This window comes from Gemmobacter lutimaris, assembly GCF_003570715.1.
Classification (GTDB): domain Bacteria; phylum Pseudomonadota; class Alphaproteobacteria; order Rhodobacterales; family Rhodobacteraceae; genus Gemmobacter; species Gemmobacter lutimaris.
The window spans coordinates 1-54,512 of the sequence record NZ_QXXQ01000006.1 but is presented as its reverse complement, the minus strand read 5'-3'; the positions used below and the strand labels follow the sequence as shown (position 1 = coordinate 54,512).

General features: G+C 66.4%; 55 protein-coding genes, 1 tRNA gene, 1 pseudogene and 1 riboswitch (1 of these 58 running past the window's edge). Of the genes and pseudogenes, 26 read left to right on the top strand and 31 right to left on the bottom strand.

Going from position 1 to position 54,512, the window contains the following annotated elements:
* On the bottom strand, positions 1-287 hold the start of the coding sequence (cobO, locus tag D2N39_RS12120) for a cob(I)yrinic acid a,c-diamide adenosyltransferase (protein WP_119135234.1). Its footprint begins 352 nt before the window's first position; 287 of the gene's 639 nt are visible here — the first part of the coding sequence; it begins with the start codon at positions 285-287; its stop codon lies off the left edge, out of view.
* A 144-nt stretch (positions 288-431) separates the two neighbouring features.
* Positions 432-625: riboswitch (cobalamin riboswitch) on the top strand.
* Between the two features lie 88 nt (positions 626-713).
* Here cobO and D2N39_RS12115 point away from each other — a divergent pair.
* The 7 genes from D2N39_RS12115 to cobJ all read left to right on the top strand — a co-directional run bounded on the left by D2N39_RS12115 (position 714) and on the right by cobJ (position 8,691).
* The gene (locus tag D2N39_RS12115) at positions 714-1,097 is read left to right on the top strand and encodes a DUF1636 family protein (protein WP_119135054.1); all 384 of its coding nucleotides are present in this window, start codon (positions 714-716) and stop codon (positions 1,095-1,097) included.
* Positions 1,094-2,128, top strand: coding sequence for a cobalamin biosynthesis protein CobW (gene cobW / locus D2N39_RS12110; protein WP_119135053.1), 1,035 nt, complete (start codon positions 1,094-1,096; stop codon positions 2,126-2,128). The genes D2N39_RS12115 and cobW overlap by 4 nt, the downstream gene beginning before the upstream one ends.
* Positions 2,129-2,131: 3 nt before the next feature.
* Complete coding sequence (gene cobN, locus D2N39_RS12105; RefSeq protein WP_119135052.1) at positions 2,132-5,365, top strand: cobaltochelatase subunit CobN; 3,234 nt, start codon at positions 2,132-2,134, stop codon at positions 5,363-5,365.
* Between the two features lie 80 nt (positions 5,366-5,445).
* On the top strand, positions 5,446-6,621 hold the full coding sequence (gene cobG / locus D2N39_RS12100; RefSeq protein ID WP_267899577.1) for a precorrin-3B synthase: 1,176 nt from the start codon (positions 5,446-5,448) through the stop codon (positions 6,619-6,621).
* Positions 6,605-7,234, top strand: coding sequence for a precorrin-8X methylmutase (locus tag D2N39_RS12095; RefSeq protein ID WP_119135050.1), 630 nt, complete (start codon positions 6,605-6,607; stop codon positions 7,232-7,234). Before cobG ends, D2N39_RS12095 begins: the two co-directional genes overlap by 17 nt.
* A 3-nt stretch (positions 7,235-7,237) precedes the next feature.
* Positions 7,238-7,963 (top strand): precorrin-2 C(20)-methyltransferase, encoded by a 726-nt coding sequence (gene cobI, locus D2N39_RS12090; RefSeq protein ID WP_119135049.1) that lies wholly within the window; start codon positions 7,238-7,240, stop codon positions 7,961-7,963.
* Positions 7,960-8,691, top strand: coding sequence for a precorrin-3B C(17)-methyltransferase (gene cobJ / locus D2N39_RS12085; protein WP_119135048.1), 732 nt, complete (start codon positions 7,960-7,962; stop codon positions 8,689-8,691). The genes cobI and cobJ overlap by 4 nt, the downstream gene beginning before the upstream one ends.
* A gap of 80 nt (positions 8,692-8,771) precedes the next feature.
* On the opposite strand, the gene D2N39_RS12080 is transcribed toward cobJ, so the two are convergent.
* Positions 8,772-9,500 carry a cobalt-precorrin-6A reductase gene (locus tag D2N39_RS12080; protein ID WP_119135047.1) on the bottom strand — a complete coding sequence of 243 codons (729 nt, stop codon included), beginning with the start codon at positions 9,498-9,500 and terminating at the stop codon, positions 8,772-8,774.
* Here D2N39_RS12080 and cbiE point away from each other — a divergent pair.
* Genes cbiE through cobA form a run of 5 tightly spaced genes read left to right on the top strand, consistent with a single transcriptional unit; the run spans position 9,499 to position 13,808 of the window.
* The gene (gene cbiE / locus D2N39_RS12075) at positions 9,499-10,662 is read left to right on the top strand and encodes a precorrin-6y C5,15-methyltransferase (decarboxylating) subunit CbiE (RefSeq protein ID WP_119135046.1); all 1,164 of its coding nucleotides are present in this window, start codon (positions 9,499-9,501) and stop codon (positions 10,660-10,662) included. The two genes, D2N39_RS12080 and cbiE, sit on opposite strands and share 2 nt — an antisense overlap.
* The gene (locus D2N39_RS12070) at positions 10,659-11,003 is read left to right on the top strand and encodes a cobalamin biosynthesis protein (protein WP_119135045.1); all 345 of its coding nucleotides are present in this window, start codon (positions 10,659-10,661) and stop codon (positions 11,001-11,003) included. Before cbiE ends, D2N39_RS12070 begins: the two co-directional genes overlap by 4 nt.
* The gene (gene cobM / locus D2N39_RS12065) at positions 11,000-11,782 is read left to right on the top strand and encodes a precorrin-4 C(11)-methyltransferase (protein ID WP_119135044.1); all 783 of its coding nucleotides are present in this window, start codon (positions 11,000-11,002) and stop codon (positions 11,780-11,782) included. Before D2N39_RS12070 ends, cobM begins: the two co-directional genes overlap by 4 nt.
* Entirely contained in the window at positions 11,782-13,092 is a 1,311-nt protein-coding gene (locus D2N39_RS12060; RefSeq protein WP_119135043.1) for a cobyrinate a,c-diamide synthase, read from the top strand. The genes cobM and D2N39_RS12060 overlap by 1 nt, the downstream gene beginning before the upstream one ends.
* Complete coding sequence (cobA, locus tag D2N39_RS12055; protein ID WP_119135042.1) at positions 13,089-13,808, top strand: uroporphyrinogen-III C-methyltransferase; 720 nt, start codon at positions 13,089-13,091, stop codon at positions 13,806-13,808. The genes D2N39_RS12060 and cobA overlap by 4 nt, the downstream gene beginning before the upstream one ends.
* Before the next feature lie 92 nt (positions 13,809-13,900).
* On the opposite strand, the gene D2N39_RS12050 is transcribed toward cobA, so the two are convergent.
* The 3 genes from D2N39_RS12050 to D2N39_RS12040 all read right to left on the bottom strand — a co-directional run bounded on the left by D2N39_RS12050 (position 13,901) and on the right by D2N39_RS12040 (position 19,576).
* The gene (locus D2N39_RS12050) at positions 13,901-14,245 is read right to left on the bottom strand and encodes a GrlR family regulatory protein (protein WP_119135041.1); all 345 of its coding nucleotides are present in this window, start codon (positions 14,243-14,245) and stop codon (positions 13,901-13,903) included.
* Positions 14,246-14,449: 204 nt separating this feature from the next.
* Positions 14,450-18,139, bottom strand: coding sequence for a vitamin B12-dependent ribonucleotide reductase (locus D2N39_RS12045; protein WP_119135040.1), 3,690 nt, complete (start codon positions 18,137-18,139; stop codon positions 14,450-14,452).
* A gap of 555 nt (positions 18,140-18,694) precedes the next feature.
* The gene (locus D2N39_RS12040) at positions 18,695-19,576 is read right to left on the bottom strand and encodes a DMT family transporter (RefSeq protein WP_119135039.1); all 882 of its coding nucleotides are present in this window, start codon (positions 19,574-19,576) and stop codon (positions 18,695-18,697) included.
* A gap of 145 nt (positions 19,577-19,721) precedes the next feature.
* Between D2N39_RS12040 and D2N39_RS12035 the strand changes: the two genes are divergently transcribed.
* On the top strand, positions 19,722-20,621 hold the full coding sequence (locus D2N39_RS12035) for a DMT family transporter (RefSeq protein WP_119135038.1): 900 nt from the start codon (positions 19,722-19,724) through the stop codon (positions 20,619-20,621).
* Positions 20,622-20,663: 42 nt separating this feature from the next.
* A complete protein-coding gene (eno, locus tag D2N39_RS12030; RefSeq protein ID WP_119135037.1) occupies positions 20,664-21,941 on the top strand; it encodes a phosphopyruvate hydratase in 1,278 nt (425 codons plus the stop codon).
* A gap of 68 nt (positions 21,942-22,009) precedes the next feature.
* Here eno and D2N39_RS12025 read toward each other — a convergent pair whose 3' ends face one another.
* The gene (locus tag D2N39_RS12025) at positions 22,010-22,672 is read right to left on the bottom strand and encodes a ZinT family metal-binding protein (protein WP_119135036.1); all 663 of its coding nucleotides are present in this window, start codon (positions 22,670-22,672) and stop codon (positions 22,010-22,012) included.
* 158 nt (positions 22,673-22,830) lie between these two features.
* Between D2N39_RS12025 and D2N39_RS12020 the strand changes: the two genes are divergently transcribed.
* The 3 genes from D2N39_RS12020 (at position 22,831) to rarD (ending at position 24,816) form a co-directional block, all read left to right on the top strand.
* Positions 22,831-23,460 (top strand): pseudouridine synthase, encoded by a 630-nt coding sequence (locus D2N39_RS12020; protein WP_119135035.1) that lies wholly within the window; start codon positions 22,831-22,833, stop codon positions 23,458-23,460.
* A complete protein-coding gene (locus tag D2N39_RS12015; RefSeq protein ID WP_119135034.1) occupies positions 23,420-23,848 on the top strand; it encodes a cupin domain-containing protein in 429 nt (142 codons plus the stop codon). The genes D2N39_RS12020 and D2N39_RS12015 overlap by 41 nt, the downstream gene beginning before the upstream one ends.
* A 65-nt stretch (positions 23,849-23,913) precedes the next feature.
* A complete protein-coding gene (rarD, locus tag D2N39_RS12010; protein WP_119135033.1) occupies positions 23,914-24,816 on the top strand; it encodes an EamA family transporter RarD in 903 nt (300 codons plus the stop codon).
* A 9-nt stretch (positions 24,817-24,825) separates the two neighbouring features.
* Here rarD and D2N39_RS12005 read toward each other — a convergent pair whose 3' ends face one another.
* On the bottom strand, positions 24,826-25,929 hold the full coding sequence (locus D2N39_RS12005) for an anhydro-N-acetylmuramic acid kinase (protein WP_119135032.1): 1,104 nt from the start codon (positions 25,927-25,929) through the stop codon (positions 24,826-24,828).
* Positions 25,930-25,992: 63 nt separating this feature from the next.
* On the opposite strand from D2N39_RS12005, the gene tyrS reads away from it, so the two are divergent.
* Positions 25,993-27,243, top strand: a complete 1,251-nt coding sequence (gene tyrS / locus D2N39_RS12000; protein WP_119135031.1) for a tyrosine--tRNA ligase — start codon at positions 25,993-25,995, stop codon at positions 27,241-27,243.
* Between the two features lie 64 nt (positions 27,244-27,307).
* Here tyrS and D2N39_RS11995 read toward each other — a convergent pair whose 3' ends face one another.
* The 3 genes from D2N39_RS11995 to D2N39_RS11985 form a co-directional block, all read right to left on the bottom strand.
* The gene (locus tag D2N39_RS11995) at positions 27,308-28,495 is read right to left on the bottom strand and encodes a calcium-binding protein (protein WP_119135030.1); all 1,188 of its coding nucleotides are present in this window, start codon (positions 28,493-28,495) and stop codon (positions 27,308-27,310) included.
* Between the two features lie 125 nt (positions 28,496-28,620).
* Complete coding sequence (locus D2N39_RS11990; protein ID WP_119135029.1) at positions 28,621-29,184, bottom strand: peptidylprolyl isomerase; 564 nt, start codon at positions 29,182-29,184, stop codon at positions 28,621-28,623.
* A complete protein-coding gene (locus D2N39_RS11985; RefSeq protein WP_119135028.1) occupies positions 29,174-29,683 on the bottom strand; it encodes a peptidylprolyl isomerase in 510 nt (169 codons plus the stop codon). The genes D2N39_RS11990 and D2N39_RS11985 overlap by 11 nt, the downstream gene beginning before the upstream one ends.
* A 134-nt stretch (positions 29,684-29,817) precedes the next feature.
* On the opposite strand from D2N39_RS11985, the gene D2N39_RS11980 reads away from it, so the two are divergent.
* Both D2N39_RS11980 and D2N39_RS11975 read left to right on the top strand, forming a co-directional pair.
* Positions 29,818-31,005 carry a phosphoglycerate kinase gene (locus tag D2N39_RS11980; protein WP_119135027.1) on the top strand — a complete coding sequence of 396 codons (1,188 nt, stop codon included), beginning with the start codon at positions 29,818-29,820 and terminating at the stop codon, positions 31,003-31,005.
* A 135-nt stretch (positions 31,006-31,140) separates the two neighbouring features.
* Positions 31,141-32,217, top strand: a complete 1,077-nt coding sequence (locus D2N39_RS11975; protein WP_119135026.1) for a calcium-binding protein — start codon at positions 31,141-31,143, stop codon at positions 32,215-32,217.
* A 49-nt stretch (positions 32,218-32,266) separates the two neighbouring features.
* Here D2N39_RS11975 and D2N39_RS11970 read toward each other — a convergent pair whose 3' ends face one another.
* Entirely contained in the window at positions 32,267-33,142 is an 876-nt protein-coding gene (locus D2N39_RS11970; RefSeq protein ID WP_119135025.1) for a calcium-binding protein, read from the bottom strand.
* Between the two features lie 331 nt (positions 33,143-33,473).
* Between D2N39_RS11970 and D2N39_RS11965 the strand changes: the two genes are divergently transcribed.
* Positions 33,474-33,770, top strand: coding sequence for an FtsB family cell division protein (locus D2N39_RS11965; RefSeq protein WP_119135024.1), 297 nt, complete (start codon positions 33,474-33,476; stop codon positions 33,768-33,770).
* Here D2N39_RS11965 and D2N39_RS11960 read toward each other — a convergent pair.
* Positions 33,767-34,174 (bottom strand): SRPBCC family protein, encoded by a 408-nt coding sequence (locus D2N39_RS11960; protein WP_119135023.1) that lies wholly within the window; start codon positions 34,172-34,174, stop codon positions 33,767-33,769. The two genes, D2N39_RS11965 and D2N39_RS11960, sit on opposite strands and share 4 nt — an antisense overlap.
* Before the next feature lie 166 nt (positions 34,175-34,340).
* Between D2N39_RS11960 and pdhA the strand changes: the two genes are divergently transcribed.
* The 3 genes from pdhA to D2N39_RS11945 are packed head-to-tail and all read left to right on the top strand — an operon-like array spanning position 34,341 to position 38,012.
* Positions 34,341-35,330 (top strand): pyruvate dehydrogenase (acetyl-transferring) E1 component subunit alpha, encoded by a 990-nt coding sequence (pdhA, locus tag D2N39_RS11955; RefSeq protein ID WP_119135022.1) that lies wholly within the window; start codon positions 34,341-34,343, stop codon positions 35,328-35,330.
* A gap of 10 nt (positions 35,331-35,340) precedes the next feature.
* Entirely contained in the window at positions 35,341-36,708 is a 1,368-nt protein-coding gene (locus D2N39_RS11950) for a pyruvate dehydrogenase complex E1 component subunit beta (protein WP_119135021.1), read from the top strand.
* Positions 36,709-36,716: 8 nt separating this feature from the next.
* Positions 36,717-38,012 (top strand): pyruvate dehydrogenase complex dihydrolipoamide acetyltransferase, encoded by a 1,296-nt coding sequence (locus tag D2N39_RS11945; protein WP_119135020.1) that lies wholly within the window; start codon positions 36,717-36,719, stop codon positions 38,010-38,012.
* Between the two features lie 79 nt (positions 38,013-38,091).
* Here the strand turns inward: D2N39_RS11945 and cysE are convergent, their stop codons facing one another.
* From cysE to D2N39_RS11850, 19 genes are all read right to left on the bottom strand, one after another.
* Positions 38,092-38,904 (bottom strand): serine O-acetyltransferase, encoded by an 813-nt coding sequence (gene cysE / locus D2N39_RS11940; protein ID WP_119135019.1) that lies wholly within the window; start codon positions 38,902-38,904, stop codon positions 38,092-38,094.
* Positions 38,905-38,969: 65 nt separating this feature from the next.
* Positions 38,970-39,263, bottom strand: a complete 294-nt coding sequence (locus tag D2N39_RS11935; RefSeq protein WP_119135018.1) for a DUF7742 family protein — start codon at positions 39,261-39,263, stop codon at positions 38,970-38,972.
* Positions 39,263-43,156 carry a baseplate multidomain protein megatron gene (locus tag D2N39_RS11930; protein WP_119135017.1) on the bottom strand — a complete coding sequence of 1,298 codons (3,894 nt, stop codon included), beginning with the start codon at positions 43,154-43,156 and terminating at the stop codon, positions 39,263-39,265. The genes D2N39_RS11935 and D2N39_RS11930 overlap by 1 nt, the downstream gene beginning before the upstream one ends.
* 24 nt (positions 43,157-43,180) lie before the next feature.
* A complete protein-coding gene (locus D2N39_RS11925; protein WP_119135016.1) occupies positions 43,181-43,630 on the bottom strand; it encodes an NlpC/P60 family protein in 450 nt (149 codons plus the stop codon).
* A complete protein-coding gene (locus D2N39_RS11920; protein ID WP_119135015.1) occupies positions 43,627-44,517 on the bottom strand; it encodes a DUF2163 domain-containing protein in 891 nt (296 codons plus the stop codon). Before D2N39_RS11920 ends, D2N39_RS11925 begins: the two co-directional genes overlap by 4 nt.
* A complete protein-coding gene (locus D2N39_RS11915; RefSeq protein WP_119135014.1) occupies positions 44,514-45,146 on the bottom strand; it encodes a DUF2460 domain-containing protein in 633 nt (210 codons plus the stop codon). The genes D2N39_RS11920 and D2N39_RS11915 overlap by 4 nt, the downstream gene beginning before the upstream one ends.
* Positions 45,147-45,155: 9 nt before the next feature.
* Complete coding sequence (locus D2N39_RS11910; protein ID WP_054304644.1) at positions 45,156-45,809, bottom strand: phage tail tape measure protein; 654 nt, start codon at positions 45,807-45,809, stop codon at positions 45,156-45,158.
* Complete coding sequence (locus D2N39_RS11905; RefSeq protein WP_119135013.1) at positions 45,787-46,005, bottom strand: rcc01693 family protein; 219 nt, start codon at positions 46,003-46,005, stop codon at positions 45,787-45,789. The genes D2N39_RS11910 and D2N39_RS11905 overlap by 23 nt, the downstream gene beginning before the upstream one ends.
* Positions 46,002-46,322 carry a gene transfer agent family protein gene (locus D2N39_RS11900; protein WP_119135012.1) on the bottom strand — a complete coding sequence of 107 codons (321 nt, stop codon included), beginning with the start codon at positions 46,320-46,322 and terminating at the stop codon, positions 46,002-46,004. Before D2N39_RS11900 ends, D2N39_RS11905 begins: the two co-directional genes overlap by 4 nt.
* A gap of 2 nt (positions 46,323-46,324) precedes the next feature.
* The gene (locus tag D2N39_RS11895; protein ID WP_119135011.1) at positions 46,325-46,738 is read right to left on the bottom strand and encodes a phage major tail protein, TP901-1 family; all 414 of its coding nucleotides are present in this window, start codon (positions 46,736-46,738) and stop codon (positions 46,325-46,327) included.
* Positions 46,739-46,812: 74 nt separating this feature from the next.
* Positions 46,813-47,205, bottom strand: coding sequence for a DUF3168 domain-containing protein (locus D2N39_RS11890; protein ID WP_119135010.1), 393 nt, complete (start codon positions 47,203-47,205; stop codon positions 46,813-46,815).
* Positions 47,202-47,540, bottom strand: coding sequence for a head-tail adaptor protein (locus tag D2N39_RS11885; protein ID WP_119135009.1), 339 nt, complete (start codon positions 47,538-47,540; stop codon positions 47,202-47,204). The genes D2N39_RS11890 and D2N39_RS11885 overlap by 4 nt, the downstream gene beginning before the upstream one ends.
* Positions 47,537-48,136, bottom strand: a complete 600-nt coding sequence (locus tag D2N39_RS11880) for a head-tail connector protein (protein WP_119135233.1) — start codon at positions 48,134-48,136, stop codon at positions 47,537-47,539. The genes D2N39_RS11885 and D2N39_RS11880 overlap by 4 nt, the downstream gene beginning before the upstream one ends.
* A 148-nt stretch (positions 48,137-48,284) precedes the next feature.
* Complete coding sequence (locus tag D2N39_RS11875; RefSeq protein ID WP_119135008.1) at positions 48,285-49,484, bottom strand: phage major capsid protein; 1,200 nt, start codon at positions 49,482-49,484, stop codon at positions 48,285-48,287.
* Between the two features lie 33 nt (positions 49,485-49,517).
* Positions 49,518-50,090 carry an HK97 family phage prohead protease gene (locus D2N39_RS11870; RefSeq protein WP_119135007.1) on the bottom strand — a complete coding sequence of 191 codons (573 nt, stop codon included), beginning with the start codon at positions 50,088-50,090 and terminating at the stop codon, positions 49,518-49,520.
* Between the two features lie 5 nt (positions 50,091-50,095).
* Complete coding sequence (locus D2N39_RS11865; protein ID WP_119135006.1) at positions 50,096-50,344, bottom strand: GTA head formation protein, RCAP_rcc01685 family; 249 nt, start codon at positions 50,342-50,344, stop codon at positions 50,096-50,098.
* A complete protein-coding gene (locus D2N39_RS11860; protein WP_119135005.1) occupies positions 50,341-51,516 on the bottom strand; it encodes a phage portal protein in 1,176 nt (391 codons plus the stop codon). Before D2N39_RS11860 ends, D2N39_RS11865 begins: the two co-directional genes overlap by 4 nt.
* Before the next feature lie 101 nt (positions 51,517-51,617).
* The gene (locus tag D2N39_RS11855; RefSeq protein WP_199725246.1) at positions 51,618-52,994 is read right to left on the bottom strand and encodes a DNA-packaging protein; all 1,377 of its coding nucleotides are present in this window, start codon (positions 52,992-52,994) and stop codon (positions 51,618-51,620) included.
* Positions 52,909-53,235 carry a hypothetical protein gene (locus tag D2N39_RS11850; RefSeq protein ID WP_233557127.1) on the bottom strand — a complete coding sequence of 109 codons (327 nt, stop codon included), beginning with the start codon at positions 53,233-53,235 and terminating at the stop codon, positions 52,909-52,911. Before D2N39_RS11850 ends, D2N39_RS11855 begins: the two co-directional genes overlap by 86 nt.
* 250 nt (positions 53,236-53,485) lie before the next feature.
* Here D2N39_RS11850 and D2N39_RS11845 point away from each other — a divergent pair.
* Together D2N39_RS11845 and D2N39_RS11840 are read left to right on the top strand one after the other, a co-directional pair.
* A tRNA-Ser gene (locus tag D2N39_RS11845) sits at positions 53,486-53,575 on the top strand.
* Between the two features lie 349 nt (positions 53,576-53,924).
* A pseudogene (locus D2N39_RS11840) lies at positions 53,925-54,386 on the top strand (DUF3883 domain-containing protein); the annotation flags it as partial.
* Positions 54,387-54,512: the final 126 nt, after the last annotated feature.

The following is a 54,512-nucleotide window of genomic DNA, read 5'->3' as shown; positions in this document are numbered from 1 at the left end:
AGCCCGGCGAAATTCTCTTCGATCAGCCGCCGCTCGCCGGTGTCCCAGGCGCCCTTGATGAACTGCACCACCGCACAGGGCATCCCATGGGCGATACAGCGCAGGATCATGCCGAACCCGCTGGAGCTTTTGCCCTTGCCCGCGCCGGTATGGACGATGACCAGCCCCTTTTCGCCCTCTTTCGTCGCCATGATCTTGTCACGGGCGGCTTTCTTCTTCGCCATCTTGGCGGCGTGGCGGGCCAGATTCTCGGCCAGAACTTCGGTCTGCGGGGCGGTGTCTTGCATCGTATCCTCCTGTTCGCGGGGCACCATAACCGTGCCCTCCGCCCGCCGGAAGCCGCGAAGCGACGGGCGGGGTGTGCCGCGCGCCATGTCGCGCCTGCCCGCCAAAGTGGCGCGGCACACGCTTGACTTCGCCGGGGGATGTGGCACAAGCGGGGACATGCTGGTTCCTGCCGCGAGGCAGGTGAAAAGGGAATGCGACAGGCTCAAGGGCCAAGCGCAGCCGCCCCCGCGACCGTGACCGGAGAGACCCCATACCACTGGCAAGATGCCGGGAAGGTCGGGGTCGGGGAGAAATCCACTCCGCAAGCCGGGAGACCTGCCAGCGATTTGTTTGACGGGCGGACGGGGTGTTCCGCGACCGGCAGAGGTGACTGCCGGTCACCCCTTCCGCGCCTGCATCCCTTTTGCCAAGGAAGGGATGATCCAATGGCGCAGACCACGCTCCATGTCTGTCTGACCTGTCGGCGCGAGGGCGTGGACCCTGCCGCGCCGCGCCCCGGTGCCATGCTGCAAGAGGCGCTGGCGCAGGCCGGTGTGCCGGAAGGCGTGCGCATCGTCGGGGTCGAGTGCCTGTCAGCCTGTTCCAACGGCTGTGCCGTCGCACTCTCTGCCCCCGGCAAATGGACCTATGTCTATGGCCGGCTGGACCCCGAAACCCATGTCGCGGCCATTCTGGACGGCGCCGCGCGCTATGCCAGGACCGCTGACGGCGTTGTGCCCTGGCGCGAGCGACCCGAGGTGTTCCGCAAGCAATGCCTTGCCCGCATCCCCCCATTCCCTTCTGACGCAACACAGGAAGCCGCCGAATGACCGATCTGACCAAAATCCCCGTTACCGTGATCACCGGCTTTCTGGGTTCGGGCAAAACCACGCTGATCCGGCATCTTATGCAGAACCCTCAGGGCAAGCGGCTGGCCGTTCTGGTCAATGAATTCGGCACCGTGGGCGTGGATGGCGAGATCCTGAAATCCTGCGCCGATGCGAATTGCCCGGCCGAGAATATCGTGGAACTGGCGAATGGTTGCATCTGCTGCACCGTGGCCGAGGATTTCATTCCGACGATCGAGGCGCTGATGGCGATGCCGCAGCGCCCTGATCATATCCTGATCGAAACCTCGGGCCTCGCGCTGCCGAAACCGCTGCTGAAAGCCTTCGACTGGCCCGCGATCCGCTCGCGTATCACGGTGGATGGCGTGGTGGCGCTGGCCGATGCCGAGGCGGTGGCGGCGGGGCGTTTCGCCCCCGATGTCTCGGCGGTGGAGGCGCAGCGCGCCGCCGATGACAGTCTGGACCACGAAACCCCGCTGTCCGAGGTGTTCGAGGATCAGATCGCCTGCGCCGATCTGGTGCTGCTGACCAAGGCCGACCTCGCGGGCGAGGCCGGGCTTGCCGCTGCGCGCGGTGTGATCGAGGCCGAGGCGCCGCGCAGGCTGCCGATCCTGCCTGTTTCGGAAGGTGTGGTGGACCCGCGTGTCGTGCTGGGTCTGAATGCGGCGGCCGAAGACGACCTTGCCGCCCGGCCCAGCCATCACGATGGCCATGACGACCATGAACATGATGATTTCGACACGGTGGTGATCGAACTGGGTGAAGTGGCGGACCCTGAGGCGCTGCAAGCCGCGATCATCCGGCTGGCCCGCGAACAGGACATCCTGCGCGTGAAGGGCTATGTCGCCGTGGCGGGCAAGCCGATGCGGATGCTGGTGCAGGCCGTGGGCGCGCGGGTGCGGGCGCAATATGACCGGCCATGGGGCGACACGCCGCGCGCGACCCGTCTGGTGGTCATCGCCGAGCATGACAAGATGAACGAAGCCGCCATCCGCGCCGTGCTGGAGGGCTGAGCCTTGCATGTCGTCTTCCGCGAAAGTCATGGGCTCGAGGAGACCGACACGCCGTTCGATCCGGGGCAAAGCCCGGCGGATCTGGTGGTGCTGTCGTTCTCCGACAGCGACCTTGGCGCTTTCGCGGCAGGATGGCAGCGGGCGAAAGCGGCGGGCGATGTGCCTTCGCTGCGGCTGGTCAATCTGGTGGCGCTGCGCCATCCGGTGTCGGTTGATACCTATGTCGAGGCGACGCTGTCCGGGGCGAAGGGCATTCTGGTCCGGTTGATCGGCGGTGAAAGCTACTGGCCCTATGGCCTCGCCTCGGTGCAGGATCTGTGCCGCCGCAAGGGCATCGCGCTGGCGGTGCTGCCCGCCGACGGGCGGCCGGATGCGCGGCTGGACGAACTCTCTACCCTGCCCACCGGCACTTTGCGGCGTTTGGCAGTGCTGTGCGACGCGGGCGGCGCGGTGGCAGCACAGGCAGCGCTGGCGCAACTGGCGCTGGCGGCGGGGCTTTACATGGCGCCGGTGGCGGGGGCCAAGACCCTGCCCGATTGCGGCTGGTATTGCCCTGACCGGGGCGTCATCGCCTTGCCAGAAGGTGAAGCGCCACTGATCGCCGTCACCTTCTATCGGTCTTACCTGACCGCCGCTGATACCGACCCGGTGGACGCGCTGATCCGTGCGGCACGGGCGCGGGGTTTGCGGGCCTTCGGCCTGTTCGCCCCCTCGCTGAAGGGCCCGCATGCCGCGCTGGTAACCGAGGCGCTGCACACCGCGCAGCCGGTGGCGGTGGTGAACGCGACCGCCTTCTCGGCCAGGGGCGAGGCTGGTAACTCGCCGCTGGATGCCCCCGGCTGTCCGGTCTGGCAGGTGGCGCTTTCGACAGCGCGCCGCAAGGACTGGGCGGCGGCGGAACGCGGGCTGTCGCCCGCCGATCTGGCCATGCATGTCGTGCTGCCCGAGGTCGATGGCCGGATCTTCGCCGGGGTGGTCAGCTTCAAACACCCCAGCCCCCGCGACCCCGAGCTGCAATTCTCGCGCTTCGTGCATCGCGCCGATGCGGACCGCGTGGCGGCGGTGATCGACAAGGTTGCCGCGCGCTATCGGCTGGGCGCCACGCCTGCGGCGGAACGGCGGCTGGCGCTGGTGTTGTCCACCTATCCCGGCAAGGGCTGGAACCTTGCCCATGCCGTTGGTCTGGATGCGCTGGCCTCGGCAGAGGCGATTGTGGAAACGCTCCGCGGCGCGGGCTACACGGTGACGCAAGGTGCAGACCTGGGCCGCGCGCTTCTGGCCGAAACGCTCGATTGGCCGCTGACAGATTATCGCGCCGCGCTGGCTGCCCTGCCTGCGCCGCTGCAAACGGCGCTGCACGCCACATGGGGCGCGCCCGAGGATGACCCGGTTTGCGACGGCCAGTCCTTCCGCTTTCGCGCCCTGCGCCGGGGCGCGGCGCTGGTGGCGCTGCAACCGGAGCGCGGCACGGCGGCGCTGCGCGATGGCGAATATCACGACACCGGCCGCGTGCCCTGCCATGGTTATGTGGCCTTCTACCTGTGGCTGCGGGCGCAGGGGCTTCATGCGCTGATCCATGTCGGCGCGCATGGCACGCTGGAATGGCTGCCCGGCAAGGCAGTGGCGCAATCAGGTGCCTGCTGGCCCGAGGCGCTGGTGGGTGATCTGCCAGTGATCTACCCGTTCATCGTCAACGACCCCGGCGAGGCGGCGCAAGCCAAGCGCCGCATCGGTGCGGTCACCTTGGGCCATATGCCGCCGCCGCTGACGCAGGCGGGCACGCCCCCGGCCCTGTTGCGGCTGGAGCGGCTGCTGGACGAATATTCCACCGCAGATGGGCTGGACCCCGCGCGCCGCGACCGGCTGGTGACCGATCTACGGGCCGAGGCGCAGGCGGCGGGCGTCGAGGCCGATCTGGGGCTTGCCCCCGATGCCTCGGCTGCCGAGGCGATGGTGCGCATTGACCGTTTCGTCTGCGACGTGAAGGAAAGCCAGTATGGCGAGGGGCTGCATGTCTATGGCACGGCAAAGGGCGAGGCCGAGGGGCTGCTAACGGCGCTGGATGCGCGGCATGTGGCGCCGGGGCCTTCGGGGTCCCCGGCGCGGGGACGTCTGGATGTGCTGCCCACGGGGCGCAACCTTTATGCCGTCGATCCGCGCGCCGTGCCCAGCCGCGCCGCCCATGCGCAGGGGGTGAAACTGGCGGAAGAGCTGATCCGGCGGCATTTGCAGGATCAGGGCGATTACCCGCGCGCGCTTGTGGTGGACCTCTGGGGGTCGGCCACCATGCGCACGGCGGGCGAGGAATTTGCCATGGCGCTGCATCTGGCCGGGCTGGCGCCGCGCTGGGACGAAGGCTCGGCCCGCGTTTCGGGGTTCGAAATCGTGCCACCCGCCCTTCTGGGCCGCCCGCGCGTCGATGTGACGTTACGGGTGTCGGGCCTGTTCCGCGATGTCTTTCCGGGGTTGGCGCAATTGTTCCAGCAGGCGGTGGGCGCGCTGGCCGACCGGGACGAGGGCGAGAACCCCTATGCCGCCGCCCCCGGCCCCCGAGTCTTTGGCCCGAAGCCGGGGCTTTACGGCACCGGCATGGGCGCCGCGCTGGAGGATTATTCCGATGCCGCCCGCGCGGCGGCAGGCGAGGCATGGCTGAATGCCTCGGAATGGGCCATCGACGCGCAGGGCGCGGTGACCCCCGATCGGGCAGCGCTGGAGGCGCGGCTGCGCGGGGCCGAGGGCTTCGCCCATGTGCAGGATCTGCCCGAAACCGACCTGCTGCTGGCCGCCGACCATGCCGCGCATGAGGGCGGCTTTGCCGCCGCACTGGCGCGGCTGGGCGCCGGGACCGTGCCGCTTTACCATCTGGACGCCACCCGCCCCGACCGGCCGCAGGCCCGCCTGCTGGGCGAGGAGATCGCCCGTGTGGTGCGCGCCCGTGCCACCCATGCGGGCTGGGCCGAGGGGATGATGCGCCACGGTTTTCGCGGCGCGGCGGAAATCGTGGCGACGGTGGATCACCTTGCTGCCTTCGCCCATCTGACCCGCGCCGTGCCGGGCCATCTGTTCGACCTCTGCCACGAGGCAACCCTGGGCCGGGCCGAGGTGGTGGCGTTTCTGGAACGCGAGAACCCCGAGGCTTTGGCCGCGCTGCGCGACCGCTTTCACGCCCTGCATGCGGCAGGGCTGTGGGTGACGCGGCGCAATTCCATCGCAGCCTGGCTGGAGGGTGCGGCATGAGCGGCGTCGGCAAAGGCGCCCCGGTCGCCGGGGGGCTGTCTGCCCCCCGCGGGGGCTACGCCCCCTCCCCCCGAGGATATTTGGGCCAAGATGAAAGCAGGCCGCCGGGGCCAGACCCGGTCATTCAGGGCTGGTGCCCCGGCGCGTTGCGGCCGATGGTCTCGGGCGACGGGCTGGTGGTGCGGGTGCGGCCCCGGCTGGGGCGGCTGAGCATGGAACAGGCGGCTGGGATTGCCGCTCTGGCCCCCGCGCATGGCAACGGGCGGATCGACCTTTCGGCGCGGGCCAATGTGCAGCTGCGCGGGGTGCGCGAGGACGGCCATGCCACGCTGGTGGAAGGTTTGCGCGGGCTGGGGCTGATCGACACCGATCTGGCCACCGAAACGCGCCGCAACATCGTGGTGCAGCCGTTTCACGACGCGCTGACGCTGCGCATCGCGGCGGATCTGACGGCGGCTCTGGCTGCACCGGATGCGCCGGACCTGCCGGGAAAGTTCGGCTTCGCGGTCGATACCGGCGCGGCGCGGGTGCTGGAGGCCACCGCCGCCGACATTCGGATTGAGCGGCATGGCGGCGCGCTGCTGTTGCGCCCCGATGGCACAGCGTTGGCGAAGCCGGTTCCGCCGGACACGGCGGCAACCGAGGCGCTGGCGCTGGCACGCTGGTTTCTGGCCTCGGGCGGGGTGCAGGGCGGGCGCGGCCGGATGGCGGCACTGATCCGCAGCGGTGCCCTGCCGCCGGGCTTCGGGATCGAAACCACAGCGCAGGGATTTGAGCCCGGCCCCGGCCCGGTGCCGGGTGGCGTGCTGGTAGGCTTCGCCTTCGGGCAGATGGAGGCCGGAACGCTTGCCACGCTGGCGCGGTCCGGCGCGCTGCGGGTGACGCCCTGGCGCATGCTGCTGGTGGAGGGCGCCGATCAGGCGCCAGACCTGCCCGGCCTGATCACCGATCCGGCCGACCCGCTGCTGGGCGTCATCGCCTGCACCGGCGCCCCCGGTTGCGGGCAGGCGCATCGGCCGGTCCGTGATCTGGCCCGGCAACTTGCACCGCATCTGGACCGGCTGACCCATATCTCCGGCTGCGCCAAGGGGTGTGCCCATCCCGGCCCCGCCCCCCTGACCCTGACCGCCACGCCCGAGGGCTTTGCCCTCATCCACAACGGCCGCGCCGATGCGCCGGCGCTTTCCCATACCACCGCCGCCGCGCTTCTGGCCCGGCCCGAACGACTGAGCGACCCCGATGCCACACCTCTATGAAACCGATGGCGCCACGATCTACCTGCATTCCTTCGCCACCATCCGGGCCGAGGCCGATCTGGCGCGCTTCACCCCCGAGGAGGAGGTCGTCGCCGTGCGCATGATCCATGCCGCCGGGATGGTGGGGCTGGAGCAGCACATTCGTTTCACCCCCGGCATGGCGGTGGCGGCGCGGGCGGCGCTGGAGGCGGGTGCCCCCATCCTTTGCGATGCGCGCATGGTCAGCGAGGGCATCACCCGGCCGCGCCTGCCTGCGGGCAATGCGGTCATCTGCACCTTGCATGACCCGGAGGTGCCGGAGCTTGCACGCGCCATGGGCAATACCCGAAGTGCTGCGGCGGTCGAACTGTGGCGGCCGCATCTGGAAGGCGCGATCGTCGCAATCGGCAACGCGCCAACCGCGCTTTTCCACCTGCTGAACCTGCTGGAGGACCCTGCCACACCACGGCCCGCCGCGATCATCGGCTGCCCGGTCGGCTTCATCGGCGCGGCGGAATCGAAGGCCGCACTGATGGCAGCCCCGCCCTGCCCGGCCATGGCGGTGGAGGGGCGGCTTGGCGGTTCGGCCATCGCGGTCGCCGCCGTCAACGCGCTTGCCAGCCGGAAGGAATAGGCCATGGCCCGCATCATCTGTGCCGGGCTTGGCCCCGGCGACCCTGATCTGATCTCGGTCCGTGCCGACCGCGCGTTGCGCGGCGCGGCGCAGATCGCCTATTTCCGCAAGGCCGGGCGGCGCGGTCAGGCGCGCAGCATCGTCGAGGGGATGCTTGCCCCCGGTGTCACCGAATATGCGATGGAATATCCGGTCACCACCGAACTGCCCTTCGACAGCCCCGCTTACATCGAGGCGCTGGCGCGGTTCTATGACATCTGGGCCGACCGTCTGGCCAGCCTGCCCGGCGAGGTAGTCGTGCTCTGCGAGGGCGACCCCTTCTTCTATGGATCGTTCATGCATCTCTATGCCCGGCTGAAGGATCGGGTGGAGGTCAGCGTGATCCCCGGCATCACCGGCATGGCGGGCTGCTGGCATGCCACCGGCCAGCCCATCACCTGGGGCGACGATGTGCTGAGCGTGCTGATGGGCACCCTGCCCGAGCCCGATCTGGTGGCGCATATGCAGCGCGCCGATGCGCTGGCGGTGATGAAGACCGGGCGTAACCTGCCGAAGATCCGCCGCGCGCTGGAAAGCGCGGGCCGCCTGTCCGAGGCCTGGCTGGTCGAACGCGGCACCATGCCGGGCCAGCGCATCGCGCCGCTGGCCGAGGTGGATACCGCCGATTGCCCCTATTTCGCCGTCGTGCTGGTTCATGGCCATGGCCGCCGGCCGGAGATCGCGGAATGACCGGCGCGGTCATCATTGCGGGGCTTGGCCCCGGAGACAGCGCGAAAGTGACGCCCGAGGTCGCGGCGGCGCTGAAACAGGCCACCGATGTGGTGGGCTATATCCCCTACGTCGCCCGCGTGACGCCGCGTCCGGGCCTGACTCTGCACCCTTCCGACAACCGGGTAGAGCTGGACCGTGCCACCCATGCGCTTGAAATGGCGGCAAAGGGCGCGCGGGTCGTCGTGGTTTCCTCTGGCGATCCGGGGGTTTTCGCCATGGCCAGCGCGGTATTCGAGGCGCTGGAGGCGCGGCCCGACCTTGCGCAGGTGCCGGTGACCGTGCTGCCCGGCATCACGGCGATGCTCGCCGCCGCCGCCGCCGCCGGGGCGCCCTTGGGGCATGATTTCTGCGCCATCAACCTCAGCGACAACCTCAAGCCCTTCGCGCTGGTCGAACGCCGCCTGCGGCTTGCCGCCGAGGCGGATTTCGCCATGGCCTTCTACAACCCCCGGTCAAAATCCCGCCCGCATCAATTCGCCCGCGTGCTGGAGATCCTGCGCGAAAGCTGCGAACCCACGCGGATCATCACCTTCGCCCGCGCGGTTTCGACGCCGGAACAGCACCTCCGCACCGTCACGCTGGCCGAGGCGACCGAGGATATGGCCGACATGCGCACGGTCGTTCTGGTCGGCAATTCGGCCACCCGCCGCATCGGCCCCTACGTCTACACGCCAAGGTCCGCCTGATGCCCCGCGCCCTGCCTTTATCTTGGCCCAAATATCCCCGCCGGAGGCATCCTGTCCCCGCCACCGGCGCGCCAGTCGGGTCAGCGCGGCAGCCAGCCCATGACGCTCGCGACATCGCCGAACCGCGCGCGCGGCGGGATCGCGGGCCGGTCGATCATCACCACCGGCAAACCCAGGTCCCGCGCGGCATCGAGCTTCGCGCGCGCCCCGCTGCCCCCGGCATTCTTGGCGACGACATGGGTGATGCGATGAGCCCGCATCAAGGCCAGATCGCCCGCCAGATCGAAGGGACCGCGCGCCACCACAGCCGTCGCATCGGGCAGCGGCAGCGCGCCCGGCGGATCGACCAGCCGCAGCAGATAGTGATTGCCGGGTTTCCCGGCGAAATCCGCGACATGCTGCTTGCCGATCGCCAGAAACACCCGCGCGCCCGTCGCGGGCAGCGCTGCCACCGCTCCCGCCAGATCGGGCACGCAGGTCCAGCGGTCGCCCGGCCCGGCCTGCCATGCCGGACGCTCCAGCGCGGCCAGCGCAACGCCTGTGGCTGCGCAGGCCGTGACGGCATTACGGCTCATTTGCGCCGCGAAGGGATGGGTCGCGTCGATCACATGCGTGATCTCCTCGGCCCGCAGCCAGGCCGCCAGCCCTTCAGCCCCGCCAAAGCCCCCCACACGGGTCGGCAGGGGCTGGGCCAAAGGGGCATCGGTGCGACCGGCATAGGAAAACACCGCATCCGCCCCGGTCTCGGCCAAGGCCCGCGCAAGGGCGCTGGCCTCGGTGGTGCCGCCCAGAAGAAGAATGCGCGTCATGGCTGATCCCTGGCTCCATATCCTCGGTCTGGGCGAAGATGGCCTTGACGGGCTGCCCGCCGCAAGCCGTGACCTCCTAGATGTGGCGGAAATCATCATCGGCGGGCCGCGCCATCTTGCGCTGGTGCAGGCGGGCGGGCGCGGCGTGGCCTGGCCGGTGCCGTTTTCCACCGCCCCGGTGCTGGCGGCGCGCGGGCGGCGCACCGTGGTTCTGGCCTCGGGCGATCCGTTCTGGCATGGCGCGGGCGGCAGCCTGATCCGCGACCTTGCGCCCGGAGAATGGGTCAGCCACCCCACGCCCTCGTCCTTTCAACTGGCCTGCAACCGGCTCGGCTGGCGCATGGAGGAGGTGCTTTGCCTCGGCCTTCACGCCGCGCCCTGCGCCCGGCTGCGACCGCTGCTGACACGCGGCACCCGCGCGCTGGTCACCCTGCGCGACGGCGCGGCGGCGACCGGGCTTTGCGACTGGCTGACCGCCAACGGCCATCCCAACGCCCGCGTCACTCTGCTGGAAAGGCTTGGCGGCCCGCAGGAGCGTATCGGCCCTGCACCGTCTGGCGCCCCCGAAGCCCCCCTTCTGGCAGCCATCGAGGCGCACGACCCCGGCCTGCCGCGCACACCCGGCCTGCCTGATACGCTGTTCCAAAGCGATGGCCAGATCACCAAGGCCCCGGTGCGGGCGCTGACGCTGGCCGCGCTGGCACCGCGCGCGGGGGACCATCTGTGGGATCTGGGTGCCGGGTCCGGCTCGGTTTCGGTTGAATGGTGCCTTGCGGGGGGCAGCGCCTCGGCGGTAGAGGCCCGCGCCGACCGGCTGCCGAACATCCGCGCAAATGCCGAAAACTTCGGTCTGACCCATCGCCTGGACGCCCATCATGGCGACAGCGCCGAACGGATCGCGGACCTGCCGCGCCCCGATGCGGTGTTCATCGGCGGCGGGCTGACGCCCGATCTGCTGACACGGCTCTGGGCGCAACTGCCCGAGGGCACAAGGCTGGTGGCCAATGCGGTGACGCTGGAAACCGAGGCCACGCTTTACGCGGCCCATGCCACCCACGGCGGCGGCCTCATGCGCATTGACCTCGCGCAAAGCGGCCGCCTTGGTGCTTTCCGCGACTGGCAGGCCGCCCGCCCCGTGGTGCAATGGAGCGTCACGCGATGATCGTCGCCGGAATCGGATTGCGCCGCACAGCCACCGAGGCCGACCTCGCGGCCGCACTGGCGCTGGCACCTTGCGCGCCACAAATGCTCGCCCTGCCCGAGGACAAGGCCGCGCATCCCGCGCTGGCCGGGCGCGCCGTCATCGCCGTGCCGCTGGCGGCCCTGCGTGTGCAGGCGACCCAAACCCCCTCGCCCCGCCAGCCCGCGCGCTATGGTGCGGGCTCGGTCGCCGAGGCCGCAGCCCTTGCCGCCGCTGGCCCCGGCGCCATCCTGATCTGCCCGCGTCTTGTTGCCCCCGGCGGGCGCGTGACGCTGGCCCTTGCCCAAGGAACCCCCGCATGACCGTCCATTTCATCGGCGCAGGCCCCGGCGCGGCCGACCTGATCACCCTGCGCGGCCGCGACCTGATCGCGGCCTGCCCGGTCTGTCTTTATGCGGGCAGTCTGGTGCCTGAGGCACTGCTGAGCCACTGCCCCTCCGGCGCGCGGATCGTGAACACCGCACCGCTGAGCCTTGACGAAATCATGGCCGAGATCGCTGCCGCCCATGCCGAAGGTCACGATGTCGCGCGGCTGCATTCGGGCGACCTGTCGGTCTGGTCGGCAATGGGGGAGCAGCTTCGCCGGTTGCGCGTCCTTGGCATCCCCTATGACGTGACGCCCGGCGTGCCCAGCTTCGCCGCTGCGGCTGCGGCTTTGGGCACGGAACTCACGCTGCCGGGTGTCGCGCAATCGGTGGTGCTGACCCGCACCTCGGGCCGTGCCACCGCCATGCCCGAGGGCGAGGCGCTGGAAAACTTTGCCCGCACCGGCGCGACGCTGGCCATTCACCTGTCGGTGCATGTACTTGAAACCGTGGTGGAAACCCTGTCACCGCATTACGGAAACGATTGCCCGGTCGCCGTGGTCTGGCGCGCAAGCTGGCCAGACCAGTGTATCGTCCGCGCCACGCTTTCCACGCTGGAAACCGCCGTTGGGGCAGAGATGGAGCGCACGGCGCTGATCCTCGTCGGCCCCGCGCTGGCAGCCGAGGGATTTGACGAAAGTCGTCTTTATGCAGGCGACTACGACCGCCGCTATCGCCCGGTCGGCACCCATCCGCGCTTTCCCGAAGGCACGTGATGCTGCCCCCCGGTCTCATTATCTCGGCCCCCGCCTCGGGCACCGGCAAGACAACGGTGACGCTTGGGCTGCTGGCCGCATTCCGTGCCGCCGGGCTGGAGGTGCAGCCGTTCAAAAGCGGGCCCGATTACATCGACCCCGCCTTTCACACCGCCGCCTCGGGCCGGGTTTCGGTGAACCTTGATACCTGGGCCATGCCCGCGCCGCGCATCGGCGCGCTGCTGGCGGCGGCGACTGGCGCCGATCTTGTGCTGGCCGAAGGTTCGATGGGTCTGTGCGACGGGGTGGCGGCAGCGGGGGAAACCGGCATCGGCGCCAGTGCCGATCTGGCGGAACTGACGGGTTGGCCGGTGGTGCTGGTGATCGACACCTCCGGTCAGGCGCAAAGCGCGACGGCCACGGCGCTCGGGTTTCGTGCGATGCGGCCGGGGCTCAGGATTGCCGGGGTGATCCTGAACCGCGTGGCCTCGCCCCGGCACGAGGCGCTGATCCGCGACGGGATGGCGGCGCATGGCGTGGCCGTGCTGGGTGCGCTGCCGCGCCGCGCCACGATCGAACTGCCGGAACGTCATCTGGGGCTGGTGCAGGCGGGCGAGACCGCCGGTCTGCACCGCATCCTTGACGAGGCCGGGGCCTTCATCGCCGCGCATTGCGACCTTGACGCGATCCGCCGCGCCGCCGCGGCGACCCGCACCCTGCCCGGCACCGCCCGCCGCATGGCCCCCCCCGGCCAGCGCATCGCGCTGGCGCAGGATGCGGCGTTTTCCTTCATCTATCCGCATCTTCTGGCCGACTGGCGTGCGCAGGGGGCCGAGATCCTGCCCTTCTCGCCCCTCGCCGATGAAGGCCCCGATGACAGCGCCACCGCCTGCTGGCTGCCCGGCGGCTACCCCGAACTGCATGCAGGCGCGCTGGCAGCGGCAGAGCATTTCCGCGCCCGCCTGACCGCCTTCGCCGCCACGCGCCCGGTGCATGGCGAATGCGGGGGCTATATGGCGATGGGCGCCGGTCTGGTCGATGCCAAGGGCCAACAGCATCGCATGGCGGGGTTGCTGGGCCTTGAAACCTCGTATGAAAAGCGCAGGATGCACTTGGGCTATCGCCTTGCACGGCTGGAGGCGGCGATGCCCGGCATGGCCAAAGGCACAAGGCTGCGCGGGCATGAATTTCACTACTCGACCATCCTCGCGCAACCCGATATGCCGCTCGCCCAAGTCGAGGATGCCACCGGCGCCGCTGTCCCGGAAACCGGATCGCGCCGGGGGCTGGCCAGCGGCACCTATTTCCACCTGATCGGAGAAGCGACATGACCGGCTTCGTCACCTTCGTATCCTCTGGCCCCGGCGACCCGGAGCTGATGACCGTGAAGGCGGTGAAACGGCTCGGGACCGCCGATGTGGTGCTGTATGACGACCTGTCCTCGGGGCCGATCCTCGATCTGGCGCGGGCCGACGCCGATCTGGTCTCGGTCGGCAAGCGCGCCGGGCGGCCCTCGGCCCGGCAGGAGCATGTGAACCGGCTGCTGGTCGATTACGCGCAGGCGGGCGCGCAGGTGGTGCGGCTGAAATCCGGCGATGCGGGCATCTTCGGGCGGCTGGAAGAAGAAATGACCGCGCTGCGCGACGCGGGCATCGGGTTCGAGATCGTGCCCGGCGTCACCTCGGCTTCGGCCGCGGCGGCGGCGGCGGCGATCCCGCTGACCCGGCGGCTGACCGCGCGGCGGGTGCAGTTCCTGACCGGCGCCGATGTGACAGGCGGCCTGCCCGAAACGCTGAACTGGCCCGCGCTGGCCGACCCCGGCGCGACGACAGTGATCTACATGGGCAAGCGCACCTTCCCCGAACTGGCCGCCGCGCTGATCGCCCATGGCCTGCCACCCGAGACGCCCGCGCTGCTGGCCCATGGCGTCAGCACCGCCGAGGAACAGCTGGAACGCTTCACCGTCGCCCGCCTCGCCGCCCATCTGGACGGCGCCGAGAGCACCAGCCCGGCGCTGATCCTTTACGGGCCGCTGGCGGAGGGGTGAGGAAATGCGCGACCTTAGCGCAGAAAGATTAAGGACGCGGAGCAGGCCGCGCCCTTTCGAGTGAAGTGGCTGACATTACGAGCTACGGCCATCTATTCGGCCGCCAGCCGCGTCGCAGTGCGCATACGAAACCTGACGCGCATCGTTTCAAAGCCGATGGCACAGCCAGAGAATGAAAAGCCATTTCCATCGGCGCGACCGGAGATTTTCAATTCGAACCGCTCAACTGGTCCGAATATCGACCTCGCATCAGGATCAACCCGGATCACCGCAACCCGGCCCAAATAGAGGCCGCCACGACAATCCATGTGACCACGGTAGATGTAGCCTCCATCACCACCCCAAATTCTGCTCCGATCCACTTGGATCGTGCCAAACCCGGAGGTGCCGATATTGCTGTTAAATTCGACCCAACAGGTGCCGTAGAGTGCAGCCATGATGGCGCCCTTTCATCTTTATCCACAGCGTCCCACACAAAAGGTTGGGCAAACCTGTGGAAGGGTGATGAGACCATTGAAACGAGCCAAACCTCCCCATATGGCTCTACAGCCACTTTGTTGGCGCTCGTTCTTCAGGCCAGTCTCTAGCTCGCCTGAAAGCCGGGGCGCGACGCTGGCACGTCGCGCCCCAACTCCAATTCCTCAGCTACAGCCGCTGGTGCCACCGCAGGTGTTGCACTTCATGCAGGTGCCGTTGCGGACCAGCGTGTAGTTGCCGCATTCGCCGCAGGGGTCGCCTTCATAGCCTTGCATCTTCGCCTTGGTGCGCGCGTCCAGCGAGACCGAGCCGGAGGCCAGCGCGGTCGTCGCGCCCATGGTGCCGGTGGCGCGGGCCGCGTCGGGCATCAGCATATTGACTGCCGCCGGATCGCCGCCCAACGCGGTGGCGCCCATGCCGCCTTGCAGCACCACAAGCTCTTTCGGCAGGCGCTTGCGCAGGTAGCCGGTCGAGGAGATCTGCCGCAGCACTTCCAGCGATTTGGAGGCGGCGCTTTCGCTCACCGGCTCCAGATTGGTGTCGCGCTTGCCTTCCGCAACGCCCCCGCCGAGTTCGTCGAAACTCGCGCCTTTCGGGGCGACATGGGCGAGATCGGTGCGGTCGAGATAGCTGACCGCCAGTTCGCGGAACACATAGTCGAGGATCGAAGTCGCGTTCTTGATCGAGTCATTGCCCTGCACCATGCCCGCCGGTTCGAACTTGGTGAAGGTGAAGGCGTCAACAAATTCCTCCAGCGGCACGCCATATTGCAGGCCGACCGAGACCGCGATGGCGAAGTTGTTCATCATCGCCCGGAAGCCCGCGCCTTCCTTGTGCATGTCGATGAAGATTTCGCCCAGCGAACCGTCCTGATATTCGCCGGTGCGCAGATAGACCTTGTGGCCGCCCACCACCGCCTTCTGGGTATAGCCCTTGCGGCGTTCCGGCAGCTTTTCGCGGTGGCTGCGCACGATTTCCTTCACGATCACCTTTTCGATGATCTTCTCGGCCAGCACGACAGCCTTTTCCTGCGGCGTGCCGGTGGCGAGGATTTCCTCGGCTTCCTCGTCATCCTCGACCAGCGCGGCGGCCAGCGGCTGCGACAGCTTCGACCCGTCGCGATAGAGCGCATTGGCCTTGATGCCGAGCGAATGCGACAGCTCGTAAGCCGCCAGAGTTTCCTCGATCGAGGCCGAATTCGGCATGTTGATCGTCTTGGAAATCGCGCCCGAGATGAAGCTCTGCGCCGCCGCCATCATGGTGATGTGGCTTTCGACGGACAGGAAGCGCTTGCCCTTCTTGCCGCAGGGGTTGGCGCAATCGAAGACCGGCAGGTGCTCGGCCTTGAGGAACGGCGCTCCTTCCAGCGTCATGGTGCCGCAAACATGGTCATTCGCCGCGTCGATCTGCGCTCGGGTGAAGCCAAGGTGGCGCAGCAGGTCAAAACCCGGATCGTTCAGCTTGTCGGCCGGGATGCCAAGGGTCTGCTGGCAGAACTCCTCGCCCAGCGTCCACTGGTTGAAGACAAAGCGGATATCGAAGGCCGAGGGCAGCGCCGCCTCGATCTTCTCGATCTCGCGCGGGCCGAAGCCGTGGCCGATCAGCGCGGTATGGTTGATACCGGTGCAATTGCCGAGGCTGGCATGGCCCACAGCGTAGGCCACGATTTCCGCGATCTGACCCGAAGAATAGCCCAGCGTTTCCAGCGCCGCCGGAACCGACTGGTTGATGATCTTGAAATAACCGCCGCCAGCCAGTTTCTTGAACTTCACCAGCGCGAAATCCGGCTCGATCCCGGTGGTGTCGCAATCCATCACCAGACCGATGGTGCCGGTGGGGGCGATGACGGTGGTCTGGGCGTTGCGGTAGCCGTGCTTTTCGCCAAGGCTCAGCGCCTCATCCCATGCCGATTTCGCCAGCGTCACCAGCTCAGTATCCGGGCAGTTGGCGGCATCCAGCGCCACGGGCGAGACGTTCACGGCCTCATAGCCCGACACATGACCATAGGCCGCGCGGCGGTGGTTGCGGATGACGCGCAGCATATGCGCGGCATTGCGGCTGTAGCCCGCGAAAGCCCCCAGCTCGCCCGCCATTTCGGCGCTGGTGGCGTAGGTCACGCCGGTCATCAGCGCGGTCAGTGCCCCACACAGCGCGCGGCCCTCGGTCGAGTCGTAGCCCAGACCCATATTCATCAGCAGACCGCCGATATTGGCATAGCCAAGGCCCAGCGTGCGGAAGTCATAGGACAGTTGCGCGATTTCCTTCGACGGGAACTGCGCCATCATAACGCTGATTTCCAGCGTCACGGTCCAGAGCCGCGTGGCGTGCACATAGGCAGTCGCGTCGAACCGGCCCTCGCTGAAGAAGGTCAACAGGTTCATCGAGGCAAGGTTGCAGGCCGTGTCATCGAGGAACATGTATTCCGAACAGGGGTTCGAGCCGCGGATCGGGCCATCTTCCGGGCAGGTGTGCCAGGCGTTCACGGTATCGTGGAACTGGATGCCCGGATCGGCGCAGGCCCATGCGGCATGGCCGACCTGATCCCAAAGCTCACGCGCTTTCACCGTCTTGGCGGTCTTGCCATCGGTGCGGCGCACCAGCGCCCAGTCGGCATCGTCCTTCACCGCCCGCAGGAAAGCATCGGTGACGCGGACCGAGTTGTTGGAGTTCTGACCGGAGACCGAGATATAGGCTTCCGAATCCCAATCGGTATCATAGGTCGGGAATTCGATGCTGTCGAAGCCCTGCCGCGCATATTGCAGCACGCGGTTGATATAGGTTTCCGGGATCATCGCCTTCTTGGCGGCACGGATCGCGGTTTTCAGCGCATCGTTTTTCGTCGCATCGCAGGCGTCGGTCACGCTGCCGTCCCAGCCACGGATTGCGGCGAAGATCGCGTTCAGGTGCTGTTCGTGCATCTTGGAGCCGGCCACCAGCGAGGCGACCTTCTGCTCCTCAATGACTTTCCAGTTGATGAATTCCTCAATGTCCGGGTGATCCATGTCGCAGATCACCATCTTGGCGGCCCGGCGCGTGGTGCCGCCCGATTTGATCGCGCCCGCCGCGCGGTCCCCGATCTTGAGGAAGCCCATCAGGCCCGACGACTTGCCGCCGCCCGACAGTTTCTCGCCCTCGCCGCGCAGCGACGAGAAGTTGGTGCCGGTGCCCGAGCCGTATTTGAACAGACGCGCCTCGCGGACCCAGAGGTCCATGATGCCGCCCTCGTTCACCAGATCATCGCTGACCGACTGGATGAAGCAGGCATGGGGCTGCGGATGTTCATAGGCGCTGTCCGAGCGGGTCAACTTGCCGGATTTGTAATCGACATAGAAATGGCCCTGACCGGGGCCGTCGATGCCATAGGCCCAATGCAGGCCGGTGTTGAACCACTGGGGCGAATTCGGCGCCGCCATCTGGCGGGCCAGCATGAAGCGCATTTCATCATAATAGGCGCGGGCGTCGGATTCAGAGGTGAAATAGCCACCCTTCCAGCCCCAGTAGGCCCAGGCGCCTGCCAGACGATCGAAGACCTGCTTGGCCGAGGTCTCGCCGCCAAAACGGGCGTCTTCAGGCAGTGCGGCCAGTGCCTCGGTATCGGGGACCGAGCGCCACAGGAATTCGGGCACACCCTTTTCCTTCACGCGCTTCAGGACCGCCGGAACCCCGGCCTTGCGGAAATATTTCTGCGCCAGCACGTCCGAGGCGACCTGGCTCCAGCCTTCCGGCACCTCGACCGCCTCGTTACGGAACACCACCTTGCCATCCGGGTTACGGATTTCCGAAGTGGTGGTGGAGAAGGACATGGCGCCATAAGCGCCGGTGGTTTCCGTCGTGAACTTCCGCTCGATCTTCATTGGCCCCGCCGTCCCTTTTTTGCACTTAGCCTGCGGATTTTCCGCCGGTTTTGGTTGCGCGACTTCGCCTGTGGGCCGGCAAAAGGAGAACAGGCCTTCCGCCGGAACGAAAGGTCGCACAGAGGCCGAAGCCCCACACATCCAGTGGTGTTTTCTCCCTTGGGCCGCCCCGCTCACACCAGATTTAGTGTGTCACGTCGCTGCGTCGTCAAATTGTCGGAAATCCGGGGGTCGATCAACGGAAAAATCAGCGCTCCGCGCGGCTAATTTGTGTTGACTGGAAATTTACCCACAACGGATAGATGCGGGCTGCCGACTCGGTCTCTTGCGGACGGGCTGTGGATGAACCGGGGGATGCGCTGCGGATGATCCGCGGCGAACCTCCAAAAACCCCGGAAATCCGGCAGGTTCCCGGCGGGTGCTGCCGGGATGTCTGAACTGTGGAAAACCCGGTCTTCCGTAACGTCATCCGCAGCGGGCGCCGCTGGTGATTGTCTGCCGCAGCGTCATACAGGTGTGACAGGCTTGCGACACCCTGCCCCACCGCACGACGTGTCAGCCACGCCGATTCACGAGGATGATTCCCACGGCCACCAGCGCCGCCGAACCCAGAATCGACGGCCCCAGATGTTCGCCCATCAGCGCCCAGCCAAACAGCAGGCTCAGAACCGGGGTGAGGAAGGAAAAGCTCGCCACCGTGGCAGCGGAATAGCGCGACAGCAGCCAGAGCCAGGTGATGAATCCCCCCGCCACCACGATGGCAGCCTGAAACACCAGCATCGCCCAGTGTTCCGGCTGGATGTCCCGGATGAGCGGCCCGAACAGCGGTGCGGCGATCAGCAGGATGGGGGCCGAGACGCCGACCATCCACAGAAGCTGCATCTCTGGCCCGACGGGCGCCAGACGCGGACGCCGTGCGATGAAGGCGGTGGCGGCCCAGCCGATCGCCCCGCCCAGCGCGTAAAGATCGCCTGCCAGGCTGCCCTGCCCGCCGCTGCCGGACCGATCCAGAATGGCCCAGGCGGTTCCCGCGAATGCCAGCGCAAGACCGACGCCGCGCAGCGGGGTCAGCCGTTCGCCCGGCAGGCCGAAATGCGCGGCAAGGCCCAGCCAGACCGGCATGGAATAGAAGATGATGGCGGCGCGGCTGACTGTGGTCAGGTCCAGCGCCATGAACAGGCACAGGAATTCTGCGGCGAAGACCGCGCCGATCAGCAGCCCTGCCCCCAGCGTGCCGGGGGTATAGCGTGGCGTGCGGCCCTTCCAGATCATCCAGCCCGCGACGAAGGGCACCGCCAGCGCCGAGCGCAGGCCCGCAAAGAACACCGGCTGCAACCCTTCGTTCGTCACCTTCACCACGATCTGATTGACCGCCAGCAGCAGCGTCACCCCCAGCAGGATCGCCAGCCCGCGACCGTCCAGCCTGCTTTTTTCCATTGCGCCTGTCCCCGCTTCCCCGCGCGCCAGTGGTGACGGCAGTCTGCGGCCGATGCAAGCCGCTTTGGCACTGGAGACCGCCGCGCCCTTCGCCTAGAGATCGGTGGCGCGGCCTCTGGCCGGGAGAAACCGGAAAGGGCCTGCGATGACCGATACCCGCGACAACCTGCGCGGCATCCTGCTGATGGTTGCCTCGATGGCCGGTTTCGCCATCGAGGACATGTTCATCAAATGGGCGGCGGCGGGACTGCCGACCGGGCAGATCATGCTCATGCTGGGTATTTCCGGCGCGCTGGTCTTTGGTCTGTTCGCGCGGGCGCAGGGCCAGCCCGTCATCAGCCGCCGGTTCTGGCACCCCGCCGTGGTGCTGCGCAATCTGGGCGAGATGGTCGGCACGCTGGGCTTTGTCACCGCGCTGGCGCTGACACCGCTGACCACCGCCACCGCGATCTTTCAGGCAACCCCGCTGGCGGTCACGCTGGGCGCGGCGCTGTTTCTGGGCGAAAAAGTCGGCTGGCGGCGCTGGTCTGCCATCGGCGCGGGGTTCATCGGTGTCCTGATCATCATCCGGCCGGGATTTGAAGGTTTCCGCCTTGCCTCGCTCTGGTCGGTGCTGGCGGTCATCGGGCTGACGCTGCGCGACCTTGCCACCCGCCGCATCCCCGCCGACATCAGCACCACCCAGATTTCGGCATGGGGTTTCACCTCGTTGATCCTGCTGGGGCCGCTGATGCTGGCGGTCACGGGCGGCGCCCGGATGCCCGCCCCGGTGGAGGCGGGCTACATGCTGGGGGCGCTGGCCTTCGGTATCGCCGCCTATTGGGCCATCGTGCAGGCGACCCGCCTGGGCGAAGTGTCGGTCATCACGCCCTTCCGCTATTCCCGGCTGGTCTTCGCGCTGATCGTCGGCATGGTGGTCTTTGCCGAACGCCCCGACCTGCCCACCCTTGCCGGGGCCGCGCTGATCATCGGATCGGGGCTTTATTCCTTTGCACGCGAGCGTTTGCGCAAACGATCCCTTCCCACACCGGACGTCGCAGGGTAAAGACGCGGCCGAGAGCACCGCTTCCCCACAAAGGAACTCGCCATGAGCACGATCATCGACATTCACGCCCGCGAAATCCTCGACAGCCGCGGCAATCCCACGGTTGAAGTGGACGTGACGCTGGAAAGCGGCGCCATGGGCCGCGCCGCCGTCCCCTCGGGCGCCTCGACCGGCGCGCATGAGGCCGTGGAAAAGCGCGACGGCGACAAGTCGCGCTACATGGGCAAGGGCGTGCTGGAGGCGGTGGCCGCCGTCAACGGCGAGATCGCCGAAGAACTGATCGGGTTCGACGCCACCGAACAGGTCGGCATCGACCGCACCATGATCGAACTGGACGGCACTCCGAACAAGGGCCGCCTTGGCGCCAATGCCATTCTGGGCGTCAGCCTCGCCGTGGCGAAAGCCGCCGCCGAATACACCGCCCAGCCGCTGTTCCGCTATGTCGGCGGCACCTCGGCCCGCGTGCTGCCGGTTCCGATGATGAACATCATCAACGGCGGCGAACATGCCGACAACCCGATCGACATTCAGGAATTCATGATCATGCCGGTCGCCGCCGCGAATATCCGCGAAGCGGTGCGCATGGGCTCGGAAGTCTTCCACACGCTGAAGAAAGAGCTTTCGGCGGCGGGCCTGTCCACCGGCATCGGTGACGAGGGCGGCTTTGCGCCGAACCTGTCGTCCACCCGCGTCGCGCTGGATTTCATCCTGAAATCCATTGAAAAGGCGGGCTACAAGCCCGGCGAGGACATCTATCTGGCTCTCGACTGCGCCTCGACCGAATATTTCAAGGGCGGCAAGTATGAAATGAAGGGCGAGGGCCTGTCGCTGACCTCGGCCGAGAATGTTGAATATCTGGCCAAGCTCTGCGCCGATTATCCGATCATCTCGATCGAAGATGGCTGTGCCGAGGATGACTGGGACGGCTGGAAACTGCTGACCGAGGCGCTTGGCAACAAGGTGCAACTGGTGGGCGACGACCTGTTCGTCACCAACCCGCGCCGTCTGGCCGAGGGCATCGCCAAGGGCGTCGCGAACTCGATGCTGGTGAAGGTGAACCAGATCGGCTCGCTGACCGAGACGCTGCAAGCCGTCGATATGGCGCATCGCGCGCGCTACACCAACGTCATGTCGCACCGTTCGGGTGAAACCGAGGACAGCACCATCGCCGACCTCGCCGTGGCCACCAACTGCGGCCAGATCAAGACCGGCTCGCTGGCACGGTCGGACCGGCTGGCGAAATACAACCAGCTGATCCGCATCGAGGAAATGCTGGGCGAAGTCGCCGAATACGCGGGCCGCAGCATCCTCAAGGCCTGAGCCGCTTCTGCCGGAAACGACAAACGGGCGCCCTGCGGGCGCCCGTTCTGCTTTGCTGCCTGCCCCGCTCAATGCGCCAGCATCTCGGCCACCACCTGCGATTCCGTCAGATCGGCGGGGTAATAGGTGGGCCAGTTGGTCAGCTCCTCCAGAAGCGCCGCGCGATCATTGCCCCAGTAAAGGTGATAATGCCCCGCCTTGACCGGCGCGATGGCATGGTCGCTGAACTGGATGAAGCCCGGTGCCCCGGCATCGCCCGCCACTTTGCGGAAGACATAGCGCACGCCGCGATTGCCCTTCTCATAGGTCAGGATTTCATAGCCATCGTCGGCATAGCTGCCCGACACAGTGCCCGCTGCACTGTGAAAGCTCACCTTGTCGCCATGAATTTCGATCCGGTCCACGTCGGTCCTGTATCCGGTCTCGTAATAGGCGCGGTAATCAGCGGCGGTCTTTTCGCCGTGCTCGGCCTTGTGCTGCATCACCGGGTCCAGCGCCCCGCCCGTCAGCAACGGATAGACCGATTGCCAGTCACCTTCCCAGTCGGACAGTGCCCGTGCGGCAATCTGGCTGTCCTCGAAATAACCCTTGTAGACGGAAGCATCCGCCGCATGGGCATGCGCATGGCTATGATCATGGGTGGCCTTCTGCTGCGCAACCGCGGGCGCAGCCAGCGCCAGTATCACCACGCTGGCGAATACCCCGTTCCGGGTCGTTGAGTGTTTCCGCATTTCCTGTTCCTTCCTTCTGGGCCGTCTTTCGGTGTTCAGCCGGGCTGAATCTAGATATGTTATCTCATAACATATTCTGATGGAGATACCCGCCTCCAACAGGCAGCGCAACCCCATGCAGTGGTTTCCTTCCGCCCCGCCCCGTGGCACAACAGGTCATGGCGCGCCTCATCCTTCTGAACAAACCCTATGACGTGATGTGTCAGTTCTCCGGCGATGGCAGCCGGGCGACGCTGGCCGATCTGGTGCCGGTGGCGGGGGTCTACCCGGCCGGGCGGCTGGACCGCGACAGCGAGGGGCTGGTCTTGCTGACCGATGACGGGCGGTTGCAGGCGCGGATCGCCGATCCGGCGCATCGCATGGCCAAGACCTATCTCGCTCAGGTCGAGGGCATGCCGGACGAACCCGCGCTTGCGGCCCTGCGCGCGGGCGTCACGCTGAACGACGGGCCGACCCGCCCGGCTGCGGCGCGGGCAATTGCGGCGCCAGACTGGCTCTGGCCCCGCGTGCCGCCGATCCGCGAACGGAAATCGGTGCCCGACGCCTGGATCGAGCTGACACTGCGCGAAGGCCGGAACCGGCAGGTGCGGCGGATGACCGCCGCTGTCGGCCTGCCCACCCTGCGCCTGATCCGCTGGGCGGTCGGCGACTGGACCATCGACGGCCTTGCCCCCGGCGAATGGCGCGAGGTCGAGGTGGCGATGCCCGCCGCCCCCTATCGCAAGCCGCATCCGAAAGGCCCCCGCCATGACCGAAGCGCAACGCCTCATCGCCGCCCTCGGGCTTGAGCGGCACCCCGAAGGCGGCTGGTATCGCCAGACCTGGATCGACGACAGCAGCCCCGGCCGCCCCGGCGGCACCGCCATCCATTTTCTGCTGCAAGCAGGCGAGCGCAGCCACTGGCATCGGGTGGATGCGGTGGAGATCTGGCACTGGCACGCCGGGGCGCCGCTGATCCTGTCGCTGGCAGAAACCGCCGAAGGGCCCGCGCGCGACATCCGGCTGGGCCCCGATGTGCTGGCGGGCGAGGCGCCGCAAGTCATCGTGCCCGCGCATCACTGGCAGGCGGCGGCCCCCACCGGCGACTGGGGACTGGTGTCCTGCACTGTCACGCCCGGCTTCCGGTTCGAGGGATTCACGCTGGCCGCGCCCGGCTTCGACATTCCGCGCGGCTGACCGGCAATTGTGCCGGTGACAAGTTCGCCATGGTGACGGACCTGCCGAAGTTTTAGGCAAGAGGCATGAACACAGATACTGACTCGCCGCGCGGCCTTGCCTTCGCCCTTGGGGCCTACCTTCTGTGGGGCGTGCTGCCGATCTACATGAAGGCGCTGGCCCATGTGCCCGCGGCCGAGGTTCTGGCGCATCGCGTGGTCTGGTCGGTGCCGGTGGCGGGGGCGCTGCTGGTCTGGCTCGGGCGCACCGCCGATCTGATGGCAGCCCTGCGCAGCCCGCGGATGCTGGCCATGGGCGGGCTGACTGCTGCCATCATCTCGGTCAACTGGGGCATCTATATCTGGGCGATCCAGAACGGACATGCGCTGGACGCCGCCCTTGGCTATTACATCAACCCGCTGGTGACGGTCTTCCTTGGCGCCGCGACGCTGGGTGAACGGCTGAACCGCTGGCAGACCGCCGCACTGGTGTTGGCCGCCTGCGCGGTTGCGGTGCTGACATGGGAGGCCGGGCGCCTGCCCCTGCTGGCGCTGGGGCTGACGGCAAGCTGGGCCGCCTATGCCTGGTTCAAGAAACAACTGCCCATCGGGCCCAATCAGGGCTTCATGCTGGAGGTGGTTCTGCTGTCGCCCTTCGCACTGGGATGGATCGTCTGGCTGGCCGCCAGCGGTCAGGGCAGTTTCATGGCGGGCGACATGAAGGACAGCCTGCTTCTGGCCTCGGCCGGGTTCGTGACGGCGGTGCCGCTGATCCTTTACGCCAACGGGGCGAAACTCTTGCGGCTTTCGACCATCGGTATCCTGCAATATGTCAGCCCGACGATGATCTTCCTCGTCGCGGTCTTTCTGTTCCATGAACCATTCAGCAGCGCCAAGGCGGTGGCCTTCCCGATGATCTGGGCGGCACTGGCGGTCTATACCTTCGGGATGATGCGGGCGCGGCGCGGTCGGGTCCAGGCACGAGGCTGAACAGCGCGCCTATTCGCCGGGACGCGAGATGCGCCCACCGCCTACCAGCGCCGGAACACCCGTGGTGGACGGCCCCGAAGTGGGCAGCCCCCGCGCAACCCGCACGGCAAGATAGGCGAAAGCCTGCGCCTCCAGCATGTCACCATCCAGACCCGCGGCCTCCACCGGCTCCACCGTGCAGCCGGGCATCAGGTCTGACAGATAGGCCATCAGCGTCGCATTGTGCCGCCCGCCACCACCGACCAGCAGGCGCGTCACCGGGCGGGGGAAATGTTCGGCCCCGCGCGCAACCGCCGCCGCCGCCGCGCGGGTCAGCGTCGCCACCGCATCGGCATCGGGCAGATCGGCCACCGCCGCGATCAGATCGTGGAAATCGTTGCGGTCCAGAGATTTGGGCGGCATCCGCAGGAAATAGCGATGCGCAAGGAAGCCATCGACGATCTGCCGCTGCCAGCGACCGGAGGCAGCGAGCACACCGCCCTCGTCGCGCGGCTGGCCGGTGCGGGCCTGCACCAGATCGTCGATCGGCGCATTGGCCGGGCCGGTATCGAAGGCGAGACAGGCGCCCTCCGCTTCCGGTCCCGGCTGCGTGGGATCAACCCATGTGACATTGCCGACGCCGCCGAGGTTCAGGAAGGCCAACGGCTCGGTTGCGCCGATGCGACGTGCCAGCGCGAAATGGAAGAAGGGCACCAGCGGCGCCCCCTGCCCGCCCAGGGCCACATCGGCGCTGCGAAAATCCCAGACCACCGGCACGCCCAGCACCTCGGCCAGCACGGCGCCATCCCCGGCCTGATGCGTGCCGGGCCCGCCCGGATCATGCGCCAGTGTCTGGCCATGGAACCCCACCAGCGCCGCCGATCCGAACTGGCTGAGCAATTCGGCATGGGCGGTTTCCACCACCTCGGCCGCAGGCTCCACCTCGGCCGCACCGGGCCACAGGCCAAACGCCGCGCGGATCACCGCGCGTTCGTCCTCGTCATAGGGGCGATAGCCACTTTCGCCGAAGTCGAGGATGCGTTCGCCATCCGTCAGCACAAGGGCCGCATCGACGCCATCCAGCGACGTGCCCGACATCGCCCCCAATGCCCAGACTGGCCCCGCCTTCAACATGGCTTCCCCTTGTTCGCCCGCACCGCTATACCGCGTCACGGCGTCATAAAACACGAGAGTCCGATGACCTACCACCCGAAATCCGACTTCATGCGCGTGATGATCGAGCGCGGCTATCTGGCCGACTGCACCGATTATCAGGGCCTGGACGAAGCCCTGGTCAAGGGGGTGGTGCCTGCCTATATCGGCTATGACGCCACGGCGGCCTCGCTGCATGTGGGCCACCTGCTGAACATCATGATGCTGCGCTGGCTGCAAAAGACCGGGCACAAGCCGATCACGCTGATGGGCGGCGGCACCACCAAGGTGGGCGACCCCTCGTTCCGCGCCGATGAACGCCCGCTGCTGACGCCGGAAAAGATCGACGAGAACATCGCCGGGATGAAGCAGGTCTTTGCCCGCTATCTGGATTATTCCGATGCGCCCGGCGGCGCCATCATGCTCAACAACGCCGAATGGCTGGATCACCTGAACTACCTCGATTTCCTGCGCGACATCGGGCGGCATTTCAGCGTGAACCGGATGCTGAGCTTTGAATCGGTGAAATCGCGGCTGGACCGGGAACAATCGCTGTCCTTCCTCGAATTCAACTACATGATCCTGCAAGCCTATGATTTTCTGGAACTGAACCGCCGCTATGGCTGTCTGTTGCAGATGGGCGGGTCGGATCAGTGGGGCAATATCGTCAACGGCATCGACCTGACGCGCCGCGTGCTGGATCAGGAGATCTATGGCCTGACCTCGCCCTTGCTGACCACCTCGGACGGCAAGAAGATGGGCAAGTCGGCCTCCGGTGCGGTCTGGCTGCGCGGCGACATGCTGAGCCCTTACGAATTCTGGCAGTTCTGGCGCAACACGACCGATGCGGATGTGGGCCGCTTCCTGAAGCTTTACACCGATCTTCCGCTGGAAGAATGCACCCGTCTGGGCGCTCTGGCCGGGTCGGAAATCAATGCGGCCAAGATCATTCTCGCAAATGAGGTGACGACGCTGCTGCACGGCGCGGAGGCCGCGCAGGCCGCCGAGGCCACCGCGCGCGAGGTGTTTGAAAAGGGCGGTATCGGGGCCGATCTGCCGACCGTCGCGCTGGATGTGGCGGATGTGGCGGATGGCATCACCGCAGCGCAGCTTTTCGTGCGCGCGGGGCTGTCGCCTTCAGGGAAAGAGGCGAAGCGCCTGATCGCCGAAGGTGGCGCGCGGGTGAATGACGATCCGGTGCTGGATGCGGGGCACAAGTTCCATGCGGCTGATTTCGCCGAGCCGCTGAAGCTGACGGCCGGAAAGAAACGTCACGCGCTGGTTACGCTGGGCTGAGACTGGCGGAAAGAACGTAGAACCGGGCGCAGCGGGGTTCCCGCCGCGCCCGTTTTGCTTTCGGTCAGAGCAGCGTCTCGACCACGAGGTTCTCGCCCATCACCAGCAATTCGCTGGACACGCCATCCAGCGTGACGCGCGAGTCGCCATAGATGACGACAGCATCGCCGTTCTTGTCGATGATGCGCAGTTCGTCCTCGGCGCTCATCTGGATGAAGATGCGATCCTCGCCCGCCGCGAAATCGGTGATGAGGTCAGTGCCGTCTCCGGTGGCAAAGTGGAAGTCGTCAGCCCCTGCCCCGCCGGTCAGCGTATCGGCATGGACGCCGCCATAAAGCTGGTCATCGCCGGTGCCACCGATCAGCTTGTCGCCGCCATCGCCGCCTTCCAGACGGTCGTTGCCCGAGCCGCCGTCCAGCGTGTCCTTGCCAACATCGGCCAGCAGGGTGTCATTGCCCGCCTGCCCCTTCATGCGGTCATCGCCCAGACCAGCCGACATGCTGTCATTGCCTGCGCCGCCGGTCATCAGGTCATTGTTGGCACCGCCATCCATCGTGTCATTGCCAGCACCGCCGTTCAGCGTATCATCGCCAACGCCGCCGATCAGGCTGTCATGGCCCACACCGCCATCAATCCGGTCGTTGCCAATCCCGCCATCCATCGTGTCATCGCCTGCGGCGCCCTTGACCTGAACGATCTTGTCGTTGCCGATGTCGCCCAGCAGGCTGTCGTTGCCCGCCGAATCCTCGATGCGGTCATTGCCCTTGCCGCCGGAAATCGTATCGTCTCCCGTGCCGCCCGCCAGCGTGTCATTGCCGCCAAGAGCGGTGATCTTCACACCATTGTCAGAGTAAAGACCGTTTTCGGCATTGAACCGGATCTCGTTGGCCTTGCTGGTGCCGGTCACCGTCCAGTCCAGCGCGGTCAGGGCGCCCAGAAGTTTCAGGGCCGAGGCGCTGTCCGACAGGCTGGGGAAATCTGCCGCGTTCAACGAGAGGCCGGTAATGTTGAACTGCAACTTGCCCGCCGCGTTCAGAACCTTGAGGCCGGTCACCTCGCCGGTGGGAAAGCCCTTCAGCTCGCCGTTCACGATGTCATAGGTCAGGCTGCTGGCGCTGATGACATATTTGAAAGCGTCGTTCTTCAGGGTGAAGCCGGTGGCCTTGAGGCCAGAGGCGCTGCCACCGTTGAACATCGCGGCCACAGATTGCCGCATTACTGATGACGAAACGAGGTTTGAAAGCTTGGCCATTTGAAAGCTCCTGACATACGATGGCGCGCACTATCCGCTTCGGCCACGATTCAGGCAATGGGGAATGATCTGCGCATCAAAAAGGCGGCCCCGAAGGGCCGCCCGGTCATCCACCTGCGGGCGGATCATTCCTGAACGGTGACTTTCACCATACGGTCCGGGGTGCTGACCGAACCGTTCGCGCCGTCGCCCTTGCGGATCGCATCCACCACATCCATGCCCGAGATCACCCGGCCCACGACGGTATATTGCCCGTCCAGATGCGGCGCCGGGGCGAACATGATGAAGAACTGGCTGTTGGCCGAATTCGGGTCCATCGACCGCGCCATGCCGACCACGCCGCGATCGAACGGCACCGAGGAAAACTCGGCCGGAAGGTCGGGCAGGTTCGAGCCACCCATGCCGGCCTGCGCGCTGCCGCCATTCTTGCCGTATTGCACGTCGCCGGTCTGCGCCATGAAGCCGTCGATGACGCGGTGGAAGACCACATCGTCATAGTCCCCCGCCTTGGCCAGCGCCACGATCTGCGCCACATGCTTGGGCGCCACATCGGACAGCAGGTCCACCACGATCTCGCCCTTGGCCTGGCCATCGACGTCGATCACGAGGTTCGGGCCCGGCCCGTCGGTTTCGGCCAGAACGGGGGTGCCCGCCAGCAGCAGGGCCGCGATCAGGGCCTTAGGCGACATCGGCAGCCACCACGACCTTGATCATGCGGTCCGGGTTGGCCGGCGGCTCGCCACGCATGATCTTGTCGACATGTTCCATCCCCGAGATGACCCGGCCGTAAACGGTATACTGGCCGTTCAGGAAATGGTTGTCCTTGAAGTTGATGAAAAACTGGCTGTTGGCCGAATTCGGGTTCTGCGACCGGGCGGCGCCCAGCGTGCCCCGGTCATGCGGCAGCTTGGAAAACTCGGCCGGAAGGTCCGGCAGATCCGAACCGCCCGTGCCGGCACGGCGCAGGTTGAAATTGTTTTCCATATTGCCGTTTTCCACATCGCCCGACTGGGCCATGAAGCCCTCGATCACGCGGTGGAAGCAGACATTGTCATAGGCACCGGCGCGGGCCAGTTCCTTCATGCGCTCGCTGTGCTTGGGCGCGACATCGGGCAGCAGTGCGATCATCACATCGCCGTCCTTCAGCGTCATGATGATGGTGTTTTCCGGGTCTTTGATCTCGGCCATCTCGGTCGGTCTCCTTCTATCCGGGGCGCAAGGTAATGGCGCGGGCGCGCAAGGGAAAGGGCAAACCCGCGTGATCGGTTGACGCGGCGCCCGCTTCGGCGGAAAGAAGGGCAACCGCTTGCGAGGAGGCTCTGATGGCTTGGAAGACACTCGACGACATGGATCTGGCCGGCAAGACCGTGCTGACCCGCGTGGACATCAACGTCCCGATGGAAAACGGTGTGGTGACCGACGCGACCCGGATCGAGAAGATCGTGCCCACGGTGAAGGATATTCAGGCCAGGGGCGGCAAGGTCGTGCTGCTGGCGCATTTCGACCGGCCGAAGGGCAAGGTCGTGCCTGAGATGAGCCTTGGCCATGTGCAAGACGCGCTGGCGCAGGCGCTGGGTTGCAAGGTGGTCTTTGCCGCCGATTGCGTGGGCGATGTGGCGAAGGCCGCGATTGATGCCGCCAGCCCCGGCGATGTGGTGCTGCTGGAGAACACCCGCTTCCATGCCGGCGAGGAAAAGAATGACGCCGATCTGGCCAAGGCCATGGCGGCGCTGGGCGATGTCTTTGTGAATGACGCCTTTTCCGCCGCGCACCGGGCCCATGCCTCGACCGCGGGGATCGCGCATCTGCTGCCCGCCGCCGCAGGCCGGTTGATGGAGGCGGAGCTGCGCGCGCTGGAATCCGCGCTTGGCAAGCCGGTACGGCCAGTGGTGGCCGTGGTGGGCGGCGCCAAGGTTTCGACCAAGCTTGACCTGCTGGGCAACCTTGTCTCGAAGGTCGATCATCTGGTGATCGGCGGCGGCATGGCCAATACCTTCCTCGTGGCCAAGGGCACCGAGGTCGGCAAGAGCCTCGCCGAACGCGACATGGCCGAGACCGCCCGTGCCATCATGGCCAAGGCCGGGGCGGCGGGCTGCACCATCCACCTGCCGCTGGACGTGGTGGTCGCACGCGAATTCAAGGCGGGGGCCGCGAATGAAACCGTGGCCGTGGATGCCTGTCCGGCCGATGCGATGATCCTCGACGCGGGCCCCGCGACGGTGGCGGCGTTGGAGACCGTGTTCGCGGATGCGAAAACGCTGATCTGGAACGGCCCGTTGGGCGCCTTTGAAATCGAGCCTTTCGATACCGCGACCAATGCCGCTGCGCGTTCGGTGGCCGCGCTGACAAAGGCGGGCAAGCTGGTCTCGGTGGCCGGGGGCGGCGATACGGTGGCGGCGCTGAACAAGGCGGGGGCTGCGGGCGACTTCAGCTTCATCTCCACCGCCGGGGGCGCCTTTCTTGAATGGATGGAGGGCAAGGAGCTGCCCGGCGTCGCCGCGCTGATGTGATGCCCCTGTCGCCCCCCTGCTCGGGTGCCCCCTGTTCGGGTGATTGACAGGACGGGGGCACTTGCGCCAGCACTTCGATCAGGCCCCGCCGATGACCGGCGGGGCTTTTTTCGAATCGATATTCAGGGCATCGCCATGGCGCTTACGGGCTTCCCCAATTTCCCCACTTTTCCGAATGTCTGGCAGGGCACGGACCGCAGCGAGAAAAAGAACGGCACCAAGGGTGCTGACCAGTATTTCGGCATGGATGGCAACGACACGCTGTATGGCGCGGGCGGCAATGACATCCTCGACGGCAACCGCGGCAACGACAAGCTGTATGGCGGTGCGGGCCATGACACGCTGACCATTCTGGGGTCGGATACGCTCAGCGGTGGCTCGGGCTTCGACTTCTTCGAGGTGGTGGGGATCAAATACGATCAGCGCCTGCCGTCGAACAGTTCGGTCATCACCGATTTCACCGCCAAGGGCGCCAATCACGACGTCCTGCAACTGGCGAATTTCGATTTCAAATGGAAGGACCGCGATGGCGACCTGTCGGACGGGTTCTCGTTCCAGCGCAAAGGCAAGGATACGCTGATCACCGCCGAGGATGCGGGCGGCAATGTCTACAAGATCCTTGTGAAGAACGTGCTGCCGGGCGCGCTGACCACAAAGAATGTGCAACTGATCGACAAGCCGGGCTTCAATCTGCCCGCCACCGCCGAGCCGGGGCTGGACTGGAGGGGGACCAAAGCCGCCAATGACCGCGTGGGCACGCGGGGCGACGATTTCATGCTGGCACGCGGCGGAAATGATACGCTGTCAGGTCTGGGGGGCGACGACACGCTCAACGGTGAAAAGGGCGCCGACAGGGTCTATGGCGGCTCTGGCGACGACCGGATTTATGTGTCGGGCGGCGACAATGTGCGGGGCGGTGCGGGCGAGGATGTCTTCGTCTTCCTGTCACATGCGAAATTCGCCAGCATGACGGATGCCGGGCTGGGCCATGTGCGCGACTTCCGCGCCGCCGAGGACAGGGTGGAGCTGACGCTGTTCGGTCTGGACTGGGAGGGCCGCGACGCCGGGCTGGAAGACGGCTGGCAATTGCGCAAGGTGGCGAACGGCTGGCGGGTGGACATCGCCGATGGCGATGCCGGGCGCATTTCCTTCGTGCTGCACACAAAGGCAGAAGCACTGGATGAAAGCCATTTCCTGTTCGGCTTCGCCTGACAGCAGAAGGCCCGCCCCGAAGGGCGGGCCGTTACCGTTTGCAGGGCATTCAGCCCATCGGTGTATCGTCGGCAAGCGTGCGCAGGCGATCGGCCAGCGCATCCATGTCGGTCCAGTTCAGCACCCGGATGGAATCGCGGCCAAAGTCGATCACAATGTCCTCACCCTGCACCCGCGCATAGGTGTCGAGCAGATCGCCTGCATTCTCCATCCCCTCCCAGCGTGACGCGGCAAGATAGATGGAATCGTCGGCTGTCATGTCGCCGATCACGTCATTGCCGTTGTTTTCACCAAAGACGAAGCTGTCGGCCCCGCCGCCACCGCGCAGACGGTCATTGCCGCGCCCCCCGTCCAGCATGTCATCGCCGCCATTGCCCATCAGCATGTCACGGCCCTTGCCACCCATGAGCGTGTCGTCACCGAAACCGCCCAGCATGGTGTCATTGCCCGCATCTCCGCGCAGGCTGTCGAAACCGGCGTCGCCGCGGATCAGGTCATTGCCAAGACCGCCGTGCAGCGTATCGTTGCCCGCAAGGCCACGGATCGTATCATCACCGCCGAAACCATAGATGTAATCGCGGAAGGACGAGCCGGTCATACGGTCCTCGGCGCCAAAGATGAAGCGGAAGGTCTCGCGCCCGCCTGCACCCGACAGCGCATCCACCACAGTCGCCGCATCCAGATCGACGCCCCGGATACGGACCACCGGGTTGCCCAGAACCTGAAGATCCATGCCATTGACAGTGCCGGTCGCATCCTCGGCGCTGTTGATCGTGTAATCGCCGGTCAGTGCCACGCGGTTACCGCCAAGCCGAAGCGTCACCGCAGTCGGGTCTTCGGTATTGGGCACCCCGAATTCGGCGTCATAATAACGGGACAAATCTAGCCCGCGCTTGATGAAACTGGTCGTTGTAAGCGTGACCATTACAGATACTCCGTTTGAGGCGCATGGCCGAAAAAGTTAACGAAATGTTAATTCGGAGCCGGTCACCGGGTCAAGAATTGTGCCAGATGCCTTTGATTATTCAGTTCTTTTTTGATGCGATAGCTTGCGCCCATCGCAACAATCCTTCCCGGCACACCGCAATCGCGCGGATCATGGGAACAATGCAGCCTGACCGAGGGCCGCCGATTCGGCTGTGGGACGGTTGCAACAGTCACGCCCCGACCGGAGGACAGCGATTCACATGCTGATTCGGCTGTGCCATATTGGCCGAACCCTTCCGCCAAACGAGAAGGGACGAGGCAGATCGACCATGAACCCGCACCGCCCCTCCATCGGCAGTCTGATGATCTTCGCTTTGGCGCTGACGCTGGGGGGTTATTTCACCTTTGCCGCCGTGCAGGGCGACTACGGCGTGTTCCGCCGCGTGCAGATCAATGCCGAGGCAGAGGCGCTGATTGCAGAACGCGACCGGCTGCGCGCCGAACTGGCCGAATTGCAAAACCGCACGCTGCGCCTGTCTGATGCCTATCTGGATCTCGACCTGCTGGATGAACAGTTGCGCGACGTGCTGGGCTATGTGCGCGCCGACGAACTGGTGATCCGCTAGGCCTGCGCCTCGGCATGCCGGGCGAAGCGGTCAAGAATCGCCTGCCAGCCCTGACGCTGCATTTCCTCGGGATGCGTGGTTTCGGGGTCGAAGACCTCGGTCACCCGCACGCCTTGCGGGGTTTCGGCAAAGCTGACCTCCAGCGCACGCCCCCCGAACACCGCCACAATGCGCCGCATCGGCTCCACTTCGGTATAGTCGCCCTCGAAATCGAAGCCCATGCTGCCGTCCTTCGCCTCCATCCGCGACCGGAACTTGCCGCCGGGCCGAAGATCGACCTCGGCCGCCGTGGTGTGCCAGTCATCCGAGGCGGCATTCCAGGCCATGATGTCCTCGGGCGTCGTCCAGCAGCGCCAGACAGTTTCCAGCGGTGCCCGGACCATGGCTTCGACAGTGATCGGCATTGGCTTCCTCCTGTTGCGCAGGCACAGTCTGCGGCAGAATCCGTCGGGGATACAGCGAAAAACACGCTGCAACGCGGCGAGGGTTTTTCTTGCCAGACGCCTTATTTTTCCGATAATGTGCAGATAGTTTAACGCTGAACTATTTTGCCAACCGGGAGGGAGCCGCATGGCCACCAAGAAGGCACCTGAGAGACCCAATGTCTCGAAAGAGGAACTTCTGAAATATTACCGCGAGATGCTGCTGATCCGCCGCTTCGAGGAGAAGGCGGGGCAGCTTTACGGCATGGGTCTGATCGGCGGCTTCTGCCACCTGTATATCGGACAGGAAGCCGTGGTCGTGGGGCTGGAAGCGGCCACCAAGGACGGCGACAAGCGCCTGACCTCTTACCGCGATCACGGGCATATGCTGGCCTGCGGCATGGACCCCAAGGGCGTGATGGCCGAACTGACCGGGCGCGAGGGTGGCTATTCCAAGGGCAAGGGCGGCTCCATGCACATGTTCAGCCGCGAGAAGCATTTCTACGGCGGGCATGGCATCGTGGGCGCGCAGGTGCCGCTGGGCGCCGGGCTTGCCTTCTCGGACTGGTATAAAGGCAATGACAACGTCACCTTCACCTATTTTGGCGATGGTGCGGCGAACCAGGGTCAGGTCTACGAGACCTACAACATGGCCGAGCTGTGGAACCTGCCGGTGATCTTCGTCATCGAGAACAACCAGTATGCCATGGGCACCAGCATGAAGCGTGCGACCAAATCGGTCACGCTTTACGGCCGGGGCGAGGCGTATGGCATTCCGGGCGAACAGGTGGACGGTATGGATGTGCTGGCGGTGAAGGCGGCGGCCGAAAAGGCCGTGGCACACTGCCGCGCGGGCAAGGGACCGTATATCCTTGAAATGATGACCTATCGCTATCGCGGCCATTCGATGTCGGACCCGGCGAAATACCGGACCCGCGAAGAGGTCGAGAAGATCAAGACCGAAAAGGACTGCATCGAGCATGTCCGCGATCTGCTGACGCAGGGGGGTCTTGCCTCCGAAGACGAGCTGAAGGCCATCGACAAGGAGATCAAGGCCATCGTGAACGAGGCGGCCGAATTCTCCAAGGAAAGCCCGGAACCGGCGCTTTCCGAGCTTTACACCGACATCTACGCCTGAGGGGAAAGACATGGCAATTCAAGTTCTTATGCCCGCGCTTTCTCCGACCATGGAGGAAGGCACGCTGGCCAAATGGCTGGTGAAAGAGGGCGATGTGGTCAAATCCGGCCAGATCATCGCCGAGATCGAGACCGACAAGGCCACGATGGAATTCGAGGCGGTCGATGAGGGGATCATCGGCAAGATCCTGGTGGCCGAAGGCAGCGCCGGCGTGAAGGTGAACACCCCGATCGCCGTGCTGGTGGAGGAAGGCGAAAGCGCCGATGCCGCCGTCGCGGCCCCTGCCCCGGCGGCGGCCGCTGCGGCACCCGCCGCCGCTGCATCGGCCCCGGCGGAACCCAAGGCGCCGGTCTCGGTCGTCTCCAAGGCCTCGCCCGACTGGGCCGAAGGCACGCCGATGAAGACCATGACCGTGCGCGAGGCACTGCGCGAAGCCATGGCCGAGGAAATGCGCGGCAATGGCAACGTGTTCCTGATGGGCGAGGAAGTCGGCGAATATCAGGGCGCCTACAAGATCAGCCAGGGCCTGCTGGACGAATTCGGCCCCAAGCGCGTGATCGACACGCCGATCACCGAACACGGCTTTGCCGGCATCGCCGTGGGCGCCGCCTGGGGCGGGTTGAACCCGATTGTCGAGTTCATGACCTTCAACTTCGCCATGCAGGCGATCGACCATCTGATCAACTCGGCCGCCAAGACCAATTACATGTCCGGCGGTCAGCTCGGTTGCCCCATCGTGTTCCGTGGCCCGAATGGCGCGGCGGCGCGCGTGGGCGCGCAGCACAGTCAGGATTACGCGGCCTGGTATGCGGCGATCCCCGGCATGAAAGTGGTGATGCCCTATTCGGCAGCCGATGCGAAAGGTCTGCTGAAGCAGGCGATCCGTGATCCGAACCCGGTGGTGTTCCTGGAAAACGAGATCCTTTACGGCAAATCCTTCGAAGTGCCGGATATGGCGGATTTCACCATCCCCTTCGGCAAGGCCCGGATCTGGCGCGAGGGCACGGATGTCACCATCGTCAGCTTCGGCATCGGCATGACTTATGCGCTGGAGGCCGCCGACAAGCTTGCCGCCGAGGGCATCAGCGCCGAGGTGATCGACCTGCGCACCCTGCGCCCCATCGACTATGACACGGTGCTGGCTTCGGTCATGAAGACCAACCGCTGCGTCACGGTCGAGGAAGGCTTCCCCGTGGGCTCCATCGGCAACCATATCTCGTCGGTCATCATGCAGCGCGCCTTCGATTATCTGGACGCGCCGGTGATCAACCTCTGTGGCAAGGATGTGCCGATGCCCTATGCGGCAAACCTTGAGAAACTTGCGCTGGTGACGACCGCCGAAGTGGTCGATGCCGTGAAATCCGTCTGCTATCGCTGAGGTGTGACATGGCAATCCAGGTTCTGATGCCCGCGCTTTCGCCCACGATGGAAGAGGGCACGCTGGCCAAATGGCTGGTGAAGGAAGGCGACGAGGTGAAATCCGGTCAGGTTCTGGCCGAGATCGAAACCGACAAGGCCACGATGGAATTCGAGGCCGTGGATGAAGGCGTGATCGGCAAGATCCTGATCGCGGAAGGCAGCGCGGGGGTGAAGGTGAATACCCCGATCGCCGTGCTGCTGGAGGAAGGCGAGGATGCCTCGGCCGCTGCTGCGGCACCCGCCCCCAAGGCCGAAAGTGCGGCGCCTGCGGCCCCGGCCACCCCGCCCGCTGCAGCGGCACCTGCCCCGGCGGCGCCGGTCGCTTCGGGCGGTGCGCGGGTCTTTGCTTCACCGCTGGCCCGTCGCATCGCGGCGGAAAAGGGGCTGGATCTGACCTCGGTCAAGGGCTCCGGCCCGCATGGACGCATCGTGAAGGCGGATGTCGAGGGCGCCACGGCGGCCCCGAAAGCCGCCGCCCCGGTCGCAACCGCTGCTCCTGCGGCGGCCCCGGCTGCGGCACCTGCCCCGGCGGCGCCTTCGGCGGATGCGGTCAAGAAGCTCTATGCCGACCGCGCCTATGAGGAAGTGCCGCTGGACGGGATGCGCCGCACCATCGCCGCGCGCCTGACCGAAGCCAAGCAGACCATCCCGCATTTCTACCTGCGCCGCGAAGTGCAGCTTGATACGCTGATGGCCTTCCGCGAGCAGTTGAACAAGTCGCTGGAAGGGCGCGGGGTGAAGCTGAGCGTCAATGACTTCATCATCAAGGCCTCGGCGCTGGCGCTGCAAAAGGTGCCGGATTGCAATGCGGTCTGGGCGGGCGACCGCATTCTGAAGATGAAGCCCTCGGATGTGGCGGTGGCCGTGGCCATCGACGGCGGCCTGTTCACCCCGGTTCTGAAGGATGCCGACAAGAAATCGCTGTCGGCCCTTTCGGCCGAGATGAAGGATCTGGCGGCGCGCGCGAAATCGAAGAAGCTGGCCCCGCATGAATATCAGGGCGGCAGCTTCGCGATTTCCAACCTCGGGATGATGGGGGTCGAGAATTTCGACGCCGTGATCAACCCGCCGCATGGCTCGATCCTCGCGGTTGGCGCGGGGGTGAAGAAGCCGGTGGTCAACAAGGCAGGCGAAATCGTGGTGGCCACCATGATGTCGATGACGCTGTCGGTGGATCACCGGGTGATCGACGGCGCGCTGGGGGCCGAGTTCCTCAAGGCGCTGATCGAGAACCTCGAAAATCCGATGATGATGCTGGCCTGACAGCCAGCACCCCAAGCACCCCAATGGAAAAGGCCCCGGATCGCTCCGGGGCCTTTTTCGTTTTCACCTGCGACAGGTTTCAGCAGTCGCAGTCCTTCAGGATCTGGTTCATGCTGACGGCGGGTTGCGAACACCCCGCTTCCCCCACCACCTTGGCCGGAACGCCGGCCACGGTCGTGCAGGGCGGCACGTCCTGCAACACTACGGACCCGGCCGCGATACGCGAGCAATGGCCGATGCTGATATTGCCCAGCACCTTGGCCCCCGCCCCGATCAGCACGCCATCAGCGATCTTGGGGTGGCGGTCGCCGTCTTCTTTGCCGGTTCCGCCCAGCGTCACCGAATGCAGCATGGACACATTGTCGCCCACCACCGCCGTTTCACCGATGACGATGGAATGGGCGTGGTCGATCATGATGCCGCGCCCGATGCGGGCCGCCGGGTGAATATCGACGCCAAACACCTCTGACACGCGCATCTGCACGAAATAAGCCATGTCAGCCCGCCCCTGCCCCCAGAGCCAATGGCCCACGCGATAGGCCTGCACCGCCTGATAGCCCTTGAAGAACAGCATGGGCTGCAAATAGCGATGGCAGGCGGGGTCACGGTCGAACACCGCCACCAGATCGGCGCGCGCCGATTGGCCCAGCGCCGGATCGGAGGCATAGGCTTCATCCGCGATCTCGCGCAGAAGCTGCTCACTCATCTCGCCGCTGGCGAGTTTCAGCGAAAAGCGATAGGCAAGCGCGCGTTCCATTGTCGGATGGTGCAGCAGGCTGGAATGGACCAGCCCGCCCAGAAGCGGCTCGGCCGCCACCGCTGCCAGCGCCTCTTCGCAGACACGCGACCACACCGGATCGACCGGGGCGATTTTGACTCTGGTCTCTGCCATGGGGAACTCCGTCCGTTCGGGTATTGGAACGACAGTATAGGCAATTTTCACGTCCGTTCCAGACGTCACCCTTCCATCCGGCAATACCAGAGCAGCAATCGCCGGATCGTGATCTCCTGCGCCGCCAGAAAGGCCCGGTCTGACGGGTGCGCCTCGCGGCGTGCAGGGCACAGCATGGCGCGCGACATCAGGCTGCCATCGCCAAGGCCGGGAGCCATCCGGCCAAGGCGTTTGACGATGCGATGCGCCATATGTGCCTCGGCAATCAGGCGGTCGGCCAGCAGCTCCCATTCCTGCCGGGGCCGCGCCATCAACGCGCGCGCGGCCGCATTCAGATCGCCCGGCAGCACCGCACGCATTACAGCACGAATGTCAGCGCCGCGGTCGGCCCGGCGCCGAAGCTGGCGGAAAGCTGCGCGACGCGCAGTTCCACGGGGCCTGCCGCGCCATCAGCCGATTGCATCGCGACCGGATAGGTCCAACCCGGCGCAGAGCAACGATCCTCACGCAGCAGGGTCGCGCCTTGCCAGACCTGCACGAGGTAATCCTCCCGGTCCTCGCCCAGCGGCACTTCCGCCGCCTGCCAGCCATCGCCGTCGCTCCGGGTGCGCCGCACCCAGGCAAGGGCCAGATCACCGCCATTGCGCTGCGCCGTCAGGTGGCAGGGCGCATAGGGCCGCAACCCCACGCCCTCGAAAGCCGCCACCCGATGCGTGACTGTCGGGTGGTCATATCCCCGCGCTGCGACACCGATGCGGTAATGCCGCTCCAGCCCGCGCAGGCCGGGTGGCAGATCGATCTGCGTCGGTGCCCCATCCAGCAGCACGATCTGGCTGCCGATAGGCCATTCATCAGGCATCACCCCGTCGGTTCCAGCCTGCCCGCGCAGCCGCATCCGAAGCTCATAGGTCATCGGCGCCACAAGCTGCGCTTCCGTAAACTGGAACACCTCCCAGATGCCGCTGTCCGCATCACCGATGGCCATGGCATTGCCACCTCCCAGCACCGCCCGCTTCCCGGCCGAGGTCAGATGCCCCGAGGTCAGCCGCACCCGCAGCCCCGCCCCGCGATCCCATCGCCCGGCAGGTGCGCGCGCCAGCACCGTCTCGGTCCGCCCGATGGTTGCGCTGCGGCTGATCGTGGTGTTCAGCGCATAGCCCGCATCCTCGGGTGCCGACCACAGCGCGACCGTCCCCGGCCAGGGCCGCCCGCCCGCTGCCACATGCGGTGCCCCCGGAACCTCGGACCCGGTCAGAAGCGGCAGATCGAGGAACACCGGATAAATCGGCAGCGGCGCCAGATAGGCGCGCGGCTCGGGGATTTCCTCGGCATAGGGCGCGGGCAGATAAAGCCCGCGTTCGGTGCGCACGCCTTCGGCCATCAGCACGTCACCATGCTCCAGCCGATCAATACGGTAATCCGCGCCCGCGACCCGCGCCACATCACCCGCGCGCAAGCCCATGGCCGAACGCGGCAGCGCAAAGCGCAGCGTATCGCGCGCCACCTGCGCCTCCGCCAGCCAGCGTTCGGCGATGGCCGCGCCCTCGGCCCGGGTCAGCACCAGCGGCAGGTCGGATTGCGCCACCGTCGGCACCACATCCCCCGGCGCCACTGCCCCCGCCTGCCGCACCGCGAAATCGCCATCGGCCTCGGTAAAGCCCACCTGGACCCGCCCGGCGCTTTCAGGCTCTGGACTGCGGCTGGTCTCCACCGGCCCTGACAGATCTGGCGAAACGGCAAGGCTTTCCGTGGCGAAGCTCGCGCCCGTCTTGCCGTCCCGCATGCGGAACACCAGCTTGCCGCCCTGATCGGTGGCATCGAACCCATAGGCCAGCATCAGCGGTTGCAAGGCCGCGCGGGCCGATCCGATCTCGGTCAGGTAAAAGCCCCGCACCACGCCGACCAGATCAGAGACATCGAAATCCGTCAGCCCTGCGCGCTCGCAAATCTCGGCCACAACCGCCGCAAGCCGCTGCCCGGCCATGCGCCCGGTGATCCAGTGGCCACGCGCGTAATTGCCGCCGTCGCTCCAGACGCTCGCAACAGCAGGAAAGGCCGGATAGGGCCGTGCATCCCAGGCCCAGACATGCGACCGCGCCGTATCCAGCATCCGCCCGTCATAAAGCGCCGAGCGCGGGTTATGCACCGGGTCAGCCCAGTATTCATGGAACGCCAGCAGATAATGCATCTGCATCAGATCATCGCGCCGCCCGGTCGATGCCCTCGGCAAAACGGATTCCGAGGATTTCGGATCCAGAAACCTGTTCGGCTGGTTGGCACCCTTGTCGATGGCCGCACAACCATATTCGGTGAACCAGACCGGCTTCGACTGCGGCACCCAGTCGGATGCCACCGCCGCGCGCACCCCGTCGATCCGGTCGTGGTGGCGTTCGGACCACCAGGACCGCAGATCCTTGTAGCGATAGACCCAGGGCTCGCCATAGGCACCATCCTCGATGGGACGACGGCGTTGCAGCTGCTCGGCCTCGTCACTGTCGTAGTACCAGTCGAACCCCTCACCGCCTGCGACATTGGCCTTCAGATAATCAAGGTCATAGACCCGGCGCCATGCCGCATCCAGATGCCCTTCCTCGTCGCGCCAGTCGCTCAGCGGCATGTAATTGTCGATGCCGATGAAGTCGATATTCGGGTCGGCCCAAAGCGGATCAAGGTGGAAATATACATTCCCGCCCGTGTGATAGCCAAAATACTCCGACCAGTCGGCCGCATAGCTGATCTTGGTGCCAGCCCCGAGGATCGCCCGCACCTCGGCCGCAAGCTGGCGCAGTGCCGCCACCGCCGGAAAACTGTGACCCGGCCCGCGGATTTGCGTCAACCCGCGCATTTCCGACCCGATGCAGAAGGCATCGACCCCGCCCGCCGCCGCGCAAAGATGCGCGTAATGCAGGATGAAGCGGCGATAGCGCCATTCGGTAGCACCAGCATAGCTGACCGAAGTGCCATCAATGGTGAAATCCGAAGGCTGGGCGCTGCCGAAGAAATCCGCCACCTCGGCGACCGCGCCAGAGGTCTGATCGCTCGACCCGGCCCGCCCCGGCGCCTGCGCCAGCGTGATGCGGCCACGCCAGGGCAAGGGCGGCTGGTCGGCCGCGCCGTCCCAGGGGTTTTCCAACCCGTTGCCGGCCAGTTGCTCCATCAGGATGAAGGGGTAGAACATCACGCTCTGCCCCTTTGCCCGCAGCGCCGTGATCGCCTCCACCACCGCCGCATCGGCGGGTGTGCCACCATAGACGGAGCTCCAGTCAATGCGCGGCACCTCCTGCGCCGCATCGCGCCCGATGCCGCCCGCCCGCCAGACCATACCCACGCCTTCCTGCGCGGTCTGTTCGACCTTGGGACGGATCTCGCATGTCCCGCAGCGCAGGTCACTGCCAAACCACGATACCACCAGCGAGACCGAACCGCAGTTCGGCGCCTCCTCCTCAAGCTGCTTCAGCGAGGTCAGGAAATCGCTGCGCCCCGAGGGCGAGTTCACATTGGCCGACCGCACCGCCGCATCGCCCTCGGCGTAATGCACCGCCGTGGTGGCCAGCGAATATTCGCCCGTGCCGGGGATCAGCGCAACGGCCCGCACAGCGTCCTGAAGGCTGGTCATCGCCGCCGCCGCAGCGCCTTGCGCCGGGCGGATCACCTCGAAGGAAAGCTGCGGCACCCGGTTGCCGAACCGGCCAAGCTCCAGATCCTCGATCACCACATAGGCGATACCGCGATAGGCTGGCGCCAGATCCGCCCCCTCCACCGCCTCTATCTTCGGATCGGGCAGTTGCGTATCGCTGCCGGTATAGACCCGCAGGCTCAATTCGCCCGACGCGATTTCCACCCCGTCGGCCCAGATCCGGCCAATGCTGGAAATTCGCCCCTGACACAGCGCGACGGCAAGGCTGACGCTGTAGGAATAGGTCGTGGTGCGCGGGCTCGGCGCACCCTTGCCGCCGCCGGTGGTGCTGGTCTGTTCCATGAAGCGTGTGGCCCAGATCACCTGACCCGCCACCCGCACCCGGCCAAAGACCTGCGCCACCGCCGCCCCTTCCGAAGCCCCCATCAGGCGGAAACGATCCACCCGCCCAACCTCGACCGCCTCGGAGCCCGCGCCCAGCAGCTTCTGGTCCAGCACGCGGCCCAGCGTGGCCCCCACCGCGCGGCCGATCACCGCGCCGGACAGGCCCAGAACCGTGCCGCCAAAGCCCGATCCGATCGCGGCCCCGGCCGCGGACAGCAGTATCGTCGCCATTCAGCGCGCTCCTTCGAAGATTGCTCAGCCGCGCTCTGCACGGTCAGGAAATGCGAACCGCGCCGCTATGCGGCGCTTCCAGGGGGCAGACAGCGGGCTTTCAATCACCCCATGCCCCGTATAGGCGTGAACGAAGCTTTCACGCCGCCCGACCTCGGCCATGATGCCCAGATGCTTCGCCACACTGCCCGCGCGCATGCGAAACAGGATCACATCGCCCGGCGCGGCCTCAGTCATCGGCTTGGGGATCAAGAACCGCATCCCCGCAACCAGCAGCGCCTCCTCGCCCGAGGGCTCCGCCCAATCCTGCGTATAGGGTGGAACTTCGGTCGGCTCCGGTCCCACCAGAGCCCGCCAGACACCCCGGATCAGGCCAAGACAATCCGTCCCCGCCCCCCGCGTCGCGCATTGATGCAGGTAGGGCGTGCCGATCCAGCGCCGCGCCTCCGCAACGATTTCGTCACCCCGGCTCATCCGCGAAGACTCCTGCCGTCATTGACCAAAGACGAGGACGGGAAAGAGGTCAGCCAATCCTCGCCCGGAATATGCGGAAAGCCACGAAAGTTCAGGAAATTGTTGAACTTCTGCCGACAGGTCTCGGGCCGCTTGTCGCATCCCGCCACCAGCCGCACCGCCGTGCCCGCCGCCACATCGGCACCCAAGGCGCGCCACAGCCCTATCTCGCGCCGACCGTCGGCAAGAATACGGTCTGTCTTGATCGCCCCCGACAGACCAGCCGCCGCCCCGTCGCGCAAAGTCAGCACCCCGCGCTCGAACCAGCCCTGCGGATATTCCACCAGCGGCGCAAAGCGGAACACGCGCCGCTCCGCCACCTCGGCCAGCACACAATCGGCGACAAACTGCGGGTCGTCCAGATCGACCCCGCACTCTTTGTCCCGCAGCAGCGCCGCGCATTCGCGCTGATACACCCGCCCCTGCGGATGGTTCAGCCGCTCGGCCAGCCCGCGCAGTTCTGCCTCGAATCCCGTGCCATTGCGCGTGATCTCGCCCAAAGTGCCGCGAAACAGCAGATCGCGTTGCTCCAGATCGGCCCAGTTGACCAGCCATGCCTCAACCTCGGCGCCATCATAGCGCCCGGCCAGAATATCGGCCTCGGTCAGCCCAACATCGCTCAGCGCCCCCATGGCCTGCGTATTATCCACGGAAAGCCCGGTCGATTGCTGCAAGGCCCCCGCCGTCAGCCCGGTCGAGGCGCGGAAGGTTACCCCCCCGAACCGCAGATCACCGTCATGGTCGGTAAAGCCCATCTGCGTCCCGTCAACCCGCCGCACCAGCCAGGCCCGGCACACCGTTGTCACGCCGCCCGCCAGATGCGCCAGCAGATCGTCGCGCGCGCTCATACCCGCACCTCCACCACCGGAACACTGGGCACATCGCCCGCCTGAAACGAAGCGACCGAAGTCTGAATGCGATCAGTATCAAACCGCACCGGCACGTCGAATTCGAACCCGGCCGAGATCGCCACCCCCACCGCAGGTGGCGTGGAAAACCGCACCACCCCCGTTGTTGTATCAATGTCGAACTCCAGCCCTTCGACCTTCTGATCGCGGTCCACCGCCACCAGAACGGTGCCGCGCACAGGCTTCACCACTGGCCGCACATAACTCGCCTCGCCCGAGCGATAGGTCTTGCACAGCCCGAACTCGACCCGCGCGCCATCGCCCGTACCGATGATCTGGTCGAACGGCGTCACCGCGCGCGAGGCACGGCCGGATTTGTAATCCGACCAGTCCTTCCAGCGAAACCCGAACATCTGCCCGCGCCGCGCCTCGAAGAACGCGATCAGCGTTTCCACATCGTCCAGCGACCGCAGCCCCACGCCTGCGTCATAGCGCCGGCGCGAATGCTCCCACGGCGTGTTCCGCTCCTCGAACCCGTTGGTCAGCGTCACGATTTCCGTGCGCCGCTCCGGCCCGCCGACTGAACCGAAGCTCAGGTTGGCAGGAAAGCGAATGTCGTGAAATGCCATGATCCCTCCTCAACGGTTGCGCTGGCCACGCGCAAGCGCCCGGCTGGCCTGTGCCGCAATCTGCGACTGGCTGCGCTGAAACCCCTGCACATCGGGGGTGGTGATATTCATCACCACCGTCACCGGCCGCCCGCCGCCGGAGGCCTGCACCCCCAGCCGCCCGTCTGCACCGCGCGCCAGCGGCATGATCGCCTCCGGCCCCGCCTCGCCCATCAGCCCGCTGCCGCCACGCATGGGAAAGCTGACCGGGCTCGACACCACGCCACCCTTGGCGAAAGGCATCACCCGGCCCTGCGTAAAGGCGCCACCCTTGGCGAAGGGCATGATCCCGCTGAACAGCGCATTCATCCCCTCGGCCAGCAACCCGCCCACCGCATTCTGCACCGGCTTCATCGCCACGCCGTAAACTGTGTCAACCATGCTGCGCGCCACGCTTTTCAACGCATCCGACAATTTCATGCCGTCGAACACCAGCCCGTCGAAGGCGCGCCTGAGGCCGCCGCTGATGCCGCTGCTCAGTTGATTGACCTCGCGGCCGGTGAACAGCAACGTGTCGCGCATCCGCGCCAGCTCGCCCTCGAAGGCGGTGACCATGCCTGTCGTGCCGTCCAGCGTCGCCTCCAGCGCCGCGACCTGATCTTCAAGCGTCTCCAGATCCGCCATCCGTCCTGTCCTTCCTCAGATCGGGAAAGGCCGCGGCCAGTTCGTCTAGCCGCGCCCGTGTCATCGCCGGGGCCGCGCGATCCGCCCCCAGCATCAGCCGCAGCTCCACCGGCGTCAGCCGCCAGAACTCGGCCGGGGTCAGCCCAAGCCCGTTCAGCCCCGCCCGCATCAGCCCCGGCCAGTCGATGTCGCTCATGCCTCGCCCGGCAGTGCGAAGGCCCGCGCCAGCAATTCCGCAGCCGCCCGCGCCGCCCCGACCGGCCCGCCGCCGATCTCGACCGTGCGCAGATCCTCGGCCCGACCCTGCCAGCCGCCGCCGCGCAAGCCCGCCACCAGAAGCGCGAGCACATCGCGGCTGGAGATCCGCCCCGCCTCGAACCGCGTCACCAGATCGACCAGCGTCTCCTCGCCCAAGGTAACCTCCAGTTCCGCCAACGCCCCGAGCGTCAGCTTCGCCACATGCGGCACGCCCTCCAACGTCACCACCACCTCACCGGCAAAAGGGTTCGCCATGGTCAAAGCGCCGTAAACGTCAGCGCACCGGCCGAGGCGAGCGTCAGCTCATAGGTCGCCTCGCCGTTATGGCTGCCGGAATATTCGATGGCGGTGATCTGGAACGGCCCCTCCACGATGCCGAAATCCGGGATCACCACCTGGAAGTTTGGCATCTCGCCATCGAAAAAGATCTGCCGCGCGCGCTCGTCGGTATTGGAGTCCCTGAACACCCCCGAGCCCGAGATACTGGCCGAGCGCACACCCGCCCCCGCCAGCAACTCGCGCCAGCCGCCCTGGCTTTCAAGGCTGGTCACATCCACCGTTTCCGCGTTGAAGCTGATGCGCGTGGCGCGCAACCCCGCGATGGTCTCGAACTGAAGGCTGCCGTTCACGTCGATCTTGACCAGCAGGTCCTTGCCGCTTTGCACTGCCATGGAATTCTCCGATTACTGTATGAATTGGCGGCATATCCACAGAAGAACCGCCATCAATGTTCGATTAGTGCAAGTCAATCCTCGACCCGGACATCAAAGCGAAGGTCGATCCGCCGTGTGGCACCGGCACCCAGCCGCCGCGCCACCGCCCGGACGAAGCGCATCAGCACCACCCGCCCCCGCGCCAGCACCAGCGCCTGATCGGTCAGCGCATCCGAGACACGCACCGCGATTTCCTTCGCGGTCAGGAACCCCGCCGCATCGGAAATCACACTGATCTGCACCCTGTGCAGTGCGCCCCCGCCAGTCTTGTCGCTGGCATCCAGCGCCTCCTCCGGCCCGATCAGAACGAAGCTGCCGCTGCCCGCAGCCTCGGGCGGTGCATCAAACACCGCCAGATCGGGCAGCGCCGAAACCAACCGCTGATAGACCGCCGCCTGCAAGGCAGCCGCGACGCCATAGCTCATGCCGGCACCTCCTCGCGTGCGAAACAGATCAGATACCGCCCTGCGCCATCGCGTTCCGTCACCGCGAGGATCGGGAACAGCCGTGCCCCGTCGCGGAACCTTTGCCCCGGCTTCGGCCGCGAGACCGCGCCCTGCGCCGCCCCCCGCACCACGATCCGATAGGCGACCGAAGACAGCACCACTTCCGCGCCCGCGACCTCACGCCCCGTGCCCGGCAGCACCTCAGCCCAGAGCGTGCCCAGTGCCTGCCAGCCTTCCACATAACCGCCCGCACCATCGGCCCCTCGCGCGGGCGCCTCCAACACCAGCGGCCGCGTCAGCAAGGGCGCGCTCATGCCGCCCCCCCGCCCAGCACGCGCACATTACGCCAACGCTCCACCAGCAACTGCACAGCGCGCGGCAACGCCTCGGCCTGCCCGCCCGGCTCGTGCCGGGTTTCATAGAACTGCCCGGCAAGCAGCAGCACGGCCTGCGCCAGATCGGCAGGAACCGCCGCCCATGTCGCGCCGAAACCCGCCTCGAACACGATCTCCGCCCGCCCGTCCTCCGGCACGACGGGTAGCAACGTGCCCACCGAGACCAGCCGTGGCCGATGCGTATCGGCCATCAGTTTCCAGCGCGCGGGCGCAACCGGAATAGCCGTCTCGCCCGCAGCAAACAGCGTCACCGAAGTCACCGCTGCCACCGGCGCCACCGGCAGCGCCTGCGCCCCCGCATCGCGCCAGCGTTCCAGCACCAGACGGAACGACCGCGTCAGCAACGCCTTCCCCGTGCGGGCCTCGATCGCCGTCATTGCCGCCCGCAGGCAGCTTTCCAGCAGCGCATCCTGCATTCCGTCATCGGCAAAGCCGGTGCCCAGACGCAGGTGGTCCTTCACCATCTGCACCGGCAGCACCGCCCCCGGCACGGCCGTCAGTTCTGTCAACATCATCATCCGCTCCTTGCCCCCCGATGCGTCCCCAAGGCGGGACCGGACGCGCGCCCCGCGCCACTCGGACGGAGGGGAGCAGCTAGAAGGCGCCGGAAAGGCGCGCGTCCGCAGGTCCGGGGACAGCGCCCCCGGACCATCCGTCAGCCGATCAGGAGACGGCGAATTTCAGCAACTTGATCGCGGCGAAATCACTGACATCGCCACCGACGCGCTTGGTCGCATAGAACAGCACATGCGGCTTGGCCGAAAACGGGTCGCGCAGCACGCGCAGATCCGGGCGTTCCGCCACCGTGTAACCGGCCGCAAAATCACCAAAGGCCACGGCATAGGCATTGGCGCCGATGTCCGGCATGTCCTCGGCAATCAGCACCGGATAGCCCATCAGCCGCGCGGGCTCGCCCGCCGCCAGACCGTCGCTCCACAGGAAACGGCCATCGGCGTCCTTCATCTTGCGCACTGCGCCCGCGGTTTTCGAATTCATCACGAAGCTCGCGTTGGCGCGGTAGGTCGCATCCAGCGCATAGACCAGATCGACGATGGCATCCGCCGGATTGGTCGCCGCGAAATCGCCTGCCGTGCCGGTGGCAATGTAGCCCAGCCCGCCCCAAGCCCAGACATCCTGCGCCACCTTGGTATGGGTCAGAAAGCCCTTGGGCTTGCCGATCCCGTCGCCACCGACAAAGGCCGCCGCCTCGGCACGGGCAAACTTGTCGGCGATCCGGCCCGCCAGCCAGCCCTCCACGTCAAAGGCGCTGTCGTCCAGCAGGCGCTGGCTGGCCTTGGGCATGGCCGAAAGCTCGTGCAGCGGAATCGAAATGCGCTCGATCTGCGGCGCGGCGGTCTCGGCCACCGCGCTTGCCTCTGTGGCCCAGCCCGTGCCCACGTCGCTGTGGTCGATGATCACATCGAACGAGGTCGCCTCCACCTGCACCACATTGGCAATCGCCCGCAGCGAGGAGGTGGATTTCAGCGAGGACCGGATGGTCTCGGCCGTCTGCGGATCGACCAGATAGCCACCCTCCGCCGCCACGGCAGTGTTCAGCCCCTTGCCCTCCAGCACGAGGCCGCGCAGTCCGTCATCATCGCCTGAGCGCAGATAGGCGTCGAAGGCCTTCTGATGGGGCGCCCCCAGTTCGGCCGCAGCCGAAAGCGCGGGGCGGCCGTAGGTCATGGTCTTGCGGTCCAGCATGGTCAGTCGCTCTTCCTGTTGTTGCAACGCATATTTCACTTCACCCTGAAAGACACTGAATTCTTTCAGAAAATCCGTAACAGCGGCCTTCACTTCAACCGCTGGTTCCATCGAGGCGGCAGACATGCCGCCATCGCCCCGTGCCTTGTGCCCGGTCATCGCCTTGTCCTTTCCGTTTGTCGTAAAGACCGACTACCTGTCGGCCAGGGTTCGCCGCGCCGCGTCAAAGACCTGCGCCAGCGAGCGCCAGGTGTCGTCGGGCCGGTCGCCCTTCGCGGCCACCCGCGCCTCGGCCAGCATGGGGAAGGTGACCAGCGACACCTCCCACAGCTCCAGCTCGGTCAGAAGCCGCTGCCCCTTCCCGTCGCGTTCCGATTTCACCGTGCGATAGCCGATCGACAGCCCGTCGATGGCGCCCGCCGCCAGCAGCGCCGCCGCCTCGCGGCCACGCGCCACCTCGGGCAGAAGCCGCCCCTTGACCCAAAGGCCCCGGCCATCCTCGCGCACCTCGTCCCAGATGCCGATGGGCTGCGTCGGGTCGTGCTGCCACAGCATCTTCACCCGCCGCGCCGCAGCACCCAGCTTCGCCAGCGATCCGGCATAGGCCCCCGCCTGCACCACATCGCCGCCCTGATCGCGCCGCCCGAACAGGCTCGCATAACCCTCGATCTCGGTGCCGCCGGTGACCCGCAACCCGGCCTCAGCCGTATTGCCCAAGGCCACGAATTTCCGCTCCGGCGCACCGAAGCCCGTGATATATCCCATGCCCGTCACCTCATCGCCGCTTTCAGCACCGCCTCGGCCCCCTGCGCCAGCAGGAAGGCCGCGACGCCGTAAACCCCCAGCCAGATGCGCTTCTCCAGCCGCTCCAGCGCGCTGTCGATCTGCGTCAGCCGGTACTCCAGCGCGGTCCAGCGTTCCTCCGCCACGCGCTCGTTCGCCTCGATGCGCGCCGCGGCCGCATCGAAACTGTCGTAAAGATAGCGCGACCCGCCGGAGGCCCGCTCACGCCCGCTCATTCCTCCTCCGCCAGCCGTGGCAGCCCCAGCAGGGCGCGCTTCTCGGCCTGCGTCAGGAAATCGGCCGCCCCGACCCGCGCCCATTGCTGGTCACGCTCCACCGCCAGCGCCGGCACCTGATCCAGATCGGGGCGCAGCTCCACTGCCTCGCCGGTGAAGCCCGCCAGCCAATGCGACACCGCCGCCGTGACCTTGCCCACCAAGGGCAGCACCGTCAGCCGATAGAAGGCGCGGTTCGCCTCCTGATAATTCGCATAGGTCGCGTCGCCCGGAATCCCGATCAGCATGGGCGGCACGCCAAAGGCGATTGCGATCTCGCGCGCCGCAGCCTCCTTGGTCTTCTGGAACTCCATGTCGCTGGGCGAAAACCCCATTGGCTTCCAGTCCAGCCCGCCCTCCAGCAGCATCGGCCGCCCCGCATTGCGCGCGCCCTGATGGTTCGCCTCAATCTCGGTCACCAGCCGGTCATATTGATCGGGGCTCAGCACCGCCTGCCCGTCACCGCCCTTGTAGACGATGGCCCCCGAGGGCCGCGCCGCATTGTCCAGCAGCGCCTTCGACCAGGCACTCGCCGCCGAATGCACATCCAGCGCCACCGCTGCCGCCTGCATCGGCGCGAAACCGTAATGGTCGTCCTGTGGATGGAAGCTGCGGATATGGCAGACCGGCACCCCCTCGCCCGTCATGTCAAACCGATGCACCCGGCCGCCGACCTTGTAGTCATAGGCGACAGGCCAGCCATCCGCCCCCGGTACAAGGCTCATCCGGTCCGAGCGCAGCACATGCAACTCGCCCGGAACCTTGCCGCCCCCCGGCACCGCCTCCAGATAGGCGTTGCCCGACAGCAGAAGCTGCGCATAGACCGCCTCGAACAGATCCGCCCGCCCCTGCGCCGGATTGGGCCGCCGCACCAGATCCAGCACCGGATGCTGCTCATAGCGCCGCTCGGCATCCTGCAAGACCAGCGGCAGCGCCGCCGCCGCCTCGGCGATCAGCTTCACCGCGCGAAACCCCACCGGATTGCCCTGAAAGCCGTTGCGCACAAGGCTCACCGTGTCCCGCGCGCTCCAGACCGACCGGCCCGAAAGCCCGAAGGCCACCACCCGCCCCGTGGCCGAGGCTTTCTGCTCCGGCGCCACCCTTTCGGTGCGCCGCAGGAAATCGAACACCATCCCGCTCTCCTTCATCCGGGCAACAGCCCACCATGCCCGCACGCCAGCGCGCGCGACCCGGAGCCTCTTGCTTTCTGTCCAAATACCCCCGCCGGAGGCGCCTACAGCCGCCGCACCTGCGGGCTGCCCAGCCGCTGCGCCGGCTCCACCATCAGCGCGGTCAGCGCCCAGACCAGCGCATCCACCCGGTCGGGCGAGCCACGGCCTTCATACCCCCGCGCCGTCATCCGGCACATCTGATCCTCAAGCCGTGCCAGCCCGCGCAGATGGCGCACCCGCCCCTGCTCATACAGCGCCGCCACCGGCTCAGCCCGCGCGGCCTTGCCCTTCGAGGCCCGCACCGCCCGGAACGGCACCAGCGGATCGACCTGCCGGATCACCGCCTGCACCAGATCGCCGCCCTGATTGACCTCGGCCACCAGCCGGTCGGCGCCGTGCCGCTGCATCGCGGCAATCGCCGCCCGAGCCCAGCCATCGGGCGAGGCGCCCTGCACGCTGGCATCTTCCAGCACACAGGCCCGCCAGTCCTGCACCGGCCCCTCGGTCACCGCGCTGACCACCACGATCCCGCACTCGTCCGAACCGCCATGGCCGGTGACCGGCGGATCGACCGCCACCACCACTCGCCCCTTGCCCGGCGCCTGCGCCACGCGCGCCCGCTCCAGCATCTCATGCGTCCAGAGCGCGCCTTCCGCATCCTCGACCAGAATGCCCTCCAGCTCCTGCATGCCCGCCCGCGTGCCGCCATAGCGCGCCGTCACCTCATCGAGGAAACTCGCCGCCAGATAGGCGCGGTTGGCATCCGTCGGCGCATGGGTCACCACCGAAGACGGGTTGTTCAGGATCGCCTTCAGCACCGCCACATTGCGCGGTGTCGTCGTGACCACCTGCTGCGGATGCGGCCCCAGACGCAGCGCAAATTGAAGCTGGTCCCAGGTCTCCTCCGCCTTCTTCCACTTCGCCAACTCGTCCACCCAGGCCGCATCGAACTGAGGCCCGCGCAGGCTTTCCGGCTCATGTGCCGAAAACACCTGTGCCACCGCGCCGTTCGGCCAGACCAGCCGCCGCCGCCCCGCCTCCCATTGCGGGCGCCGGTCCGGGGGCGAGCACGCCAGAATCCCGCTGTCGCCGAAGATCATCACCTCGCGCACCTGATCCAGCGTCTCGCCCACTAGCGCCACCCGGCTGGCCCGGCCGGGGTCGGCGGGGCGCGCACCTTCCACCTGCGCGCGCACCCATTCCGCCCCGGCCCGCGTCTTGCCAGCCCCGCGTCCGCCCATGATGACCCAGGTTTTCCAGGCCCCCTCAGGCGGAAGCTGGTGCGGCAGCGCCCAGAACTCGAAAATCCACGGCAGCGCCAGCAGCGCCGCGTCGCTCAGCCCGCCCAGAAACTCATCCACCACCTCCGGCGTCACGGAGGCAAGCCAGCCTGCGCCCGATTTCAGTCCGCGCCGCGGTGAAATCCAGCTCTCCGCCATGGCCTCCTGCGACCCCGGCAACCTGCTTGCGGAGTTTGTCAACACGCGTCCTTTCATCCATGACCATCTGGAAAGCCACGCGCAGGTCCTTCACGGCCTGCGCCGCAGCCTTCACCTCGCCCAGTTCACCATCCCGCAACCTTCGCGTGGCCATGGCCAACTCCAGCGCGATCTCGTGGTAATATTCTTCCGTCGCCCTCAGCAAAGCCTCAGGCCCGTTCTCTCCCGCGGAGAAGTCCATTCCCATCCTGCTGCCGCCCGCCTCTCATGCCTCCGCACGAGTGAAATGGAAAAACACCGTCCGGGGCGCCCCCGATCCGCCGCTCCCCCATTTCTTCTAGCATGCGCCGATCTTTACACGCCCGAGGCGGATAAGTCAAATTATTTATTATTTTCAATATATTAACGCATAGATCCCTCTAGAACCTGCTCACGCAACACCCACGCAACCACTCTTGGCAAACCCCAACCAACCGGCTAGACCAGCCGACGGAACAGTGGCCGAGTGGTCTAAGGCAACCGACTTGAAATCGGTCGGGCCAGAGATGGTCCCGTGGGTTCGAATCCCACCTGTTCCGCCACTTGCACATTGCAAACCCGAAAACAGGTCCCTCGCGGGGCCTTTTTCTTTATGTGCCAAAGGGGTTTGCAGGGACCATCCGCCCTTCGGAGACTGGCCTGCCGCGCGAGATCGGTCTCCGAACGCACAGCGTCTCTTTTCACCCGCCCCTCGCTCCCGGCGAGACGGATTCACAATCCCCATACATTTCAATGAAATGACCGGATCGCGTTGCGCCCCCGTTTCGCTGGTTCCGGCTTGTCTCAACGCGGATGGCGACGCGACACGGGCGGCGTGGTCGTTGGTATGTCTTGGGAGTTTTGCGCGAAGTCTCTGATGACAAACACAGTTACGGCCCCTAGCCTGGCGCAATGTCAAATGGGGCCTGGGCCGATCAAGAGAACGACCTAATCGTCGCGGATTACTTCGCGATGCTGGCCGACGACGTCTCTGGTCGCCCCTACAACAAGGCCGAGCACCGGCGCGGGCTTCTGCCCCTGTTGAACGAAAGGTCCGAGGGATCGGTCGAGTTCAAGCACCAGAACATCAGCGCCGTGCTGAAGGGGTTGGGTGAGGACTGGATCCCGGGTTACAAGCCGGCTTTCAATTTCCAGATGACCCTAGTTGACGCTGTGGCGCGCTGGCTGGCGCTGAACCCGGCCTGGCTCGGCCGCCATGCGGGTGCAGGAGCGCCGACTGGCCTGGCGGAGGCACGGCCGATCTGGATCAGGCCGCCGCCCACGTTGTCGAACCAGCCGCCTCCGCAGGAGCTGGAGCAGATGCTGCACATCGCCCGCAAATTCGATGTCGCGGCGAGAGACGAGCGAAACCGTGTATCGACCCAGTGAAGATCTGCTCATGCTACAAGGGAGAACGTAGCAATGAGTGTGACCATGGACGACAGCATCAAGCGCTGGATGGCGAAGCGTAAAACCGCGCTGGTGATCGAGATCATGCAG

What these genes read in the sequence shown, in the direction of transcription:
- D2N39_RS12115 (WP_119135054.1), top strand. Translation starts at nt 714, where the DNA reads ATGGCGCAGACCACGCTCCATGTCTGTCTGACCTGTCGGCGCGAGGGC.
- cobW (WP_119135053.1), top strand. Translation starts at nt 1,094, where the DNA reads ATGACCGATCTGACCAAAATCCCCGTTACCGTGATCACCGGCTTTCTG.
- D2N39_RS12095 (WP_119135050.1), top strand. Translation starts at nt 6,605, where the DNA reads ATGCCACACCTCTATGAAACCGATGGCGCCACGATCTACCTGCATTCC.
- cobI (WP_119135049.1), top strand. Translation starts at nt 7,238, where the DNA reads ATGGCCCGCATCATCTGTGCCGGGCTTGGCCCCGGCGACCCTGATCTG.
- cobJ (WP_119135048.1), top strand. Translation starts at nt 7,960, where the DNA reads ATGACCGGCGCGGTCATCATTGCGGGGCTTGGCCCCGGAGACAGCGCG.
- cbiE (WP_119135046.1), top strand. Translation starts at nt 9,499, where the DNA reads ATGGCTGATCCCTGGCTCCATATCCTCGGTCTGGGCGAAGATGGCCTT.
- D2N39_RS12080 (WP_119135047.1), bottom strand. Translation starts at nt 9,500, where the DNA reads ATGACGCGCATTCTTCTTCTGGGCGGCACCACCGAGGCCAGCGCCCTT.
- D2N39_RS12070 (WP_119135045.1), top strand. Translation starts at nt 10,659, where the DNA reads ATGATCGTCGCCGGAATCGGATTGCGCCGCACAGCCACCGAGGCCGAC.
- cobM (WP_119135044.1), top strand. Translation starts at nt 11,000, where the DNA reads ATGACCGTCCATTTCATCGGCGCAGGCCCCGGCGCGGCCGACCTGATC.
- D2N39_RS12060 (WP_119135043.1), top strand. Translation starts at nt 11,782, where the DNA reads ATGCTGCCCCCCGGTCTCATTATCTCGGCCCCCGCCTCGGGCACCGGC.
- cobA (WP_119135042.1), top strand. Translation starts at nt 13,089, where the DNA reads ATGACCGGCTTCGTCACCTTCGTATCCTCTGGCCCCGGCGACCCGGAG.
- D2N39_RS12050 (WP_119135041.1), bottom strand. Translation starts at nt 14,245, where the DNA reads ATGGCTGCACTCTACGGCACCTGTTGGGTCGAATTTAACAGCAATATC.
- D2N39_RS12045 (WP_119135040.1), bottom strand. Translation starts at nt 18,139, where the DNA reads ATGAAGATCGAGCGGAAGTTCACGACGGAAACCACCGGCGCTTATGGC.
- D2N39_RS12040 (WP_119135039.1), bottom strand. Translation starts at nt 19,576, where the DNA reads ATGGAAAAAAGCAGGCTGGACGGTCGCGGGCTGGCGATCCTGCTGGGG.
- D2N39_RS12035 (WP_119135038.1), top strand. Translation starts at nt 19,722, where the DNA reads ATGACCGATACCCGCGACAACCTGCGCGGCATCCTGCTGATGGTTGCC.
- eno (WP_119135037.1), top strand. Translation starts at nt 20,664, where the DNA reads ATGAGCACGATCATCGACATTCACGCCCGCGAAATCCTCGACAGCCGC.
- D2N39_RS12025 (WP_119135036.1), bottom strand. Translation starts at nt 22,672, where the DNA reads ATGCGGAAACACTCAACGACCCGGAACGGGGTATTCGCCAGCGTGGTG.
- D2N39_RS12020 (WP_119135035.1), top strand. Translation starts at nt 22,831, where the DNA reads ATGGCGCGCCTCATCCTTCTGAACAAACCCTATGACGTGATGTGTCAG.
- D2N39_RS12015 (WP_119135034.1), top strand. Translation starts at nt 23,420, where the DNA reads ATGACCGAAGCGCAACGCCTCATCGCCGCCCTCGGGCTTGAGCGGCAC.
- rarD (WP_119135033.1), top strand. Translation starts at nt 23,914, where the DNA reads ATGAACACAGATACTGACTCGCCGCGCGGCCTTGCCTTCGCCCTTGGG.
- D2N39_RS12005 (WP_119135032.1), bottom strand. Translation starts at nt 25,929, where the DNA reads ATGTTGAAGGCGGGGCCAGTCTGGGCATTGGGGGCGATGTCGGGCACG.
- tyrS (WP_119135031.1), top strand. Translation starts at nt 25,993, where the DNA reads ATGACCTACCACCCGAAATCCGACTTCATGCGCGTGATGATCGAGCGC.
- D2N39_RS11995 (WP_119135030.1), bottom strand. Translation starts at nt 28,495, where the DNA reads ATGGCCAAGCTTTCAAACCTCGTTTCGTCATCAGTAATGCGGCAATCT.
- D2N39_RS11990 (WP_119135029.1), bottom strand. Translation starts at nt 29,184, where the DNA reads ATGTCGCCTAAGGCCCTGATCGCGGCCCTGCTGCTGGCGGGCACCCCC.
- D2N39_RS11985 (WP_119135028.1), bottom strand. Translation starts at nt 29,683, where the DNA reads ATGGCCGAGATCAAAGACCCGGAAAACACCATCATCATGACGCTGAAG.
- D2N39_RS11980 (WP_119135027.1), top strand. Translation starts at nt 29,818, where the DNA reads ATGGCTTGGAAGACACTCGACGACATGGATCTGGCCGGCAAGACCGTG.
- D2N39_RS11975 (WP_119135026.1), top strand. Translation starts at nt 31,141, where the DNA reads ATGGCGCTTACGGGCTTCCCCAATTTCCCCACTTTTCCGAATGTCTGG.
- D2N39_RS11970 (WP_119135025.1), bottom strand. Translation starts at nt 33,142, where the DNA reads ATGGTCACGCTTACAACGACCAGTTTCATCAAGCGCGGGCTAGATTTG.
- D2N39_RS11965 (WP_119135024.1), top strand. Translation starts at nt 33,474, where the DNA reads ATGAACCCGCACCGCCCCTCCATCGGCAGTCTGATGATCTTCGCTTTG.
- D2N39_RS11960 (WP_119135023.1), bottom strand. Translation starts at nt 34,174, where the DNA reads ATGCCGATCACTGTCGAAGCCATGGTCCGGGCACCGCTGGAAACTGTC.
- pdhA (WP_119135022.1), top strand. Translation starts at nt 34,341, where the DNA reads ATGGCCACCAAGAAGGCACCTGAGAGACCCAATGTCTCGAAAGAGGAA.
- D2N39_RS11950 (WP_119135021.1), top strand. Translation starts at nt 35,341, where the DNA reads ATGGCAATTCAAGTTCTTATGCCCGCGCTTTCTCCGACCATGGAGGAA.
- D2N39_RS11945 (WP_119135020.1), top strand. Translation starts at nt 36,717, where the DNA reads ATGGCAATCCAGGTTCTGATGCCCGCGCTTTCGCCCACGATGGAAGAG.
- cysE (WP_119135019.1), bottom strand. Translation starts at nt 38,904, where the DNA reads ATGGCAGAGACCAGAGTCAAAATCGCCCCGGTCGATCCGGTGTGGTCG.
- D2N39_RS11935 (WP_119135018.1), bottom strand. Translation starts at nt 39,263, where the DNA reads ATGCGTGCGGTGCTGCCGGGCGATCTGAATGCGGCCGCGCGCGCGTTG.
- D2N39_RS11930 (WP_119135017.1), bottom strand. Translation starts at nt 43,156, where the DNA reads ATGGCGACGATACTGCTGTCCGCGGCCGGGGCCGCGATCGGATCGGGC.
- D2N39_RS11925 (WP_119135016.1), bottom strand. Translation starts at nt 43,630, where the DNA reads ATGAGCCGGGGTGACGAAATCGTTGCGGAGGCGCGGCGCTGGATCGGC.
- D2N39_RS11920 (WP_119135015.1), bottom strand. Translation starts at nt 44,517, where the DNA reads ATGAGCGCGCGCGACGATCTGCTGGCGCATCTGGCGGGCGGCGTGACA.
- D2N39_RS11915 (WP_119135014.1), bottom strand. Translation starts at nt 45,146, where the DNA reads ATGGCATTTCACGACATTCGCTTTCCTGCCAACCTGAGCTTCGGTTCA.
- D2N39_RS11910 (WP_054304644.1), bottom strand. Translation starts at nt 45,809, where the DNA reads ATGGCGGATCTGGAGACGCTTGAAGATCAGGTCGCGGCGCTGGAGGCG.
- D2N39_RS11905 (WP_119135013.1), bottom strand. Translation starts at nt 46,005, where the DNA reads ATGAGCGACATCGACTGGCCGGGGCTGATGCGGGCGGGGCTGAACGGG.
- D2N39_RS11900 (WP_119135012.1), bottom strand. Translation starts at nt 46,322, where the DNA reads ATGGCGAACCCTTTTGCCGGTGAGGTGGTGGTGACGTTGGAGGGCGTG.
- D2N39_RS11895 (WP_119135011.1), bottom strand. Translation starts at nt 46,738, where the DNA reads ATGGCAGTGCAAAGCGGCAAGGACCTGCTGGTCAAGATCGACGTGAAC.
- D2N39_RS11890 (WP_119135010.1), bottom strand. Translation starts at nt 47,205, where the DNA reads ATGAGCTATGGCGTCGCGGCTGCCTTGCAGGCGGCGGTCTATCAGCGG.
- D2N39_RS11885 (WP_119135009.1), bottom strand. Translation starts at nt 47,540, where the DNA reads ATGAGCGCGCCCTTGCTGACGCGGCCGCTGGTGTTGGAGGCGCCCGCG.
- D2N39_RS11880 (WP_119135233.1), bottom strand. Translation starts at nt 48,136, where the DNA reads ATGATGTTGACAGAACTGACGGCCGTGCCGGGGGCGGTGCTGCCGGTG.
- D2N39_RS11875 (WP_119135008.1), bottom strand. Translation starts at nt 49,484, where the DNA reads ATGACCGGGCACAAGGCACGGGGCGATGGCGGCATGTCTGCCGCCTCG.
- D2N39_RS11870 (WP_119135007.1), bottom strand. Translation starts at nt 50,090, where the DNA reads ATGGGATATATCACGGGCTTCGGTGCGCCGGAGCGGAAATTCGTGGCC.
- D2N39_RS11865 (WP_119135006.1), bottom strand. Translation starts at nt 50,344, where the DNA reads ATGAGCGGGCGTGAGCGGGCCTCCGGCGGGTCGCGCTATCTTTACGAC.
- D2N39_RS11860 (WP_119135005.1), bottom strand. Translation starts at nt 51,516, where the DNA reads ATGGTGTTCGATTTCCTGCGGCGCACCGAAAGGGTGGCGCCGGAGCAG.
- D2N39_RS11855 (WP_199725246.1), bottom strand. Translation starts at nt 52,994, where the DNA reads ATGGCGGAGAGCTGGATTTCACCGCGGCGCGGACTGAAATCGGGCGCA.
- D2N39_RS11850 (WP_233557127.1), bottom strand. Translation starts at nt 53,235, where the DNA reads ATGGACTTCTCCGCGGGAGAGAACGGGCCTGAGGCTTTGCTGAGGGCG.